General features: G+C 51.5%; 54 protein-coding genes and 2 tRNA genes (2 of these 56 cut by a window edge). 25 read left to right on the forward strand and 31 right to left on the reverse strand.

Annotation, left to right across the window (positions count from 1 at the left end; genetic code table 11):
• Positions 1–322, forward strand: the 3' portion of a protein-coding gene (locus FCS97_RS07645) for an ABC-F family ATP-binding cassette domain-containing protein (protein WP_138517869.1). It extends 1,592 nt beyond the left edge of the window; only the last 322 of its 1,914 coding nucleotides appear in the window; its start codon lies off the left edge, out of view; the stop codon is at positions 320–322.
• 17 nt (positions 323–339) lie between these two features.
• Here FCS97_RS07645 and FCS97_RS07650 read toward each other — a convergent pair whose 3' ends face one another.
• Complete coding sequence (locus FCS97_RS07650; RefSeq protein ID WP_138517870.1) at positions 340–1,938, reverse strand: hypothetical protein; 1,599 nt, start codon at positions 1,936–1,938, stop codon at positions 340–342.
• A gap of 122 nt (positions 1,939–2,060) precedes the next feature.
• Here FCS97_RS07650 and FCS97_RS07655 point away from each other — a divergent pair, with 122 nt between their 5' ends.
• Positions 2,061–2,705 carry a glutathione binding-like protein gene (locus FCS97_RS07655; RefSeq protein WP_138517871.1) on the forward strand — a complete coding sequence of 215 codons (645 nt, stop codon included), beginning with the start codon at positions 2,061–2,063 and terminating at the stop codon, positions 2,703–2,705.
• Between the two features lie 76 nt (positions 2,706–2,781).
• Positions 2,782–4,461 carry an AMP-dependent synthetase/ligase gene (locus FCS97_RS07660; RefSeq protein ID WP_138517872.1) on the forward strand — a complete coding sequence of 560 codons (1,680 nt, stop codon included), beginning with the start codon at positions 2,782–2,784 and terminating at the stop codon, positions 4,459–4,461.
• 47 nt (positions 4,462–4,508) lie between these two features.
• Here FCS97_RS07660 and FCS97_RS07665 read toward each other — a convergent pair whose 3' ends face one another.
• Positions 4,509–5,234 carry an NYN domain-containing protein gene (locus tag FCS97_RS07665; protein ID WP_138517873.1) on the reverse strand — a complete coding sequence of 242 codons (726 nt, stop codon included), beginning with the start codon at positions 5,232–5,234 and terminating at the stop codon, positions 4,509–4,511.
• A gap of 229 nt (positions 5,235–5,463) precedes the next feature.
• Between FCS97_RS07665 and FCS97_RS07670 the strand changes: the two genes are divergently transcribed.
• The 3 genes from FCS97_RS07670 (at position 5,464) to FCS97_RS07680 (ending at position 8,021) form a co-directional block, all read left to right on the forward strand.
• Positions 5,464–5,856 carry a GIY-YIG nuclease family protein gene (locus FCS97_RS07670; RefSeq protein WP_171035221.1) on the forward strand — a complete coding sequence of 131 codons (393 nt, stop codon included), beginning with the start codon at positions 5,464–5,466 and terminating at the stop codon, positions 5,854–5,856.
• Positions 5,857–6,054: 198 nt separating this feature from the next.
• Positions 6,055–6,624 carry a hypothetical protein gene (locus FCS97_RS07675; protein WP_138517875.1) on the forward strand — a complete coding sequence of 190 codons (570 nt, stop codon included), beginning with the start codon at positions 6,055–6,057 and terminating at the stop codon, positions 6,622–6,624.
• Between the two features lie 80 nt (positions 6,625–6,704).
• On the forward strand, positions 6,705–8,021 hold the full coding sequence (locus FCS97_RS07680; protein WP_138517876.1) for an MFS transporter: 1,317 nt from the start codon (positions 6,705–6,707) through the stop codon (positions 8,019–8,021).
• An 8-nt stretch (positions 8,022–8,029) separates the two neighbouring features.
• Here FCS97_RS07680 and serS read toward each other — a convergent pair whose 3' ends face one another.
• From serS to FCS97_RS07700, 4 genes are all read right to left on the reverse strand, one after another.
• Positions 8,030–9,319: a serine--tRNA ligase gene (serS, locus tag FCS97_RS07685; protein WP_138517877.1), complete on the reverse strand. Its 1,290-nt coding sequence runs from the start codon at positions 9,317–9,319 to the stop codon at positions 8,030–8,032.
• 82 nt (positions 9,320–9,401) lie between these two features.
• Positions 9,402–10,661: a replication-associated recombination protein A gene (locus tag FCS97_RS07690; protein ID WP_138518217.1), complete on the reverse strand. Its 1,260-nt coding sequence runs from the start codon at positions 10,659–10,661 to the stop codon at positions 9,402–9,404.
• A gap of 89 nt (positions 10,662–10,750) precedes the next feature.
• A complete protein-coding gene (gene lolA, locus FCS97_RS07695; RefSeq protein WP_138517878.1) occupies positions 10,751–11,386 on the reverse strand; it encodes an outer membrane lipoprotein periplasmic chaperone LolA in 636 nt (211 codons plus the stop codon).
• Between the two features lie 97 nt (positions 11,387–11,483).
• The gene (locus FCS97_RS07700; RefSeq protein ID WP_138517879.1) at positions 11,484–13,796 is read right to left on the reverse strand and encodes a DNA translocase FtsK; all 2,313 of its coding nucleotides are present in this window, start codon (positions 13,794–13,796) and stop codon (positions 11,484–11,486) included.
• Positions 13,797–13,904: 108 nt separating this feature from the next.
• Between FCS97_RS07700 and trxB the strand changes: the two genes are divergently transcribed.
• The 3 genes from trxB to FCS97_RS07715 are packed head-to-tail and all read left to right on the forward strand — an operon-like array spanning position 13,905 to position 16,486.
• Positions 13,905–14,870, forward strand: coding sequence for a thioredoxin-disulfide reductase (gene trxB, locus FCS97_RS07705; RefSeq protein WP_138517880.1), 966 nt, complete (start codon positions 13,905–13,907; stop codon positions 14,868–14,870).
• Positions 14,871–14,897: 27 nt separating this feature from the next.
• Positions 14,898–15,539 carry a Smr/MutS family protein gene (locus FCS97_RS07710; protein WP_138517881.1) on the forward strand — a complete coding sequence of 214 codons (642 nt, stop codon included), beginning with the start codon at positions 14,898–14,900 and terminating at the stop codon, positions 15,537–15,539.
• A gap of 26 nt (positions 15,540–15,565) precedes the next feature.
• Entirely contained in the window at positions 15,566–16,486 is a 921-nt protein-coding gene (locus FCS97_RS07715) for an alpha/beta fold hydrolase (RefSeq protein WP_138517882.1), read from the forward strand.
• Positions 16,487–16,524: 38 nt separating this feature from the next.
• Here FCS97_RS07715 and fumC read toward each other — a convergent pair whose 3' ends face one another.
• The 3 genes from fumC to FCS97_RS07730 form a co-directional block, all read right to left on the reverse strand.
• Positions 16,525–17,970, reverse strand: coding sequence for a class II fumarate hydratase (gene fumC, locus FCS97_RS07720; protein ID WP_138517883.1), 1,446 nt, complete (start codon positions 17,968–17,970; stop codon positions 16,525–16,527).
• A 105-nt stretch (positions 17,971–18,075) separates the two neighbouring features.
• Positions 18,076–18,414, reverse strand: coding sequence for a P-II family nitrogen regulator (locus FCS97_RS07725; protein WP_008252857.1), 339 nt, complete (start codon positions 18,412–18,414; stop codon positions 18,076–18,078).
• Positions 18,411–20,066, reverse strand: a complete 1,656-nt coding sequence (locus FCS97_RS07730; protein ID WP_171035222.1) for an NAD+ synthase — start codon at positions 20,064–20,066, stop codon at positions 18,411–18,413. Before FCS97_RS07730 ends, FCS97_RS07725 begins: the two co-directional genes overlap by 4 nt.
• A 41-nt stretch (positions 20,067–20,107) precedes the next feature.
• Between FCS97_RS07730 and FCS97_RS07735 the strand changes: the two genes are divergently transcribed.
• Positions 20,108–21,313 (forward strand): GNAT family N-acetyltransferase, encoded by a 1,206-nt coding sequence (locus FCS97_RS07735; protein ID WP_246066148.1) that lies wholly within the window; start codon positions 20,108–20,110, stop codon positions 21,311–21,313.
• 50 nt (positions 21,314–21,363) lie between these two features.
• Here the strand turns inward: FCS97_RS07735 and ppa are convergent, their stop codons facing one another.
• Genes ppa through hemC form a run of 4 tightly spaced genes read right to left on the reverse strand, consistent with a single transcriptional unit; the run spans position 21,364 to position 26,020 of the window.
• Complete coding sequence (gene ppa, locus FCS97_RS07740) at positions 21,364–21,891, reverse strand: inorganic diphosphatase (protein ID WP_138517885.1); 528 nt, start codon at positions 21,889–21,891, stop codon at positions 21,364–21,366.
• A gap of 50 nt (positions 21,892–21,941) precedes the next feature.
• Positions 21,942–23,132, reverse strand: coding sequence for a heme biosynthesis HemY N-terminal domain-containing protein (locus tag FCS97_RS07745; protein WP_138517886.1), 1,191 nt, complete (start codon positions 23,130–23,132; stop codon positions 21,942–21,944).
• The gene (locus FCS97_RS07750) at positions 23,129–25,078 is read right to left on the reverse strand and encodes a uroporphyrinogen-III C-methyltransferase (RefSeq protein ID WP_138517887.1); all 1,950 of its coding nucleotides are present in this window, start codon (positions 25,076–25,078) and stop codon (positions 23,129–23,131) included. The genes FCS97_RS07745 and FCS97_RS07750 overlap by 4 nt, the downstream gene beginning before the upstream one ends.
• A 9-nt stretch (positions 25,079–25,087) precedes the next feature.
• Positions 25,088–26,020: a hydroxymethylbilane synthase gene (gene hemC, locus FCS97_RS07755; RefSeq protein ID WP_138517888.1), complete on the reverse strand. Its 933-nt coding sequence runs from the start codon at positions 26,018–26,020 to the stop codon at positions 25,088–25,090.
• 149 nt (positions 26,021–26,169) lie between these two features.
• Between hemC and argH the strand changes: the two genes are divergently transcribed.
• From argH to FCS97_RS07770, 3 genes are read left to right on the forward strand one after another with little or no spacing between them, the layout of a single operon-like run.
• Positions 26,170–27,594, forward strand: a complete 1,425-nt coding sequence (argH, locus tag FCS97_RS07760) for an argininosuccinate lyase (RefSeq protein WP_138517889.1) — start codon at positions 26,170–26,172, stop codon at positions 27,592–27,594.
• 2 nt (positions 27,595–27,596) lie between these two features.
• Positions 27,597–28,115, forward strand: a complete 519-nt coding sequence (locus FCS97_RS07765; RefSeq protein WP_138517890.1) for a TRAP transporter small permease subunit — start codon at positions 27,597–27,599, stop codon at positions 28,113–28,115.
• Positions 28,106–29,554 (forward strand): TRAP transporter large permease, encoded by a 1,449-nt coding sequence (locus tag FCS97_RS07770; protein ID WP_138517891.1) that lies wholly within the window; start codon positions 28,106–28,108, stop codon positions 29,552–29,554. The genes FCS97_RS07765 and FCS97_RS07770 overlap by 10 nt, the downstream gene beginning before the upstream one ends.
• 20 nt (positions 29,555–29,574) lie before the next feature.
• On the opposite strand, the gene FCS97_RS07775 is transcribed toward FCS97_RS07770, so the two are convergent.
• From FCS97_RS07775 to pmbA, 4 genes are all read right to left on the reverse strand, one after another.
• Complete coding sequence (locus FCS97_RS07775; RefSeq protein WP_171035223.1) at positions 29,575–30,723, reverse strand: sensor histidine kinase; 1,149 nt, start codon at positions 30,721–30,723, stop codon at positions 29,575–29,577.
• A 10-nt stretch (positions 30,724–30,733) separates the two neighbouring features.
• Positions 30,734–31,402, reverse strand: coding sequence for a response regulator transcription factor (locus FCS97_RS07780; RefSeq protein WP_171035224.1), 669 nt, complete (start codon positions 31,400–31,402; stop codon positions 30,734–30,736).
• Positions 31,403–31,616: 214 nt separating this feature from the next.
• Positions 31,617–32,705 (reverse strand): TRAP transporter substrate-binding protein, encoded by a 1,089-nt coding sequence (locus tag FCS97_RS07785; RefSeq protein WP_138517894.1) that lies wholly within the window; start codon positions 32,703–32,705, stop codon positions 31,617–31,619.
• A gap of 19 nt (positions 32,706–32,724) precedes the next feature.
• Positions 32,725–34,077, reverse strand: coding sequence for a metalloprotease PmbA (gene pmbA / locus FCS97_RS07790; protein WP_138517895.1), 1,353 nt, complete (start codon positions 34,075–34,077; stop codon positions 32,725–32,727).
• A 27-nt stretch (positions 34,078–34,104) separates the two neighbouring features.
• On the opposite strand from pmbA, the gene yjgA reads away from it, so the two are divergent.
• The 4 genes from yjgA to FCS97_RS07810 all read left to right on the forward strand — a co-directional run bounded on the left by yjgA (position 34,105) and on the right by FCS97_RS07810 (position 36,255).
• Positions 34,105–34,659, forward strand: coding sequence for a ribosome biogenesis factor YjgA (gene yjgA, locus FCS97_RS07795; RefSeq protein WP_171035225.1), 555 nt, complete (start codon positions 34,105–34,107; stop codon positions 34,657–34,659).
• On the forward strand, positions 34,656–35,261 hold the full coding sequence (mog, locus tag FCS97_RS07800; protein WP_138517897.1) for a molybdopterin adenylyltransferase: 606 nt from the start codon (positions 34,656–34,658) through the stop codon (positions 35,259–35,261). The genes yjgA and mog overlap by 4 nt, the downstream gene beginning before the upstream one ends.
• A complete protein-coding gene (locus FCS97_RS07805) occupies positions 35,258–35,929 on the forward strand; it encodes an alpha/beta hydrolase (protein ID WP_138517898.1) in 672 nt (223 codons plus the stop codon). The genes mog and FCS97_RS07805 overlap by 4 nt, the downstream gene beginning before the upstream one ends.
• Positions 35,930–36,000: 71 nt before the next feature.
• Complete coding sequence (locus tag FCS97_RS07810) at positions 36,001–36,255, forward strand: DUF3717 domain-containing protein (RefSeq protein ID WP_138517899.1); 255 nt, start codon at positions 36,001–36,003, stop codon at positions 36,253–36,255.
• Between the two features lie 20 nt (positions 36,256–36,275).
• Here FCS97_RS07810 and FCS97_RS07815 read toward each other — a convergent pair whose 3' ends face one another.
• Entirely contained in the window at positions 36,276–37,607 is a 1,332-nt protein-coding gene (locus FCS97_RS07815; RefSeq protein WP_212746459.1) for a PcfJ domain-containing protein, read from the reverse strand.
• On the opposite strand from FCS97_RS07815, the gene FCS97_RS07820 reads away from it, so the two are divergent.
• A complete protein-coding gene (locus tag FCS97_RS07820) occupies positions 37,606–38,418 on the forward strand; it encodes a crotonase/enoyl-CoA hydratase family protein (RefSeq protein ID WP_138517901.1) in 813 nt (270 codons plus the stop codon). The genes FCS97_RS07815 and FCS97_RS07820 overlap by 2 nt on opposite strands.
• Here the strand turns inward: FCS97_RS07820 and FCS97_RS07825 are convergent.
• The gene (locus FCS97_RS07825; protein ID WP_138517902.1) at positions 38,415–38,957 is read right to left on the reverse strand and encodes a hypothetical protein; all 543 of its coding nucleotides are present in this window, start codon (positions 38,955–38,957) and stop codon (positions 38,415–38,417) included. The genes FCS97_RS07820 and FCS97_RS07825 overlap by 4 nt on opposite strands.
• Before the next feature lie 279 nt (positions 38,958–39,236).
• Between FCS97_RS07825 and FCS97_RS07830 the strand changes: the two genes are divergently transcribed.
• Entirely contained in the window at positions 39,237–40,727 is a 1,491-nt protein-coding gene (locus FCS97_RS07830; RefSeq protein ID WP_246066157.1) for an OmpP1/FadL family transporter, read from the forward strand.
• On the opposite strand, the gene FCS97_RS07835 is transcribed toward FCS97_RS07830, so the two are convergent.
• The 6 genes from FCS97_RS07835 to FCS97_RS07860 form a co-directional block, all read right to left on the reverse strand.
• A complete protein-coding gene (locus FCS97_RS07835) occupies positions 40,728–42,170 on the reverse strand; it encodes an efflux transporter outer membrane subunit (RefSeq protein ID WP_138517903.1) in 1,443 nt (480 codons plus the stop codon).
• Positions 42,167–45,295: an efflux RND transporter permease subunit gene (locus tag FCS97_RS07840; RefSeq protein WP_138517904.1), complete on the reverse strand. Its 3,129-nt coding sequence runs from the start codon at positions 45,293–45,295 to the stop codon at positions 42,167–42,169. Before FCS97_RS07840 ends, FCS97_RS07835 begins: the two co-directional genes overlap by 4 nt.
• Positions 45,292–46,371 carry an efflux RND transporter periplasmic adaptor subunit gene (locus FCS97_RS07845; protein ID WP_171035227.1) on the reverse strand — a complete coding sequence of 360 codons (1,080 nt, stop codon included), beginning with the start codon at positions 46,369–46,371 and terminating at the stop codon, positions 45,292–45,294. The genes FCS97_RS07840 and FCS97_RS07845 overlap by 4 nt, the downstream gene beginning before the upstream one ends.
• 144 nt (positions 46,372–46,515) lie before the next feature.
• The gene (locus tag FCS97_RS07850) at positions 46,516–46,785 is read right to left on the reverse strand and encodes a hypothetical protein (RefSeq protein ID WP_212746460.1); all 270 of its coding nucleotides are present in this window, start codon (positions 46,783–46,785) and stop codon (positions 46,516–46,518) included.
• An 8-nt stretch (positions 46,786–46,793) separates the two neighbouring features.
• A tRNA-Glu gene (locus FCS97_RS07855) sits at positions 46,794–46,869 on the reverse strand.
• Positions 46,870–46,885: 16 nt separating this feature from the next.
• Positions 46,886–46,961 (reverse strand) — tRNA-Ala (locus FCS97_RS07860).
• A 191-nt stretch (positions 46,962–47,152) separates the two neighbouring features.
• Between FCS97_RS07860 and FCS97_RS07865 the strand changes: the two genes are divergently transcribed.
• The 4 genes from FCS97_RS07865 (at position 47,153) to FCS97_RS07880 (ending at position 50,282) form a co-directional block, all read left to right on the forward strand.
• Positions 47,153–47,719 carry an NUDIX hydrolase gene (locus FCS97_RS07865; RefSeq protein WP_138517906.1) on the forward strand — a complete coding sequence of 189 codons (567 nt, stop codon included), beginning with the start codon at positions 47,153–47,155 and terminating at the stop codon, positions 47,717–47,719.
• On the forward strand, positions 47,716–48,444 hold the full coding sequence (aat, locus tag FCS97_RS07870) for a leucyl/phenylalanyl-tRNA--protein transferase (protein ID WP_138517907.1): 729 nt from the start codon (positions 47,716–47,718) through the stop codon (positions 48,442–48,444). Before FCS97_RS07865 ends, aat begins: the two co-directional genes overlap by 4 nt.
• Positions 48,431–49,168 (forward strand): arginyltransferase, encoded by a 738-nt coding sequence (locus FCS97_RS07875; RefSeq protein ID WP_138517908.1) that lies wholly within the window; start codon positions 48,431–48,433, stop codon positions 49,166–49,168. The genes aat and FCS97_RS07875 overlap by 14 nt, the downstream gene beginning before the upstream one ends.
• 64 nt (positions 49,169–49,232) lie before the next feature.
• The gene (locus FCS97_RS07880) at positions 49,233–50,282 is read left to right on the forward strand and encodes a quinone-dependent dihydroorotate dehydrogenase (protein WP_138517909.1); all 1,050 of its coding nucleotides are present in this window, start codon (positions 49,233–49,235) and stop codon (positions 50,280–50,282) included.
• A gap of 3 nt (positions 50,283–50,285) precedes the next feature.
• On the opposite strand, the gene FCS97_RS07885 is transcribed toward FCS97_RS07880, so the two are convergent.
• Positions 50,286–51,695: a LutB/LldF family L-lactate oxidation iron-sulfur protein gene (locus tag FCS97_RS07885; RefSeq protein ID WP_138517910.1), complete on the reverse strand. Its 1,410-nt coding sequence runs from the start codon at positions 51,693–51,695 to the stop codon at positions 50,286–50,288.
• Between the two features lie 17 nt (positions 51,696–51,712).
• Positions 51,713–52,453 carry a (Fe-S)-binding protein gene (locus FCS97_RS07890; protein ID WP_138517911.1) on the reverse strand — a complete coding sequence of 247 codons (741 nt, stop codon included), beginning with the start codon at positions 52,451–52,453 and terminating at the stop codon, positions 51,713–51,715.
• Between the two features lie 139 nt (positions 52,454–52,592).
• Between FCS97_RS07890 and FCS97_RS07895 the strand changes: the two genes are divergently transcribed.
• Positions 52,593–53,393: an IclR family transcriptional regulator gene (locus tag FCS97_RS07895; RefSeq protein WP_138517912.1), complete on the forward strand. Its 801-nt coding sequence runs from the start codon at positions 52,593–52,595 to the stop codon at positions 53,391–53,393.
• A gap of 2 nt (positions 53,394–53,395) precedes the next feature.
• Here the strand turns inward: FCS97_RS07895 and FCS97_RS07900 are convergent, their stop codons facing one another.
• Positions 53,396–54,277 (reverse strand): serine hydrolase, encoded by an 882-nt coding sequence (locus FCS97_RS07900; RefSeq protein ID WP_246066160.1) that lies wholly within the window; start codon positions 54,275–54,277, stop codon positions 53,396–53,398.
• Between the two features lie 136 nt (positions 54,278–54,413).
• Complete coding sequence (locus tag FCS97_RS07905) at positions 54,414–55,382, reverse strand: histone deacetylase family protein (protein ID WP_138517913.1); 969 nt, start codon at positions 55,380–55,382, stop codon at positions 54,414–54,416.
• 148 nt (positions 55,383–55,530) lie between these two features.
• On the opposite strand from FCS97_RS07905, the gene FCS97_RS07910 reads away from it, so the two are divergent.
• Positions 55,531–56,085, forward strand: coding sequence for a phasin family protein (locus tag FCS97_RS07910; RefSeq protein ID WP_138518222.1), 555 nt, complete (start codon positions 55,531–55,533; stop codon positions 56,083–56,085).
• A gap of 83 nt (positions 56,086–56,168) precedes the next feature.
• Here FCS97_RS07910 and FCS97_RS07915 read toward each other — a convergent pair whose 3' ends face one another.
• On the reverse strand, positions 56,169–56,951 hold the full coding sequence (locus tag FCS97_RS07915) for a competence/damage-inducible protein A (protein WP_138517914.1): 783 nt from the start codon (positions 56,949–56,951) through the stop codon (positions 56,169–56,171).
• 18 nt (positions 56,952–56,969) lie between these two features.
• Positions 56,970–57,671, reverse strand: the 3' portion of a protein-coding gene (locus FCS97_RS07920) for an EI24 domain-containing protein (RefSeq protein ID WP_138517915.1). The gene runs 63 nt beyond the window's last position; only the last 702 of its 765 coding nucleotides appear in the window; its start codon lies off the right edge, out of view; its stop codon occupies positions 56,970–56,972.

Here is a 57,671-nt window from a genome sequence, read left to right on the forward strand (position 1 = left end):
GAAACAAGGCAGTTCTGGCAACAAACCAGTTGTTGTTAAGGTTGCCCCGGTAGACAGACAAGCTGTGAATCAGCGAATTAAACAATTGGGAAATCAGCTTAAGAAGCTGGAGAAGCAAATCGAAATTGATCAGCCGAAACTGGTCAAATTGGATGACGATTTGGCTCAATGTGACTACAGCAATCCAGCTGATTCGAAAAAGGCGTCTGACCTACACCATGAACGCAGTGCAATAGCCAGTCGCCTGGAAAGTGCCGAGACTGAATTGCTTGAAGTGTTGCTGGAAATCGAGCAGTTGGAAGAGTCGCTTGGCGTAGCCTGATCTTGATTTGACCACAACTACTCCAAGATACCCTCTTCGCTCAGAAATTCTCGCCATGCATTTGAATTAAAGCAAAGCGCAGAATTAAGTACGAGACTGTCCAGCTGCGTCAAATTTTCACGAAGTAACTGGCGTTTTTCTGCACCGGTTATTTCGCACATTTTTGCTCGCACATGGCTTTTCACAATATCAGGAACGCCTAACGTGGGTTGGTATTCTGCCTGGTGCAACTGATGCCCCAGTATTTGTCGCAACAATTCCTCGGCGTCAGCAGCTGAGGTCAACTGACCTTGTTTGGCATCTTGAAAAGCCAGTTCAATCAAACCAATTTGACTGCGTAGCAACAATGCATCCACAGTCCGGTGTAATTCAAGTGCGCGGTTTCTCGAATCTACCAAGCCGAGGTAGGATGCTGGCAGTGTCCAGCATGAAATGCCTGCTCGATTAATTAACTCAAGACTGATTGCCAGTGAAGACCGGAGTTCAGGTTCGAGACAGTTGGGGTTCAAAGTGCGAGTGAGCGAGCCTATCTCATCGTCGACATATTGTTCATCATTTCCAATCAAGGACTCCAAAACGCGTGGGCTTCCAAGCAACCGGGACGTTGTTTCATTCGAGAAAGCCGTGACATGTTCCCGCCCAGTGGATGTCAGGTCGTGCGGCACTAAAGCTTCAGGGGGCTGGTAGCTGCCGCCTTGGCCATTGAAACCAGATTGCCCCTCTTCCTTTTTGTTGAAGTACTGACGATACAGCAGCCACGCCATCGACAACAAAACCAACAAACCCGCAAACAGGGGCAACAACAATTCCTGGATCATATTCGATGTGCCCTTGGCATCTGGGTGTTCATCAAATCCAATGCCGTTTGGCGCATCGCTATTGCCTTTTCGGCTTTCAATCAAGCCCGCGCCGAACAAATCGGTATTCAAGGACGCCACTTCCACAGCCTTGCTTGAACCAGTACTCTCTGTTTCGGGGGTTGTAGAAGCAAGGTGAACGGTTTTCTCTGGACTCTGAACAACGGGTGTTTCAACGTCCCCTTGTTGTGGGTTGATCCCAGGCGTGTGATTGACCTGCCGCGGTGGTGGCCGGCGGGAATTGGCCAGCAATGAAGAACTTTCGGGATCAAATGTCGATTTAGTACCAACGGGGCGAGAAAATGTCTCGGCGTCTTGCTGCCACTCGCCCTGTTTCATAATGAATGTCCATTTCGTGGTGAACACGATCAATGGGCATTCCGACACCAACTCCATTTCAATTACTGCGTCGTTGACAGGTGCAGTTGACCTGAACTCCAGCATGCCTCCACGACGAATTGTCGGATCAAACTGAACCAATACCTCTCCGGAATCCGACGAATAATCACTGCCGGCGACCCGCTCAAGAGAACGTACTTTTGCCCTGAGGCAGGTAGAACGCAGCTGCGACTCCGTACCTTCAGGCATATTGCTGAGTGTGCTTTTCAAATTCAGGTGTTGACCTATTTGCTGCACACCCACCGGTGTCGAAATTTCCAGTCCAAAGCCCTGAACCGGAAAAAGTACAAAAAATGAACCAAGAATGGAAACCGCCCAATGACGATTCATTTCAGTGGCTTTGGTCCAGAAAATTGACATGTCAACGCTCGGTTCAATGGTTGCAGTAAGCGTCAGCATACGCATGACAACATTGACTGAGGTATCCTAGAAATGACCTAGCACGAACGTGTTAGCCCACTTGCTTTACTGGAGAGCGTTGATTGAATACTCCGAAAAACAAGCCAATCGAGGTTTATACCTGGACAACACCCAATGGCTACAAAATTCAAATTGCCTGTGAAGAAATGGGACTTCACTGGAAACCGATTGGCGTTGACATTGGCAAGGGCGATCAATTCAAGCCCGAGTTTTTAAAATTCAGCCCAAACAACAAGATACCGGCAATCATTGACCCGAACGGCCCAGACGGAAAGCCGCTGGAACTTTTCGAAAGCGGTGCCATTCTCATTTATCTGGCTGAAAAAACCGGTCAGTTTTTCGGAGAGAATCACCGTGAACGTTTGTCGATTATTCAATGGTTGATGTTTCAAATGGGCGGTGTGGGGCCCATGTTGGGGCAGGCGCATCATTTTCGGATTTACGCGCCCGAACCAATTGAATATGCTATTAACCGGTACACCAATGAAGCCAAAAGGCTTTATGAAGTCATCAACAAACAACTCAGTCAATTTCCCTACATTGCAGGAGAGAATTACTCGATCGCTGACATGGCTTTGTACCCTTGGGTTTATCGATGGCAACGCCAAGGCATTGAACTAAGCGACTATCCTGCGGTGCACAAATGGTACGACGAGTTAAGTGCACGGCCTGCTGTCATCAAAGCCTTGAATGTAAATCTAGAATGAGTGTTCTTATCAATCCTTAAACTGTTCAGTACACTACGGTCAATTTTATAAAAACAGAAATTTGGGAGACCTCCTTATGGCGAACATCGCCACATTCTTGTTCCAACATGACGACACCCCCAATCGCGTGTTGTACCGTCAGTTCATTGACAACGAGTGGGTTGATTTCAAAGCACGGGAAATGATTGACCTGGGCAGATCCTGGCAAGCTTTTTTCCGTTCCATGGGTTTGCAACCCGGTGACAGAGTTGCCATTTGCCTGAAAAACAGCGTGCATTGGGTGGCATTTGACCAAGCCGCTGTGGCCATGGGGCTTGTTTCAGTGCCGCTTTATGTGGACGACAACGCAAGCAATATTGCGTATTGCATTCAGGATTCAGGCTCGCGCGTCGTTGTTGTTGAGAACGACCGAATTGCACGCAATCTGCTAAAGGAAAAGCTGAAAGACGTTCGCGTGTTGTCGATCAAGTCAGACATCGACAAAGAAGCCGACGGCGTTGAAAATGCGAACCACGTGCTCAAGAGCCTTGACAAGAAGCTGGAGCCCTTTGAACTGCTCGACCTTGAGCAAAATACACTGGCCACGATTTGCTATACCTCGGGCACATCAGGCCGCCCGAAAGGCGTCATGTTGTCGCACAAAAACGTAATTGCCAATGTGGACAGCTGCTTCCAGTTGGACATTGCAAAACCGGATGACGTATTTTTGTCATTCCTGCCGATGTCACACATGTTCGAACGCACGGGTGGTTATTACCTGCCCTTGCGAGTGGGTGCAAAGGTTATTTATGCCCGTGGCATCAACCAATTGCCAGAAGACCTGGCGACCCAGGCACCAACGGTGTTGTTTGCGGTGCCGCGTATTTTCGAAAAATTTTATGGTCGCATTCAAGCCTCGGTGAAAGACTCGCGCTTCAAGCGCAAAGCATTTGAGAAGTTGGTCGATGTTGGCTGGCGAATGGAACAGGGCAAAGGCGGCATAGTTGATCACTTTCAATTGCCCTTGCTACGCGCGAAGGTGGCACAACCCATTCTGGAAAGACTCGGCGGTCGCCTGCGCTTGGCCGTTGTGGGCGGTGCTGCGCTGGACAGCACCATAGCCAAGGCATTCATCGCCATGGGGCTACCCATTCTTCATGGCTATGGCATGACCGAGGCCTGCCCCGTAATTTCCGTGAACCGCCCCGAGGGCAATGTTCCTGAATCCGTTGGCCCGGCCTTGCCCAATGTCGAAGTGATGCTGGGTGAAAATGACGAGCTTCTGGCGCGTGGCCCCAACATCATGTTGGGCTACTGGCAAAACGAAGAAGCCACGAAAACCGCAATTGACTCGGATGGTTGGCTGCACACCGGTGACGTGGCCGAGATTAAGGACAAGCGAATTTATATCCGAGGTCGCATCAAAGACATCATGGTGCTGTCCAATGGTGAGAAATTTTCGCCGCAGGACGCCGAAATGGCCATTATTGGCGATGATGTGTTCGAGCAAATCGTTCTGATTGGCGAGGGGCGCCCTTTCATTGGCATGATTGCGGTTACCGCCAATTCCAATGAGAAGGAGCTGATCAAGCGTGCCAATGAACGATTGCAACATTTACCCCGCTACATCCGCGTGCGGCGCATTATCACCACCAAAGAACCCTGGACAGTTGACAATGGCCTTCTGACACCAACTTTGAAGGTGAAGCGCCCGAAGGTGGTTGAGGCATTCAAGGATCGAATCAACGACCTGTACGCCGAGGGCATGGGAGATTGATTGTGTTGCCCTGCGCAGAAAAAAGCCCACTTCGAAGTGGGCTTTTTTTATTCAGCTGGCAAATCATCGTGATCGTAGTTGTCTGATCCGATTCGGGCCAAAAAGTCTGCTGCACGGTCTGGGGGCGGGCAAGTCGATCTGAGCCCGTCAATGTAGGAAAACAGATCTTCCGAAATATTTTGCCACATTGGGTCAAGCACCACATCCACGCCCTCATGGCGCAACAATTCGGCGGCGCTGGAAAAAGCACCATCGCCGGTCAGCAAAACCACCTGTTGAACCTGGCGTTTGTAGGCCAAAGTAGCAAGGTCTACACCCATTCTCAATTCAATTCCCTTGGGGTAAGAATCGGGCGTAAAGTCCTCATCCGCCAGGTCGTCGACTGAGATACGCTTGCCGAGCAAATCTGCCATGGCGTCTTCATTCAGTTTCCACGTATCAGCTTCTCTAGCCTCACCCAGCTTCACCGCCAATTTCCGCTTGCGCTGCAATTGACGCTGAAATGCGACCCGGAACTGCCCTTCCTTGGATTTTGACAAATCAATTGACTGTTTTGAAACGGGCAAGGTAACCCGCTGGGTAAACACGGGTGTGTCATAGAAAAAGATGCGAAACAGATGGCGTTTTGGCTGATTGCGTTCAAACAAATGGGCCGCTGACAAACGCCAAACTAGGTCGGCCATGACTTTTGCGTCGTGATGAACCGAACTGGGGAAAATTTGACGAATTCTGCGAATGAAGAACGGGCCATCCACGAGAATAGCTGTAAGCATATAAGCCTTTGATAAATATAAGAATAATAATGCCGCCAAATTTATTTTGGCATTAAGAAATAATTTTCCATAAATATACTACCACTGAAATTCCGTCAAAAATAGCGATGGCGGCACCCATTAAGAGGGAGAAAGATACAGTGCAAAATTAGCAATACACATACAATCGATAAGTAATGTGCTTACATCTTATTTATTACCCCTATAACTGAATTGTGCGGAGGATGAATTGAGCAAAAATCTGGACAGTAGCTTGAACGACACCGCTAGAAAACAAGACAAATACTGGCTGTATATTTTGTCCAATAGCAAGCCAAATGGCCCCCTCTATCTTGGTGACACAAACTGCCTGGTTACCCGGATGGAAGAACATCTTCAGGGGCTGCGCCGGGATTATGCGCATTACCATCGACTTGATCGCCTTGTTTATTTTGAAGTGTGGTCCGACCATGACAAATTTGTAGCGCGCCTACGCCGGGTCAGAAATTGGCCCAGAGACATGCGCCTTTTGTTGATCGAATCATTGAACCCCGACTGGGACAATTTGTTACCCCAGTTTTTGGCTGAATATACAAATAAAACAGTAAAAGAATCGCAGAAAGACCAGGAAAAGGCGGCTTAAGGATTTTTTTGAAAAACAGGTATTCCAATTTGCAGGTTCAGCGTTAACAATAATTGAACCTTTCCTTGCATCTCACCCACCAAGTAGCATTGCTTTTGATGGTTGGGTCAAGGGAATTTGGTTAGAGCCTCGGTGTGAATCTGAAAAACCCCGAGCCCAGTACCAATAGCGTTGCAGCATGTTTTTCAGGAGTTCACCATGAGTTCGATTGCAGAGCGTTTGACTCGGTCTTATTGCCTGTTTCACTGGTTACAGGTAAAGCCTATTCCGGATCAAATTCGCTCAAGTATTGCCTACAGCACGCTCGAACAAGAACTTTTGGCACTTAAAGTAAAACCTGAAGATCTTGCTGCAGTGGGTTCAGATGTCACAGACAATTTTGAAGAATCCCGGTTGGCGTTCATGGTCCGGTACAGTGGTCTGACTTGGTCCACCTGCTCTATTTTCTGCGATGCCATAGAGAACAACAGTTGGCTTCAAAACGGCACGCCGTTGTTGGTTCAATTCACCGGCGTAGACGCAAGTGGCCAAATTGGGCTGCCCAAAGTCGCCCTGGGCGATTTCATGTTTCTCAAGCCCAGCAACGTCTGGATTGACAACAATCGGGTTGTTTCATTCACCGTGCGTTGGAACAAGCATGAAACTCGGCGCATGGAGCGGTTTATCCGCCTTGCTTCTGCCCGCCATGGGCTTGAAGCCACAGTCAGCAATATTGCGCAGAGTGAAAAGTTCATCGCAGCCATCAAGGCTACTGTTGGTGCGCAATAAGCAGTTCGCTCAGCGAATCTCGTCAAGCAGTTATTGAAAAAGGCACCTTCGGGTGCCTTTTTAATTGCTAAAGTATCGCCATGCAAAAAACCAAATCCACCACCACAGCCCTGTACGACCTGATTACGGGCGATGAAGATGCACGAGTTTGCAAAGATATTCCTGACGAATCTTGCAAACACCAACCTGTTAATTTTTTTCTGCACCTGCTCAGCAATTTTTTCACCAAGTTGGCCGATGAAATAGCCAGTGCACGCCTGGTGTTCCCTTGGGTGCTCGGCCTGTTGGGCGCACCCATGCTGCTGGTGTCTTTGGCTGTGCCCATTCGGGAATCGGGTGTGTTGCTGCCGCAGCTGTTTATTGCAGCCAAAATCAGAGCCAAAGCGCTGCGAAAGTATGTGTGGATGTTTGGTGGATTGCTCAGTGGTTTTGCCCTGTGGGTATGCGGCTTTGCGTTAATCATCGATTTGTCGGCAGAAAATGCGAGCTGGCTGGTCTTTTGCGCCCTGTTGGTGTTCAGTTTTGCGCGAGGTGTGTGCTCAGTTGCTGCCAAGGATGTGCTGGGAAAAACTGTCTCAAAGTCGCGGCGAGGCACGCTCATGGGGCTGGCCACCAGCGTTTCAGGCATATTTACCCTGCTTTTGGGACTCAACCTTGGTTTCTACAACCAGATAAAGAGCAACGAACTAATACTGGCAGCCCTTTTTGCAATTGCCGGGCTGTGCTGGATTGTCGCATCCGGCGCAATTTGGGCCATTCGAGAAGAACCAGGCGCCACAGAAGGCGGCGGTAATGCCGGCATTGAAGCATTGAAATCCCTTCGTTTGCTGAAAGATGACAAACCTTTTCGCAATTTCGTGATCGTTCGCACCCTGTTGTTGAGTGTGTCACTGGGCGCACCCATGCTGATCATTCTTGCCCAGAATGCCTTGGGCAATGCCGCGTTGATTGGTCTGTTTTTAATTGTTTCTGGCTTGGCCAATACGGTGTCGGGTTACCTGTGGGGGCGTTTGGCTGATTATTCAAGCCGTAGCCTGATGGCAATTGCAAGTGGCATCAATGCCTCGGCGGGTGTTGCTGTGCTGCTCATTCTACAGATTGAGGCGGATATCAACGCTTTGGTGCTGTTTGTGACTGCCTATTTCACGGCTTCGGTGTGCCTGGCGGGGGTGCGTTTGGGTCGTAAAACCCTGCTGGTAGACATGGCCACCGCAGAAAACCGATCGGCCTATGTTGCAGTTAGCAACACAGCGATCGGATTCCTTATTTTGATTGTAGGCGCCGTGGTCAGTTTGGTGGCGGGGCAAAACACGCACGCCATGTTGTGGGCCTTTAGCGGACTTTCGGCATTGGCATGCGTACTAAGCCCAATGTTATTGCCCGCCCAGCGGGCTTGAACCCTTAATCATGGTTTCAATACTGTTTTACCGCCCATGTAGGGCTGAAGAACTTCAGGCACTTTCACCGAACCGTCGGCTTGTTGATAATTCTCCAGCACTGCCACCAGCGTACGCCCTACCGCCAAGCCAGAACCATTCAAGGTGTGTACAAATTCGGTTTTACCAGCGTCGTTTTTGAAGCGTGCCTTCATGCGGCGTGCCTGAAAACTTTCGCAGTTGGAGCAAGAGGAAATTTCACGGTAGGTGTTCTGCGCAGGCAACCACACCTCAATGTCGTGGGTGCGAGTGGACCCGAAGCCCATGTCGCCAGTGCAAAGCACAATAACCCGATAAGGCAAGCCCAGTTTTTGCAGAATGTTCTCTGCATGTTGGGTCATTTCATCGAGTGCGGAATAGGAGTTTTCAGGGTTTTCAATGCGCACCATTTCTACTTTGTCGAATTGGTGCTGACGAATCAATCCGCGTGTGTCACGGCCATAGCTGCCCGCCTCGGAACGGAAACAGGGTGAATGCGCCGTCATTTTGATGGGCAAGTCAGCGGCTTTCAGAATTTGATCAGCCACCAGGTTGGTCAAGGTGACCTCGGCAGTTGGGATCAAGTACAAAGGTTCCGATGTGCCCTCTTCTCCACCCTTTTTCACCGAAAAAAGATCATCTGCAAATTTGGGCAGCTGGCCTGTACCCTTCAGGGTTTCACCACGCACAATGTAGGGCGTGTAGTGTTCGGTGTAGCCGTGCTGCTCGGTGTGGGTGTCGAGCATGAACTGCGCCAAAGCGCGGTGCAGCTTGGCAATTTGCCCCTTCAGCACGGCGAAACGAGAACCGGACAAATTGGCAGCAGTCTCGAAATCAAGCCCAAGCTTCTCGCCCAAGTCCACATGGTCTTTCACGTCGAAATCAAACTTGGAAGGCGTGCCCCAGCGTCGCAATTCAACGTTGTCGTCCTCGGATTTGCCCTCGGGCACGGATTCATGCGGCAAATTCGGAATATTCAACAAAAAGGAATTGACTTCATCTTGCAAGGCGGCCAAATCGGTCTCATTGCGCTTCAGCTCATCGCCCAGGCCGGCCACTTCGGCCATCACGGCCGACACATCCTCACCCTTGGCCTTTAGCTGGCCAATTTGCTTGGACATGCTGTTTCGCCTGGCCTGCAATTCCTCGGTGCTGGTTTGAAGTTGCTTGCGTTTGCCTTCCAGTGTGTTGAATTGTTCAACGTCGAGACTGTAGCCGCGTTGGGCCAGCCGTTCGGCCACATTGGTCAGGTCTTTACGAAGCAATTGAATGTCTAGCATGAAAATTTCCGAAATGCGTTGGTGCGAATAGCGGTGATGGTACTAAAACTTCAAGCCTGATGAGGCTGAAGATGGGCGCTTCTTACTTTTTTTGACGGGCTTCGGCATTGCGCTCGGCAAGCCAGTTCAGCTTTTCTGCAATTTTACCTTCCAGTCCGCGATCTGTGGGCTGATAAAACTGGGGTGCCTGCATGCCTTCTGGCCAATAACTTTCGCCTGCAGCATGCCCGGCTTCTTCGTCATGCGCATAACGATAACCGCTGCCATGTCCCAGTTCCTTCATTAACTTCGTGGGTGCATTGCGCAGGTGCATGGGCACGGGCATGGAACTGCTCTGCTTCACATGCGCCATGGCTTGTTTGTAGGCGTTGTAACATGCATTGCTTTTTGCGGCAATGGCGAGGTACAGCACACACTGGGCCAAAGCCAGTTCGCCTTCGGGACTACCCAAGCGTTCGTAGGTTTGGGCTGCTTCATTGGCAATGGTGAAGGCACGCGGATCAGCCAGGCCAATGTCTTCCCAGGCCATGCGCACAATGCGGCGGGCCATGTAGCGCGGGTCTGCCCCGCCATCGAGCATGCGGCAAAACCAGTACAGCGCTGCATCGGGATCAGATCCGCGAACCGACTTGTGCAGGGCAGAAATTTGATCGTAAAACGCATCACCCCCTTTGTCGAAGCGGCGAATTTGCGAGGGGGCAATTTGTTTCAACGCGGGCAAACTCAAACTGCTCTGGCCCTGCGCTTTGATTTGAAGCAGTGTTATTTCCACCAAATTCAAGAAGCGGCGTGCGTCTCCATCGGCGTAGGCGCACAGTGCGTCAAAAGCATCGCTTTCCACATCAATGCGGGTGCCCAATTCGGCCTGTGCACGCTGCAACAGCTGTTTGAAATCATCGGCGTTCAAGCTGTTAAGCACATACACTTGTGAACGCGACAGCAAGGCTGAATTAACCTCAAATGAGGGGTTTTCAGTGGTGGCACCGATGAAAGTGACCAATCCAGATTCTACAAATGGCAATAATGCGTCTTGCTGCGATTTGTTAAAGCGGTGAATTTCGTCAATGAACAATATGGTGGATTTGCCAGTGCGCGCATACTCACTGGCCTGGTCAATCGCCGCGCGAATTTCCTTGACGCCGGAAAGCACAGCAGACAGGGCGATAAATTTCGCCTTGGCCGCGCCTGCCAACAGGCGTGCCAATGTGGTTTTGCCCACACCGGGTGGACCCCACAAAATTAGAGAATGCACGTGTTGCTGCTCAAACAGCAGGGTGAGCGGTTTTCCCTGGCCTAGCAGGTGCGTTTGCCCGACCACCTCGCTCAAACTGAGCGGGCGCATCCGTTCGGCCAGTGGCACAGAACCCGCAGCAGCGCTTTGATTCGCTGGCGCGGGCGCATTGTCGGTGCTGTCGCCAAACAGGTCTGAAGTCATTGCGTTTTGATCAGGTCTACACCAGCGGGGGCTTTGAAATCAAAATAACTGGCCGGTCTTTGCTTGGCAAAGTCCCAATTGGTCAACTCCAGTTGGGTAACCTGGCCCAAGGCATCATGAATTTCCAGATTCACTGGCAAACCATCTTTCCAGCCGATGCGGGCATAGTCAAACAGGCTGTCCTTTTCTTTGGGGCGAATAACGAGCCATTCTTTGCCGTCTTTCATGCCCTCGTCTTTCAGATTAAACAGTTTGTCGACGTCTTTGCTGCCAAACAGCAAGGCGACAGGTGTTGAATCCATGGCATTGCCAATCGGTTTTTGCGTGGCGTGTCCCATGTCTTCGTCGTAGGACACCACGGTGTTGCCGTTGGACAGCAACAGCAGCGGATAAGGCTTTTTGATTTCCCAGCGAAACTTACCGGGCCGCGAGAATGTGAACTCTCCGGTGCCGCGTTGCTTCACAGCGCCACTGGGTGAGATGACCACTTGCGAAAACTGGCCCTCGGCGAAAGCACGGTTCTTGACAAAGTTGTTCAATGCTTCCTGGGCTGAGGCCCAAGCCGACCCAATTGCGCCTGCACTCAAAGCGGTTGCCAACAATGATCGAAACAAGAATTGTTGAATTCGCATGAACTTCTACTTCCTATAAAGTGCACTACCCTGAATAACGCATGTTGCCAGCCAGGGTAAACAGACTTTACTGAACTTAATGGATGGCTGGGAAAAACTACTCGTCATCCTGGCCGGCTTCGGCGCGCGCCAGAATTTCCCGGTTGCCGTTGGATTGCATGGCCGAGACCAAACCGGCCTGCTCCATGCTCTCGAGCAAACGCGCTGCACGGTTGTAACCAATGCGCAAATGGCGCTGCACAAATGAAATGGATGCCCTGCGGTGCTTCAGCACAATGCCAACAGCTTGGTCGTACAGGGCATCTTTTTCGCCATCGAAACTGCCCGCAGTGGCGTCCATGCTGGCATTGCCGCCTTCTTCCGCGGTGCCTCCCTCCAGAATGCCTTCAATGTAGTTGGGCTCACCGCCCTTCTCTTTCAGGTATTCAACGACGCGGTGCACTTCTTCATCTGATACAAAGGCACCGTGCACGCGCTGTGGCACGCCAGAACCAGGCGGCAGGTACAACATGTCACCTTGGCCCAAAAGCGCTTCAGCGCCCATTTGGTCCAGAATTGTGCGGGAGTCGATTTTCGATGAAACCTGAAACGCGATTCGGGTTGGAATGTTGGCCTTGATCAAGCCAGTAATAACATCCACCGAAGGCCTTTGAGTGGCCAAAATCAGGTGGATACCCGCCGCTCGGGCTTTTTGAGCCAATCGCGCAATCAGCTCTTCAATTTTTTTGCCCACCACCATCATCAAGTCAGCGAGCTCGTCGATCACGATCACCAACATCGGCAAAGTGTCCAAAGGCTCTGGCGCATCGGGCGTCAGGCTGAAAGGGTTGGGAATGCTGTTGCCGCTTTTCTTGGCTTCTGCAATTTTTGCGTTGTAACCCGCCAGGTTACGCACACCCATTTTGCTCATCAAGCGGTAACGTTTTTCCATTTCGCCCACAGCCCAGTTCAAGGCGTTGGCGGCTTGGCGCATATCTGTGACCACAGGGCACAGCAAGTGTGGAATGCCTTCGTAAACGCTCATTTCAAGCATTTTCGGGTCGATCAGGATTAAACGTACGTCTTCTGCGCCGCTTTTGTACAGCAGCGACAAAATCATGGCGTTAATACCCACCGATTTACCCGAACCAGTGGTACCCGCCACCAGCAGGTGCGGCATTTTAGCCAAGTCAGCCACCACCGGTTTGCCTGCAATGTCTTTGCCCAAAGCCATGGTGACTGGCGATTTGTTGGTGCTGTACACCTGCGAACCCAGAATTTCCGTCAGCTTTACAACCTGTCTGCGCGGGTTGGGTAGTTCCAGCCCCATCAGGTTTTTGCCGTAAATGGTTTCCACCACGCGGATGGACACCAAACTCAGTGCGCGCGCCAGGTCTTTGGCCAAATTCACCACTTGCGAGCCTTTCACACCGGCAGCAGGCTCCACTTCAAAGCGGGTAATGACGGGACCGGGCTGGGCTGCCATCACCTGCACCTGCACTCCAAAGTCGCTGAGTTTTTTCTCGATTAGTCGAGAGGTGTATTCCAGCGTGTCTGCGGACACGGTTTCAATGGCCGCAGGCGCATCATCAAGCAGGCCCAGTGGCGGTAGTTCGGTCTCTGTCAGCTCCGCAAACAAGGGTTGCTGCTTTTCTTTGATGGCCTGTACCGAGGGTTCGGCTGCCACAGCCAGAGGCTCGATCCGAATGGGCTTGTGTTCTTCAAATTTCTCGCGTTTCTGCTCCACTTTCTCAACGCGGGCCAAGGCAACCTTCTTGCCCTCCTTGCGGTCGAAATAGGCGGTAATCAGTTCTTTGGTTTTAAACACCAAGCCTTCCAGAAAGCCGCCAACCCTTTCCGCCATCACGGCCCAACTCAAGCCCAGCAGGCCGCTCAGGCCAGCTGCCGTGCACAGCAGCAGCAACATGACCGCGCCTGACAAGCCAAGCAGTTGTTGAAAAATACCTGCAATGGTTTGCCCAACCACCCCACCAGCCCCGGCGGGCAGGTTTTCACCCTTGAAAATCGACAGGGACTCAAGGCCCATAAAGCCGACCCACAACACGATGAACCCAATCGGCCTTACCCAGGCAATCCATTTTGGCAAAGGCTCACTGAAACCCGGAAGCTCAATGGCGTCGACCATTTTCCGGGCGCGCCACAGCATGAAAAACGACAATCCCAACAGTGCGTAAGCCGAATAACCTGCGATAAAAAACAGCAGGTCGGACAAATGGGCACCCACAGCGCCACCGAAGTTGCTGACGACACTGCTGCCCGACTCATGAGAGAAGCTGTCGTCGCTGCTGCTGTGCGACACCAGAATCAGAAACAGGTAGATGGAAAAGACAAGCAGACACAACCAGCGGATTTCCAGCAACAACTTGCTGATCCGAAGGGTGCCTGTATTTTGTGTGGTCCTGGAATTCACTGTAATAAGAGTAGCCCGCAATGCAGCATATAATTGAAGTCTGTATTCTGACAAAGTTCGAGCCAAATATCTTGAACAGACACCATTTGAAGCACAAAAGAGGTAGCAATGACCAGTTCTAACACGCCACGCCACGCCAAAGTACTGATTTTGGGCTCTGGCCCCGCCGGGTACACTGCTGCAGTGTACGCTGCCCGGGCCAATTTGAACCCTGTTTTGATTACCGGCATGGCCCAGGGCGGCCAATTAATGACCACCACCGACGTGGACAACTGGCCCGCCGATGCCGAAGGCGTGCAAGGCCCCGACCTGATGAGCCGGTTTCTGGCCCACGCAGAGCGATTCAACACTGAAATCATTTTCGATCACATTCACACAGTTGAATTGCAACAACGTCCATTCACGCTAAAAGGTGACTCGGGCGTGTACACCTGCGATGCACTTATTCTTGCAACCGGCGCCAGTGCCATGTACCTGGGCCTGCCTTCTGAGGAAGAATTTGCCGGAAAAGGCGTTTCAGCCTGCGCCACTTGCGATGGTTTTTTCTACCGCAACCAAGAGGTGTGTGTGGTCGGTGGTGGCAACACTGCCGTTGAAGAAGCGCTGTACCTGAGCAACATTGCCAAGAAGGTGACCGTGATTCACCGACGCGACAAGTTCAAAGCCGAAGCCATTCTGATCGACAAGATGATGGACAAGGTGAAGGAAGGCAAAATCGAGCTGAAAACCGATTACACCCTCGACGAAGTGTTGGGCAATGAAATGGGTGTAAATGGTGCACGCATTAAATCAACCAAAACCGGTGAAACACAGGACCTTGCCCTTCAGGGCGTATTCATCGCAATTGGTCACAAGCCCAATACCGATATTTTTGAAGGGCAGATCGAAATGAAAAACGGGTACATCACCACCCGCAGCGGTTTGAACGGCCTGGCCACCATGACCAGCATTGAAGGCGTTTTTGCTGCTGGCGACGTACAAGACCATGTGTACCGCCAAGCCATTACCAGCGCAGGCACAGGATGTATGGCTGCACTGGATGCACAGCGCTGGCTGGAATCCCAGGAAGGCTGATCCCTCCGTTTTTGCGGTAGAAATGGATTGAAAAAGCTGACTTCCATGGCCGACCTTGAAGGTGTCAGGCGCTCGCTCAAAGAGCAGCGCCTGGAAGCCGAGCGGCAGGAAAAAATAAAGGCCGCAGAGGCAAAAAAACTGCAAGATGAAGCCAACTTGTTCAAAAAGCTGGTTCGCGACGTCACCCCACTACCCGAAACCAATCTGAAAATTCACGAACTGGAAAAACCAGCTCCCATCGCCCGGCAACGCGAGCTGGATGATGAGGCCGTGCTTTGGGAGAGCATTTCCGATGAAATGGATGTTGAGCGGTTTTTGGAAACTGACGACAAGCTGTCCTATCGCCGTAATGGTGTTGGCGTAGAGGCCTTGAAAAAACTTCGGAAGGGGCAATGGGTTATTCAGGCCCAAATCGATTTGCACGGTTTGCGATCCGATGAAGCACGCACTGCGGTGGGTGAATTTTTGCGCTCCAGCGTAAAACATGACATTCGTTGTGTCAGAATCATCCACGGCAAGGGCTTGGGTTCAATTGGCAAAGAACCTGTGCTGAAAGAGAAAGTAAAACGCTGGTTGGTACAAAAAGATGAAGTACTGGCTTTTTGTCAGGCCCCGCCCCGTGATGGTGGCGCAGGCGCCCTGCTGGTCATACTCAAAGCCCGACAATAACAAGACACACTACGGAGACTGCACACATGAAAGCCGCCAGCAACCCGATTGAATGGCAACAAGGTTTTGCCAAATCCAGTACTACAGGGCTGAATATGGCCTGGGAAAGTGCAGGCCCTGCGGATGGCGAAACCATTTTCATGGTCGCGGGCCTTGGTTGCCAGCTGACCATGTGGAATGATGAATTTTGTGCACCCTTGCTACAGCGAGGCTATCGGCTAGTTCGCTTCGACAACCGTGATATCGGCTTAACAGACCAACACCCCACCAGCATGAAAGTGAATGTGCCAGCCACATTCATTCGCAACAAACTGGGCCTGAAAACCCCCACCAATTACAAGCTAGACACAATGGCCAATGATGCCATTGGATTGATTGAATCACTGGGCCTGAAGCGCCCGCACCTTCTGGGCATCTCGATGGGCGGGATGATTTCCCAAATTGTGGCTGCCAAGGCACCCGAGAAAATTGGCAGATTGGTTACCTTGATGTCGAGTACGAACAACCCAAAACTGCCCATGCCCACGCCGAACGTGTTGCACAACATGTTCCTGAAAAAACCCAAAAGCCAGAAAATTGATGATGTGGTAGCGCATGTGGAACGGGTGTTTACCGCCATTGGAAGCCCCGGCTATCCGCCAGACCCACTGAAGTTACGTGAACGTGCCAGAAAATCGTATAACCGTGCCTACAAGCCTGCGGGCGTGTTGAGACAAACCCATTGCGTGGTGGCCACAGGTTCAATCGAGGACTACACACGGGAAATCAAGGTGCCCACTTGCGTGATTCACGGGCTGGATGACCCACTATTGAAAAAGGCCTGTTCGGAACGAATCGCCAAGCTGGTGCCCAATTCAAGGCTTCATTTGATCAAGGGGTTGGGTCATGACTTGCCAGAACCCCTGGCACCCACTTTCGCAGAAATTATTCACGGCCACCTGAGCTGAGAAATATGGTGAGAAGGCCGTGTTGGTGGCTGATCTCTTCACTTGTTTTGAATTGAAGCGCTCAACATCTTCACGGGGTCGACCCATCTATCAAACTGTTCAGCAGTCACAGCCTTGGATGCCAGGGCTGCCTGTTTTAGTGTGCAGTTATCAGCTTGTGCCTGTTTGGCAATCTCGGCAGCGCGGTCGTATCCAATGTGCGGCACAAGTGCGGTAACCAACATCAAAGAACTTTGCATAGACTCGTTCACCCGCGCGTGATTCACCTTCAGTCCAGCGACACAATGCTGGGTAAAGCTGCGCATGGCGTCCGACAGAAGGCGGATGCTGTCGAGCGTGTTCAAGGCGATCAAGGGCTTGTACACGTTAAGCTCAAACTGGCCTTGACTCGCTGCAAAACCGATGGCTGCATCGTGCCCCATAACCTGGGCGCAAACCATGGTCATCGCCTCCACCTGTGTCGGGTTGACCTTGCCGGGCATGATGGAACTGCCGGGTTCGTTTTGAGGCAGAATCAGTTCACCTAAGCCAGCGCGTGGGCCACTTCCCATCAATCGAATGTCATTGGCTATTTTGGTCAACGCAATGGCCAGCATTCTCAATGCACTGTGAAACGCCACCAATGCTTCGTGACCCGCCATTGCTGCAAACAGGTTGTCGGCTTGAGTAAACGATATTCCCAATCTTGACGCCAATCTATTGGCCACCTGCTTGCCGAAGTCAGGGTGGGTATTAAGACCGGTGCCCACTGCCGTACCGCCTATGGCCAGCTTGTGCACGGCACGCATGGTGGAAAGCAGGTTTTGCTGGCAATGCCTCAACTGTGCCCCATAGCCACCAAATTCCTGACCCAAGGTGATTGGTGTTGCATCTTGAAGGTGTGTGCGACCAATCTTGACGATCGACTCAAATTCAAGGGCTTTGGCAGACAGCGCACTGATCAAATCGTCGAGCGCAGGCATTAGCGCTGACTTCGCCTTCAGGGCGACAGCAATGTGCATGGCAGTGGGGAACACGTCGTTTGACGATTGGCCCAAATTGACGTCGTCGTTGGGATGAACTTTTTGATTCGATTCGGCCCCCAGCGCGGAATCCTGAGTGGCCAGGTTTGCAATCACTTCATTGACATTCATGTTGCTTTGCGTGCCCGAACCAGTCTGCCAAACGGACAACGGGAAATGATCATCGAACTCCCCGGCCGCCACCCTGTCAGCGGCTTTGGCAATGGCGCGTGCCATGTCAGGTGTCTGCATTGTCAAATCACTGTTGACACAAGCAGCTGCCCACTTGATCAAGGCAAGCGCATGCACGACATCCATGGGCATACGCTGTTCACCAATGGCAAAAAATTGCAAACTGCGAGCGGTTTGTGCCCCCCACAATACGCCGGCAGGCAGGCTAATCGAGCCAAAGCTGTCTGATACAGTGCGTGGCTGGTCCGCGCTGATGGCGGGATTGGATAATTTTTGATGGGGAGGGTGCATGGCGCTTGGTCTCCAATTGCAGGAAGAATGAATCTGTCACTGAATTTTAAGGCCCACGAGCCAACCTGTATGAGCGTTGGCTCACCCACTTTTCCAGTCACATTCTTAAATGGCTGCTTCGCCTTGCTCGCCGGTACGAATGCGAATAACGCGCTCTACATCGGTGACGAAAATTTTACCGTCGCCAATTTTGTTGGTGCGCGCCGCATTTTGAATCGCATCAATGGCTTGATCAACCAACTTGTCTTCGATCACCAGTTCAATTTTTACCTTGGGCAGAAAATCAACCACATATTCTGCGCCACGGTACAACTCGGTGTGACCACGCTGACGCCCAAAGCCTTTCACTTCGGTCACTGTCAGGCCGGTTACACCTACCTCTGACAATGCTTCACGTACTTCGTCCAGTTTGAAAGGCTTGATGATTGCGCTGACCAGTTTCATTCTTGGAATCCTTCTAGATCGTTGAACTTGGATGTAATTGGATAGCGCCAGTCGCGACCAAATGCTCGGTGCGTGACCCGAATACCCACGGGCGCCTGTCTTCTTTTGTATTCGTTGATACGGAGCAGTTTAACAGCCTTGAACACGTCTTCCTTCTGAAAGCCGCTTGCAATGATGTTTTCAACCGATTCATCCTTTTCCATGTATCGGGCCAAAATAGCATCAAGCACCTCGTAGGGTGGCAAGCTGTCCTGATCCACTTGATCTGGCCGCAATTCTGCAGATGGCGGGCGTGTAATGATTCGGGTCGGGATTACTTCAGACACACTATTTCGGTACTCGCACAGCTGATACACCAGTGTTTTGAAAATGTCTTTGATCACCGCAAAACCGCCCGCCATGTCGCCGTACAAGGTGCAATAACCGGTGGCCATTTCACTTTTGTTGCCCGTGGTTAGAACAATGCGCCCGGTTTTATTGGATATGGCCATGAGCATGGTGCCGCGAATTCGCGCCTGCAGGTTTTCCTCGGTGGTGTCTACAGCCAGGCGCTTGAACAAGGGTGCAAGGCTTGAGTCGAAGGCATTCATGCAGTCTTGAATGGATATTTCATCGTACTGAATACCAAGCCGCTTGACCATGTCGCGAGAGTCATCGAGCGAAATATCGGCAGTGTATGGCGAGGGCATCATCACCGCTCGTACCTTGTCTGCGCCCAATGCATCCACCGCAATTGCAAGCGTCAATGCAGAATCTACCCCGCCAGACAATCCAATGATGGCGCCCGGAAAACGGTTTTTGGTCACGTAATCATGTACGCCCATTTTCAGAGCTTCGTACACCTGCGCGGTCAGTTCAAGTTCGGGTACACAGGGTTGGTGCGCCTCAAGAACGATGGGCTCGCCGGGGCGGGCCACTGCATCCAGCATGGCCAAAGCCTCTTGAAACTGAGGCAGGCGCATGGCCACATGCTGCTTGCCGTCCATTGCGAATGATGCGCCGTCGAACACCAGTTCGTCTTGCCCACCCAGCATATTGGCGTACACAATCGCCATGCCTGTTTCTTGAACACGCTTGGCCACCATCGATTGGCGAATGGTTTGTTTTCCCATGTGGTAGGGCGATGCATTCGGCACCAGCAGTACCTCAGCCCCTGCTGCCGCAGCGGCTTCAGGTGCGTAGCGATTCCAGGTGTCTTCGCAAATATTCACGCCAAACCGAATGCCATCCACCTCGAATACCAGGGGGCGATTGTCGGGTGTGAAGTAGCGCTGCTCATCAAACACCTCCCGATTCGGCAAATCGTGTTTGTGGTACATGCCCACAACTTGGCCCCGATACAACACAGACGCAGCATTGAACAGCTCACCTTCCCTGCTTGCCGGGTGACCAACCACCACGTACAAATCAAGCTCGGCCAGGTTTTGTAACAATTGGTTAAATGCGTTGTCGGTTTGACGCTGAAATGAAGGGCGCAACAACAAATCTTCAGGCGGATAGCCCGTGATGGAAAGCTCGGGCGTGAGAAGAATTCGCACGCCCTGGGCAGCCGCCTGCTGCGCATATTCAAGAATTTTTGCGCAATTGCCTTTTAAATCGCCCACTGTCAGGTTCAACTGTGCAATGGCCAATCGGACTCGGGATAAACTCACTGGGTACCTGCGTAGTAGTTGTCGCCTTTATGAATTATCGCATGCAGATTTGCCAATCCATTGGCGAGATCGCACAAGCTGAATGGAATTCACTTGTGTGCAAATGCAATGGTGGCTTGCTTCATCCTGCCCTTCGTCATGAGTACCTGCTGGCCTTAGAGGCCAGCGGCAGCGCCACGGCTGAAACCGGCTGGGCACCCTTGCACCTGGCCATTCATGGCGATGCTGGCGAACTCTTGGCAGCCATGCCCCTGTATTTGAAATCCCATTCTTACGGCGAGTACGTGTTCGACTGGGCCTGGGCCCAGGCTTATGAGCGCAGTGGGCAGCGTTATTACCCCAAGCTGCTGTGTGCAATTCCGTTCACGCCAGTGCTGGCGCCCAAGGTACTGCATGCAAGCCCTGAAGCGGGCAAGGCACTTGCGCAAGGCCTGGCACAACTGACATGGCAGGCAGCAGAAAACACAGAACTGCTCGGCACTCAAATTTCTACTCTTCACGCTTTGTTTTTAACCCAGCAAGATCAGCAATTGTTGTTGGGCGAGGCCACAAGCCTGAACAACAGTAGCCGGCATGTGGTGCAGTTTCACTGGCACAACGAAAGCCCGGTTAGCGGCAAACCATTTCATGGTTTCGATGAGTTTCTGGAAAGCCTCAACCAGAAAAAGCGGAAAAACATTCGCGCAGAACGCCGCAAAGCCACTATTGAAGGTTTGGAGATTCAACGTATTCAGGGCGCAGAAGCCAGCGAAGCTGAGCTGGCGTTTTTTTATCAATGTTATTCACGTACGTACATGGAGCACTTCTCCAGTCCGTACTTGAATTTTGACTTTTTCAAGCAAATTTGCACCACCATGGGTGAGCAGGTATTGCTTGTTCAAGCCAGCCTGCATGGCCAGCCCGTGGCCAGCTCGTTTTTTCTGTACAGCGAAGAACGGTTGTATGGGCGCTACTGGGGCTGCATTGAAAACCTGCCCTGCCTTCATTTTGAATTGTGCTATTACCAAGCCATTGAATTTGCCATAGAACAAGGCATTGAGTGGTTTGAAGGCGGTGCACAGGGCGAGCACAAAATGGCGCGTGGCCTGAACCCACAAACCATGGTGAGCGCCCACTATGTGCACGACAATGGGTTCAAACTGCCCATTGAAAACTTTCTGCGCCGGGAAAAAGCCCATCTTGAGGCCTATGCAGTTGAGCTAAGTGAACACACCGCTTTTCGGGCCAACACATCACTGGAATCATAAAAAAAGCCAACCGACAGGTTGGCTTTCTTGTGTGCGGAAAAACAGCGAGCTTAGCCTTTGTAATTGGCCACGCCATCGCGCAGTTCTTTTTCGACATCCGCCATGTCGCCCCATCCTTCAATTTTTACCCACTTGCCTTTCTCAAGGTCTTTGTAGTGTTCAAAGAAGTGCTGGATGCGGGCCAGGAATTCCTGAGGCACATCAGAAATGCTTTGATAGTGTTTGTACTGTGGCAACAGTTTTTCGACTGGAACACCCAACAACTTCGCATCACCGCCCGATTCATCGGTCATCTTCAACATGCCGATTGGGCGTACACGCACCACGCAACCTGGTTGCAGCGGGTAAGGCGTCATGACCAGTACATCAACGGGGTCACCATCCGCTGCCAGTGTTTGCGGAACATAACCGTAGTTGCAGGGGTACTGCATGGAAGTGCCCACAAAGCGATCAACGAACAGCGCACCGCTTTCCTTGTCAATCTCGTACTTGACCGGGTCGGAGTTGGCCGCGATTTCAATGATCACGTTCACATCGTTTGGAATGTCCTTACCGGGGGAAATGCTTTCGTAGCCCATGCTGATTAATCCTTAAAATAAAATTTGGTCGTATTGTATCGAATATTGCTTTAAGCAAGCTGACGATCGTTCTGAAGGTGATTGTTCAGTTTTTCTCGCCAAACCTTGGCGCGTTCGCCTTGATTGGCCGACTCATACAAACGCTCAAGCTTACCGGCCACATGGGCCGAGGGTTGTTTTGCGTACACCGCTTCAAAACGGGAAATGGCCTTGCCCCACAACTGCTCTCTCTCGCAAACATCAGCGGCCAGCTCCAGCAAACGAAGGTCGCCAGGTTGCTGGGCCAGCAGGCGTTCTACATTTGGCAGGGCCTCCCTGGGCTCAAGAACGGCAACCTGGTGATAAATCGGCAACAAATCCCTGTTGTAGTTTTGGTGCAGCGCTGTTTCCAGCAAGGTGCGCGCAGCAGTGACCAAGCCACTTCTCAGCAAACCGGCGGCAAGCATGCGCAACACACCCATGTTTTCCAGCTCGACAGGCTTCGCATTGGACAACACTTCCTGCATTTTTGCAGCGTCCTGCCCAGCGTTTTCTCCCAAACCTGCATAAATACGCAGTAGGGCCTCATTTTTTTCACCATTGGTCAGTGCGGAAACAGCAACACACGCGCGGTATTGCACCAAGGCGTCTTGCCAACGGCTCAAACCCATCAGCGCCAACATGCGCAATCGTTGAACCTGGGGCAATTTTGCAGCCAAAGGATCCATGGCTTCCAGCATGCTCAAGGCACCCGAGAAATCCTGCTTGGACAAAGCCACCTTTCCGCGCAACACTGTGAGTGCGTGGGAATGTTCACCCACTTTGGCTTTTTCCTGATTCAGGATTTCTTCAGCAATGTCGTAGCGGTCGGCCTGAATGGCAGACATTGCACGGATCAAATAACTCAAATCTGTTTCAATGCCAGTTTTACTGGCTTGGTTCAGGGCTTTGTGGGCGCCTTGTTCATCGCCAGTAATCAACGCAATCAAGCCCTGGGTGTTGGCCTTGAGCAAGGCGTTTTGCTTGCGGTTCATCCAGTATTCTTTGAATTTGCCAGGAAGCTGGCTGGATGCGCGCCACGCGCGCATGGTGACGTACAACACCAAGAACAGCAGCAAAATTGCAATTACTGCAAAGTTCAGCGACATGTCGATACGATACTGACCAAAAAAAATCAGTACCTTGGACGCATTGCCCTGCGCCATCAATGTGACTGCTACAGCCACAACAACAACCAGCAACAAACCAAGCAGTTGCTTCATTGGCGTTCCCCCTGCTGCCCCGCCACGGCCAACCTGAGCGCCGCAGAGGTGGCCTGCAATTCTGGCAACACCAAGTCAAGTTGAACTTCGCCAATTTCGGCGAGCACGTTTTGAGCGCGCTGAACCTGAATGGATTTGCCATCAAAATAGGTGTTCAGCAAGTTGCCAGATCGTTCAAGATCCGACTTTAACAACGAGGCCTGACGCGACAAAAGCGAAATGCGCGCATTCAACAACGACAATCGCAGCGTGTTGCGCAAATCAGTTTCTTGCCGACTGGACAACATCAACACCTCGGGGCTGTCTACCTTGGTCACTTCGATCAGCGATTTAATGTCGTACCAAACAGTTTGAGCGACCTGTTTTATGGACGCCCAAGCCTTTCCAAACCCTTGCTGTTGAGGCTCAGTTGTGCCGGCAGGCGGTTGTGTTTCAGACGTGGCCTGGGGTGCTGTTTCCTCAGTCAACTCGGCCAGTGTTTGGTCCGTCGTGGCTTGCACACTTGAAAGCATGGGCAAACTTTCAACAGAATTGACGACCGAATCCAGAGAAATGGCCAAACGCAACAAATCGTCACTGGGCAAAGCCTTGATCTCGGACAAGTCTTTTTCCAATGCTGTTCGCAAATTCAACAACGATGGCTTCTCGGTGCCTTCCAGCAAATCGATGGCCTGGGACAAAGCGATGGACGCGCCCTTCACGTTGCCCAACAAGTACAGCTGCCGTTTGGCAATGGATATCAACTGCTCCACTTCGCTGAGAGACACTTCCGTTCGACTGGCCAACAGGCTGTTGTAGACCTCTTCCAGGCTTGCGCGTTGGCTGGCCTCTTCTTTCTGCGCCAGTTCCAGCAAGTCAAAACGGGTTTTCAGGTCTTTTGCAAGGTCGCTGGATTTGCTGATTTCTTCTTTCACCAAATCCAGTGTGGTGGATTCTTTCTGAATCCGTTCACCGAAAGCCATGCGTGTTTTTTCAATCTGGTTTTTTCCGGCGAACGCAATTAGCAAAATCAGCACGAAGCTGACCACCGAGATAAAAAAAGCGGCTTTGCCTAACCATTGCCCGGAGGGCTGGGAATTGGCAACCGGTTTTGGGTTGGCAACGGGCGTGGCAGTGTTGGTTTGATTGTTGTTTTCCATGCTTTTCTTGTTGGATTTCAGCCATGAATTCACCGATTGTATCCCTGTTGCTATCTGGACAACATGGGCATATCCCAATTCCCTGCATTTGGCCGTGATGCGGGGGTGTGTGGTCAACACGGTGGCCTTTGCTTTCAATGCATTGAGCTGTGATTCAGATTTGCGTGCCAATTGCGAATCAAGTACCTCAATGGTTTCACTGCTGGTAATCCAAAGCACCGCGTCGGCTGTTCGCTCAAATAGGGCTTCGCACTGCGCGTCGCTTTGTTGTATCACTTTGCGGTCATAGCACTCAAGTACCGTCACGTCGTGCTTCATTTCCTCCAGTTTTCTGGGAAACTCGACACGCCCCCTTGGACCCTTGCACACCATAACGCTGCAGCTACCCGTTTCAAAATGAGTGGCAACAAGCCTGGCCAGCCCATCGGAGTCTTCACTTTCCTGATCGTTTTCACCCGAGGGGGCAATAATTTTGTCTTTGGGGATACCCAGGTCCAGGGCCAACTTCGCGCTTTGCCGGCCCATGACACCGCAATAAACACCCTCCGGCCACTGCCCCAGATTACTTACTGCAATCTCGAGCACCGAGGGGCTGACAAACACAATCAAGCGCTTGGGTTTTGCGGCACTGGCATCAAGCCAAGGTCGAATCGTTGAAATTGCCACCAAATCGGGCACCAATTCAAACACCGGGAAATACATCACATGCCCTGAATCCATTTGATCGAGCTGACGCTTCAAATCTAGGCGCTGAGTCAGATACTGATCGGGCAACTTGGGTTTGCAAACGACCAAAGTGTGAGTCATGTCCGGGAGTTATCCTTTAAATTGTTGTATGGCAGATTCAATCAAGGTCTGTGCGCCTTCTTGCAACAGGCCTTCTATGACCTGATTTGCAGCAGTTTCCCATTCCTGCAAACTTGCCTGTGCACTTTTTTCGATGACTTCCTTGCCATCCGGGCTAGCCACAAGGCCGCGCAAGGTAAAGGTTTGGGCATCATTCAGTGTGGCATATCCGGCAATTGGCACCTGGCAACTGCCGCCCAAGGCCTTGGACACTGAACGCTCAGCACTTACCAAAGCGGTACACACTGGGTCAATCAAAGGCTTTACCAACTCAGCCAGTTGCGAATCACCGGCTCGAATCTCCAGGCCCAAAGCGCCCTGCCCCACAGCCGGCAACATATCGGTGGAATCAATGACATTGCGAATTCGGGCGTGCAAACCCAAGCGTTTCAAGCCCGCGGCAGCCAACACAATGGCTTGATACTGCCCAGAATCCAGCTTGCCAAGGCGAGTATCGAGATTGCCGCGCAGTGGCTCTACTTTCAAATGTGGGTAGCGAGCCAAGACCTGAGCTTGCCTGCGCAAGCTCGAGCTGCCAACCACCGCTCCTGCCGGCAAATCAGCCAGGCTGGCATAGTCATTGGATACAAATGCATCGTGAGGGTCTTCCCGGGTCATGAAGCCCAACAGCTGAAACTCCGGGTCCACGTCCATCGGAATGTCCTTGCCGGAGTGAACGGCCAAATCAGCGCGGCCCTCAAGCAAGGCGTGCTCCAACTCTTTGATAAAAAGTCCTTTTCCGCCAATTTTTGCCAGTGAGCGATCCAGAATTTGATCGCCTTTCGTGGTCATGCCTACAATTTCAACGCCTGAAACCCCGGGCATGGCCAACAAAAGGTCTCGAACATGTTCAGCCTGCCACATGGCCAAGCGACTTTCCCTTGATGCAATTCTTATTTTCATTCAGTGTGGCGACACGGCTGGTCGTGTTTCAGTTAATAAATTTCAGTCAATTCCCCACGGCAAGGCCGTGAGAAGGCGTTTATGCCGAAAGTCTAGCACGGCAACCCCTTATAATTAGGCCCTGTTCCAAAGTGCATAAAGGATTCCCCATGTCGAACCAATGGTCCAAAAAACAGGAAGCATGGTCAGCCCGATTCAATGAACCAATGTCTGAGCTGGTCAAACGCTACACCGCGTCCGTGTTTTTTGACAAACGGCTGGCTGACTTCGACATTCAAGGTTCGCTGGCCCATGCCACCATGTTGGCTGAGTCAGGTGTCATTGCCGAGTCCGATCTTCAGGCGATTCAAAGTGGGATGTCGCAAATTCTTGATGAAATCAAGGCAGACCAATTTACCTGGCAACTTGATCTTGAAGACGTGCACCTGAATATTGAGCGCCGGCTGACCGAACTGGTTGGCGATGCAGGCAAACGCCTGCACACAGGCCGCTCTCGCAATGATCAGGTGGCCACGGACATTCGTCTGTTTTTACGCCACGAGGTGGATCGCATCCAGGGATTGTTAAAGGCACTGATCAATGCGCTGGTCACTGTGGCCGAACGCAACCACGACACTGTCATGCCCGGCTTTACCCACTTGCAGGTGGCACAACCTGTAACCTTTGGCCACCACTTGCTGGCCTATGCTGAAATGTTTGAACGCGACCTTGAGCGCATGCAAGACTGCCGCAAGCGAATTAACCGGCTACCCTTGGGCGCGGCTGCACTGGCTGGCACCACATTCCCAATCAATCGCAACCGCACCGCAGAGTTGCTTGAATTTGACGCGCCCACGCGCAACAGCCTCGACTCGGTTTCCGATCGGGACTTTGCCATTGAGTTTTGCTCGGCCAGCAGCATTCTGATGATGCACATGTCGCGCCTGTCTGAAGAACTGATTATCTGGATGAGCCAGCGTTACGCGTTTATCGATCTTCCCGATCGCTTCTGCACCGGTTCGTCCATCATGCCGCAAAAGAAAAACCCGGATGTGCCTGAACTTGCGCGTGGTAAAACCGGCCGTGTTTACGGCCATCTAATGGGACTGCTCACTTTGATGAAAGGGCAACCCTTGGCCTACAACAAGGACAACCAGGAAGACAAAGAACCTTTGTTCGACACAGTCGATACGGTGGTCGACACGCTCACGATTTTTGCTGAAATGGTCGAGGGCATTCAAGTAAAAGCCAGCAATATGCGTGCAGCCACACTGGAAGGCTATGCCACTGCAACCGATCTGGCGGATGCCTTGGTAAAACGCGGCATGCCCTTCCGCGATGCACATGAGGCGGTAGCCCGCGCCGTGCGCTATTGCGACACCCAGCAATGCGGGCTGGAGGCCCTGACAGTGGCACAACTGCAAGAGGCGCTGAAATTGACCGAGTTGGGCTACAGTGACGATTTGGTGAATCAGGCGTTGTGCGCCGTGCTTACGCTGGAAGGCTCGCTTCAAGCGCGTAACCACATTGGCGGAACCAATCCAGAGCAAGTCAAAGCCGCCGCAGCGGAAACCCGCAAACGGTTGGGTTTATAAAGTTGAAAGGCTTACTGGCCATTTCACGCGGCATCGACCGCTTGAACACCCGGCTGGGATTGGCCGTGGGTTGGTTGATCTTGATCACAACCCTGGTGTCTGCCTACAACGCAGTCGTTCGTAAGGTGTTCGATACCAGCAGCAATGGCCTGCTTGAAATTCAGTGGTATTTGTTTGGTGCCGTGTTTCTGCTGGGCGCCGCCTATACCCTGCAACAGAACGCCCATGTGCGTATCGACGTAGTAGCGAGCCGCCTCACCGAGGCTACCCGCGCCTGGATTGACATTGTGGGGCATTTATTTTTCACGCTGCCATTGATCGGTTTTGTCGTTGTCTCTGGTTGGGACTTTGCCTATGAATCATTTCGAATCAATGAATACTCTGCCGACCCCGGTGGTTTGATTCGCTGGCCAGCCAAGGCATTAATCGTCGTGGGTTTCGCACTCCTTGGCTTGCAAGTGTGCTCGGAAATCATCAAGAAGATTGCCGTCATCAGGGGACATACCACGCCATGCCAATAATCCCGGTCGAGTGGTTGGCCCCCCTTATGTTCGCAGTCTTAATACTGTTCATGATCAGCGGCTTTCCCGTGGCATTTGCCTTGGCTGCAAACGGGCTTTTGTTTGGTTATATTGCCATCGAGCAAGGGCTGATGAATGTAGCCCTGCTGCAAGCACTGCCTGATCGAATTTTCGGAATCATGAGCAACGACACACTGCTTGCCATTCCGTTTTTCACCTTCATGGGATTGGTGCTTGAGCGCAGCGGCATGGCTGAAGACTTGCTGGAAACAATTGGTCAGCTTTTTGGTCGTGTACGCGGCGGTTTGGCCTATGCCGTGGTGTTGGTGGGCGCCCTGCTTGCAGCGACAACAGGCGTTGTTGCTGCCTCGGTAATTTCGATGGGGCTAATCTCCTTGCCCATCATGTTGAAGTACGGCTACAGCCAATCAGTATCCACTGGGGTAATCGCAGCCTCGGGCACCCTGGCGCAAATTCTGCCTCCATCGCTGGTGCTGATTGTCATGGCCGATCAACTCGGGGTATCAGTGGGGGCCATGTACCAAGGCGCGCTTGTTCCTGCGCTGTTGCTGGTCCTGCTCTACATCGGATATGTGTTTTTAGTTACCCGAATTCAAAAAAACGCTCTACCCGCTTTGCCTCCAGAAGCTTGTTATCTGGGTCAAGGCAATTCAGCGCTGCGAATACTGAAGGCAGTTATTTTCGTGTTAATGCCTCCATTGGCCTTGGTATTTTTGGTTTTGGGTACCATTTTTCTTGGTATCGCCACGCCCACTGAGGGCGGTGCAATGGGCGCCGTTGGCGCTTTGTTGATTGCGGCTTCCAAGAAACGGCTTAGTCTGGATTTGCTGAAACAATCAATCGATTCCACAACCAAGCTTTCTTGTTTTGTGTTGTTTATTTTGATTGGCTCTACGGTGTTCGGCCTGACTTTCAGGGCTGTTGAAGGCGACCTGTGGGTAGAGCATTTGATGGGCGACTTGCCCGGCGGTGAACTTGGATTCTTGATCGCTGTTCAAATATTGATTTTCGTATTGGGCTTTTTTCTGGATTTCTTTGAAATTGCCTTCATCGTCATTCCATTGCTTGTGCCTGTGGCTGACAAACTGGGTGTTGACCTGGTGTGGTTCGGGGTCATGATTGCCATGAACATGCAAACCTCTTTCCTTACCCCACCTTTCGGTTTTTCATTGTTTTACCTCAAATCCGTGACACCCAAGGTGGTCAAAACGCTCGAAATTTACAAGGGTTCATTACCTTTTATCGCCTTGCAGTTGCTCATGGTGGTGCTTATTTTCGCGTTTCCCCAACTGGTAAGCCAGGAAGAAAAGGTGAAGTACGAGGACAGCCCATTGCAGCTGAACCTGCCCGTGCAAAATTACGGCGCTGGGAATGACCCTGCAGAACAACAACCTTTTGTACCCAGCTTTAGCGAGTAATCGCAGGGCAACTTGCTAATTCATCGAGCCAGTTTTTTCGAATTCAACGCGACAACTTCAGCCTTGTTTGAAATTCGATCGGCAAGTTCGAGCACGAATACTGTGCCGCCTTCTTTCACATTGCACATGGACAAATTCCATTCCATTTCCTGGCAAAGGCGCTTGACCACATACAAGCCAATGCCAGTTTTGGGAAGGTCACTGCCAAAAGTCGAAAACTTCGAGGCTCGATCATGAAGAATATCTTCCTGAATTCCTGGGCCTGAATCTTTGACCGTGAACCGGTGAATGCCACCATGACGTCGATAGGAAAAGGCCACCCCGCCCTCCTGCGTGTGTTCGACTGCATTGAATACCAAATTGCCCATCACCCGCTTCAGTCGCCTTGTATCGGTGTGAATCAGGAACTCTTCAACATCTACGGTAAAAGTCAGTCCTTTGGTTTCAGCCAACTGCCCCATCCACCCTTCAAGCGATTTGCAAAGTTCGGTACTGGAAATACTCTCGATCCGTTTTTCACGTTGCTCTCCCAACTCCAGCCTGGTGGCCTCCAGCATGTTTTCGGCCAAATCATGAAGCCAGCGCTGACAGCTGGTCATTTGGCGAATGACCTGATTGGACGCAGTGTGTTGCTGGAAGGTGTCCAGCGACGGGTGACCAACCAGCAAGCCTAGCGCATGCAAGGGTTGGCGCATGTCATGTTGAACACCCGCCAACCAGCGCAAACGCTCTTTCCACTCGCTTAAAACGCCATGCTTGGCATTTCGCCATCGCGCCTGCTGACTTCGGCGATTTTGAATTCGTTGTTTGGCAATGCTGTACCGGTGTTGCCTTTCAAGCAAAACCGCCAACAAAGTAAATGGAGTCACCCAACACAGTACGGCAAAGCTGAGGTGCTGCCAGTTCAGCGACAACACCCACCCACCAAAGGCAGAAACAAAAACCAGAAACCAAAGTTTTTCAGTGGGAGGCACCCGAAATGCTCGCCTGCAAGACACCTTGGCATTGAGCAGGCAACCGCTGATAAATGCGATATAGGCCAATTGAGCCTGAGCACCTGTGTCCAGCCCCAGCAACTGAAAAGACAAGGGCAACAAACACAGCGAAGCGAGTAGACACGCATCATAATGCTGCTGCACCCATGCACTGAGGCGATTGATTTGTCTCATTGTGCGAGGCTTAATCGGAATAAACCTCATCGGTTTTTTGTTCCTGCCATGCACGGTACAACATGGCTGCCTCCAGGCGGTTACGGGCATTCAGGCGAGCCAGAATACTTCGAACGTGGGTTTTCACGGTTTCGGGAGACAAGCCCAAATTCTGGGCAATTTCATGATTGGACTCGCCTTTTGCAATTCGATACAACACAGACACTTGACGCTCTGTGATTCGAGCCATTCGCTGCCCAATCGTAAATCCACTTGCATGCTGCGTTTTTTGACTGATTTGGTCAGTCCAGTTGTTGCGCCGCAAGCGCAGCACCATGCTGTCAAGCACGCTCAACACCCGGTCTTGGGTAATGCCTTTGGAGACAAACTCTGTTTCTGGATATTCATCAGCCATGTCACCCAAAATTTCTTCATTGCCTGAAATGACCAGCGTACGGCTATAGTCAAAAGTTTCGAGTGCAGTTTCAAGCACTTTTTCGGGCGCCATGTCGGGCAAACCCAAGTCGAGAAGCACAAGGTCTGGTTGCTCAAAACGGCTGTGCTCCAGCGCAGGCCCAATTCGGCTGAACAGCTTGACCTCGAGATCGGTGTAGCGCGAATTCATGATGTCGCGCAAAGCCATGGCAATAATTGGGTGATCATCAATAATAAATACGCGTAGCTGATTAGGAGTCGACATAATTTGTCCCATACAAGTCAAGTGTCAGAAACTGTCATTCAGAACTGAATAGTGCCCATGCCATTCATTACGACAGTCAAAGGAAGTGCGAACAACCCCGATCGGGGCGACACTGCGTTGGGTGACTTGCGCTGGGCTTTTGGTTCCATTAAACGAAAAAGAGCGGCCAGTCAGCCGCTCTTTATATCTGACCACCGTTGAGTAGGTCAAAAACTTACTTCGATCTGGGTATGTATGAGGCCATGGAATTTTCAGCGACCCTGAACCAGTTGTTCTGGTCATTGCGGAAACGGTTCCACGAGGTGAATATTTTTTTGAATTGCGGATTGTTTTTCGATTCGTCGGCGTAAAGCTTCTCAGATTCCTTGTAGGCAGCGTCAAGAATGTCGCGTGGATAAATTCGAAGCTGTGCACCGGCCTGAATCAATCGACTCAACGCAGCAGGGTTTTTGGCATCGTATTCAGCTGTCATGGTGACATTCACTTCGGCTGCGGCTACCTCTAGCGCGGCCTGATAACTTTTGGGCAGTTTGTTCCAGGCATCCAGATTGATGTAAAAACTCAAAGACGGGCCTGGCTCCCAAAACCCCGGGTAGTAATAAAACTTGGCCACTTTCTGAAAGCCCAGTTTTTCATCGTCATACGGACCAACCCACTCGGCGGCATCAATGGTGCCTTTTTCCAAAGCGGGGTAAATATCGCCACCAGCAATGGTCTGCGGTACCGCACCCAAAGCGGCCATGATTTTGCCGCCAAACCCGGGTATCCGAACTTTCAGACCTTTCAGGTCGTTCAGGTTTTTCACTTCCTTGCGCCACCAGCCGCCCATTTGGGTTCCAGTGTTTCCGCCAGGAAAATTAATGATGTTGTAACCCTTCAAAAATTCGCGGGTCATTTGCAAACCACCCCCGTGATAAAGCCAGGCGTTCTGTTGGCGTGCGGTCAGGCCAAAAGGCAAGCCAGCCTCAAATGCGAATGCAGCATCTTTTCCCACGTAGTAGTAGCCGGCGGTATGGCCGCACTCCACAGTGCCACGCTGCACAGCATCCAGCACCTGCAAGCCAGGCACAATTTCGCCTGCAGCGAAGGGGCGAATATCGAACTTGCCTCCGGTTAATTCAGACACCCGTTTGGCCAACTGGGGGGCGGCGCCCCACAAGGCATCAAGGCTTTTGGGGAAGCTGGAGGTAAGCCGCCAGCGAATGCTTGGCCCATCGGCAGCCAAGGCGTTTGCACCTGTGGCAGCGGCAGTGCCTGCAGCGGCGCCCAAACCCGCTTTTTTAAGAAAGGAACGACGTTCCATTGCTTGGTCTCCTTTTGTTTTAATTCCCTGCAACGGTCATGGACTCAATCAAAATACTGCCGACATGCTTGCTGCCTCGCCAATAGGCATCGTCGCCCACGGCCACAATATTGGCCAGCATGTCTTTCAAATTGCCGGCAATGGTAATTTCTTCAACGGGGTGAACAATAATGCCATTCTCAACCCAGTAGCCAAATGCACCGCGTGAATAATCGCCGGTAACACCATTCACCCCCTGCCCCATCATTTCGGTAACCAGCAGGCCGGTACCCATGGTTTTCAGCAGCGCATCAAGCCCACCTGAAACTGTTTTGCTAGAGCTGAGAATGAGGTTGTGAGTGCCTCCTGCATTGCCCGTGGTTTCCATGCCCAATTTACGGGCTGAATAACTGGACAGGAAATAACCGTTGCACACACCTTTTTTCACCACGGTGCGAGCCTTCACTTTCACGCCTTCCTCGTCGAATGGCGAGCTGCCATGTGCACCTTCAATGAACGGATCTTCCTTGATGGTGATGTGCGGTGCCCATACCTGCTTGCCCAGCGAATTCAATAAAAAGCTGGTTTTGCGATACAGCGAAGAGCCCGACACTGCACCCACATAATGACTTAACAAACTTGCTGCAATGGGTGCTTCAAAAATGACCGGGCAGTTGCGTGTGGTAATTGGTTTAGAACCCAAGCGAGCCAAGGCACGTTGTGCGGCGTAAGCGCCAATTTTTGCAGGCTTGGCCAGGTCTTTGGCTTTGCGCTCGGAGGAATACCAAAAATCGCGCTGCATGGGGCTGTCTTTCGATTTCTTGGCCTGCGCAATGGGAGAAACCGACAAGGAGTGACGTGAATAGGGATAACCACCTTTGAAACCCTTGCTGTTGGCTGCGAAAAAGTGCCCGGACTCTGTGGACACATTGGCACCGTCTGAATTTCGAATGTGCTTGCTGACATCAAAAGCTGCCTGCTCCATGGCCAAGGCTTTCTCAACGGCCTTCGCAGTGCTCAAATTCCACGGGTGGTACAAATCCAGATCACGATGGCGCCTTGAGATATTTTCTTCATCGGGCAAACCGGCGAATTTGTCCGCAGCTGTATATTTTGCAATGTCCAGGGCTGCGCGAATGGCTGAATCAATTGCTTCCAGCGAGAAATCAGAAGACGATGCGTTTCCCCGCTTTTTACCCTTGAACACGCTCACGCCAAAGCTTTTGTCACGTGTGTGTTCGATGGTTTCAATTTCACCCATGCGCACGCTGACCGACTGGCCCACCGCCTCGCTGATGTCGACCGCGCAATCGGTGGCCCCCAGCGACTTGGCTTTTTTCAATGCGTATTCGGTTAATTCCTGAAATGTCTCGGATTTAAAGCTAAAGCCCATATTGCCCTGCGAAAAATGCTGCCAAAAATGGCTAATATACAGCCCATGGAACCAGAAAACGACAAACAGGGCGAGTTTGAAGAATATGATCGCCCCAGCAAGTCCGCAGTCAAGCGAGACATGCTGGCCCTGCAAGATTTGGGCAAAACCTTGTGCGAAATGCCTTATGACAAAGTCAAACGGGCACCGATCGGCGAACGCCTGCTTCTCGAAATCGCAGAATTTCACAAATGCAAATCATTTGGTGCTAAAAAGCGGCAAATGCAATTCATTGGCAAACTGATGCGTGACGAAGAGCACGAGGAAATTCAGGCTTGGGTCAACGGTGAAACCGTTGAGCAAAAACTGAAAGTGCTGCACTTGCACGCGGCTGAACAGTGGCGCGATCGCCTGATTGAAGAACCGGGTTTGCTGGCCACTTTCATTGAGAGTTACCCCGCTGCCGCGCGGGAAAACCTGAATCCGATTATTCGCCAAGCCGTTCAGGAACGCGCCGCCAAAAAGGCACCGCGCAATTTCCGCCAGTTGTTCCAGATCATTTACCGTTTGATCGAAGAGAAAGCCGAGGAAGATGAAGCATGAGTTTTGATGCCGTAAAAATTGGTTTGGTGTCGGTAAGCGACCGTGCATCCGCTGGTGTCTATCAAGACCAAGGTATTCCAAGCCTGAAAACCTGGTTGCAAAACGCCTTGCTGAACCCGATTGAATTTGTTGAAGTGTTGATTCCAGACGAACAGGCGGAAATTGAGAACGCCTTGAAAAAGCTGGCGGATGAACACCACTGCAACCTGATTTGTACAACCGGTGGCACAGGCCCCGCCAAACGCGATGTCACTCCGGAAGCAACACTTGCCGTGGCCCACAAGGAAATGCCGGGTTTTGGCGAGCAAATGCGGCAAATCAGCTTGCATTTTGTACCCACGGCGATATTGTCACGCCAAGTTGCGGTAATTCGCGGTGAAAGTCTTATTTTGAACTTGCCAGGCCAACCCAAAGCCATTGCGGAAACCCTGGAAGGTTTGAAAGACAAAGAAGGCAACAGCCTTGTGAAAGGTATTTTCGCAGCTGTGCCCTATTGCATTGACCTGATCGGCGGCCCCTACATTGAAACCAATGAAGCCGTGATCAAGGCGTTTCGGCCGAAGTCGGCCCTACGAAAGCCCGTAGAAGGAAATACACCATGAGCCAGGGTTCAAAAATTGAGTGCGTTGTTGTTGAAACCGGCCCCAAACCCGCCGCCTGTGTAGTTTGGTTGCATGGCCTGGGTGCGGACGGCTACGACTTCGTTCCCATTGTCAAAGAACTTGAACAAATGGGTTTGCCCGACACTCGTTTTGTATTTCCCCATGCACCGAAAATTCCCGTCAGCATCAACGGCGGCTATGTGATGCGTGCCTGGTACGACATTAAAAATGTTGATTTGCAGCGTCAGGAAGACGAAGGCGGCATACGACAAAGCGAGGCCATGATTGGTCAGTTGATCGAAGATCAAATTGCGCTTGGCTTTTCGCCTGGAAAAATTGTGTTGGCTGGTTTTTCCCAAGGTGGGGCAATTGCTTACCAGCTTGGTTTGCGAACAAGCCACAAACTGGCAGGCTTAATTGCCTTGTCCACCTACCTGCCTTGTGAAAACACCCTGGATTCTGAATTGAACCCGGCCAATCTGGCTATTCCTGTACTGGCAGCACATGGTGAGCAAGACAACATTGTTTTGATGGAACGCGGGGAAAAAGCAGTGAAACTACTGCAAAGCAAAGGCATGAATGTTCAATGGCACACCTACCCCATGGCGCATTCGGTTTGCGGTGAAGAAGTGGTTGAAATTGCCAATTTCTTAAAGCGCATACTTTGAATTAATACTGTATAAATAAACAGCCGTTTTAATGTATACTTGAGTTTAGTAATAACCAAGCAGGTGTACTTATGCCAGCGCAAGCGCAACAGCTGATTTCGATTATTGAACTGGAACGCGCAATCAATTATTGGCGCTCGAAATATCCTTCATCCAGGGACACCATGACGCTCTGTCCCCAAGCATCCTGCCTCGCAGAGCTATACGCCCGCATGATCATTTTTCAGACACACGAAATTTCGATTGCCGAGTTTTCAGCCAAGGCCAAAAAAGCACTCCGAGAGGCCGAACAGGCCTACGCAGGTCGACAAAATCAGGCTGCCTGAATCTCAAACATTCATGAAGCTTAGTTTGCGCGGCTTAGCAACAAGTGGGCAGCGCTCCACAACTGGCTTGAAACCGGCGCATTGCATGGCCCTTTTAGCTGACTGATTTGCCAGCCATTGGCACCCGCGCGTCGCAATTCCAATGTGCCGCGCTGTGGGCTGTGTCCTTTGATCTGTAAATGAAAAATACAGATATCACCTGCCATACATCGGTCTATGTAGGATGGCACGCAATGGTGCATCTTTTTGGCTTCATTCAACAGCGCATTCAAGGAGTTCAATTCAATAAACTCGATGTTGTCACCCAAACTGCCCATGCCCAGAATTTCAGGCCAAAACACATTCTGGCGACCAAGGTCCAAATCCAGTTCAACCAAATGCCAATGCGCCTGGCGGGCCATTAAAGTGTCGTATGTCCAGTTTCTGGAAATAAGTACCGGGCGTTTGGTCACACTGGCGGCGCTACCCAGCAACCAGTCTGTAATCAGGGGAAACTCTTCCAGCTCCAGCTCTCTGCGATGCTCAAGCTTCAAGTTGCTCTCGCGGCGCTCCAATGCAAGCCGGGTTCCCCGCAAAATATTCAAGGCTGCCACCGTATTCAAATTCTCGTGGTTGCGCCTGAGCCATGTACTTAAACCCCCAAAACCGAGCAAGGCGGAGGTTTGCTTGTCCACCCAGGAAATCGGAATTGCTCTGTCCACTGCAGCGTGAAAATTCACCCAACTCAGGTGGCTCAATTGCCCCCAATTAATGCGGGCAATGTAAGCGGTCTTTTGATGGGTCAACCATCGCCAGGTTTGCTGGTTCATGCCTTGCGCCAACATTCGGTTTTTGACCACTTGCCAATTGGGTAAATTGCTCCACATGCCGCGGTCTTGGGCCAGCAATGGTGCCAATGCCAGGTTTTCATTCAACCGGTCCTGAAGAACAGTTTTAAAAGCAGCCACTTGGCTTAAATCTAGCAAGGTGGTGTGTTTGGGTACAACTCGCAAAGCCAACTTGAACACATGTGCACCGTAGCGTCGGCGAATTGCACTGGTCCATGCTCTTTGAATGTCGTTCAGGCTGGCCGCTTCAAGTGGAAAATTCAAATCGACGTTTTGCAAACTATTCGGGATCTGAATACTGGGCGGTGCTTGCCACACCGAACGCATCAATTCCGATTTCAAGTTCCATGCCGCCTCATCTGACAAAACCACGCTGCAAGATTCTGCAAGTTTTGCACGGGCTTTCATGCCCCATTCAAAATAAAGCCCGGTTCTGGTGCTCACCAAACGCGCAGGCAGTTGCAGCGACTTAAGTCGCGGTATGCTGGTGGCTGTGTTCAATTCAAAATCTAACAAAGGGCGCATGATGGACAACAAGGCAGAAGAACCCGTCAACATTGAGATCTTACAGCAAGGCGAGATCTGGAAAATTTCCATCAATCGACCCGAGGCTCGCAATTGCGTTGATCGATACACCGCCGACCAGCTTGAAAAAGCGTTTCAGTCATTCGAAACGGATGCCTCGGCACGCGTTGCCATTTTGACTGGCGAGGGTGGCAATTTTTGTGCAGGTGCAGACTTGAAAGCAGTTGCATCGGGCGACCCAAGCCGCGTCAATCGCATGGAACGGCACGGCGCTGGCCCCATGGGGATAAGTCGCATGGAGTTGAGTAAACCAGTGATTGCTGCAGTGTCTGGCTACTGCGTGGCAGGCGGCTTGGAGTTGGCAGCGTGGTGTGACATGCGCGTTGCTGATAGCACAGCCGTATTTGGTGTTTTTTGCCGACGCTTTGGCGTGCCTTTGATTGATGGCGGCACTGTGCGTTTGCCACGTTTAATTGGTCAAAGCCGGGCCATTGACATGATTTTGACTGGTCGACCTGTTGAAGCCGCAGAGGCATTTTCATGGGGATTGGCCAACCGGTTTGAAAAAGAACGTACAGCCCTGCAAGGCGCTATTGAATTGGCCAGCTTGTTAAGCAAACACCCGCAAACCTGCATGCGCAACGACAGACAAAGCGTATTAACCCAGTGGGGATTTGGTGAACGTGAAGCACTGGAAGAGGAGTTTGAGTTTGGGCTGAATACCCTGAGTTCTGGCGAAACGGTTGAAGGCGCAACGGCATTCAAGGAAGGTTCGGGCCGCCATGGCGAAACCATTCAGCAGGCTAATTAGTTCAGGCTGACAATTACGCCAAACTGTGCAGAGTTGGACACCCGGCGAGAATCGGCTGCGGTTGAATACGTATTGGACTCCATGCCGAAAAACCAGTTGGCCATACCGCCGCGATGGGTCAGCAAATACAACCCCTGGGTTTCACTGTTCAGCGTTGCGCTGGACAAGCGACCCGGGGTGTAGACAAGACTCAGGTTTTCTTGCAGGGAAACCTGCACGCCACCGTAAATCGCTTTTATAGATGACTCTGATTCTGCTTCGGAAACCACCAAACCAGTTTTTGAGGGGTTGCCGCCTGATCGAACAACTGCCCCCTCGTGAACCAACACACCTCTGAACAAATTCACTTTGCCCAACAGGCTTGATGCTGGCATTGTTTGTTTCGGAGTTGCAGCGGGCGCTGCGACTGAACGCGTCCCAAGTTTTCCGCTTACTTTCAAGGAAAGTGGTTCAGCGGCGCTGACCCCGCCCAAGTAAAAATACCCTGTCGTCAAAGCAAGTGTAATCAAAGCCAGCTGTTTTGAGCCAATTAGCGCCATGACACACCCCCCTTTCCATACAGAACTTTACTTACTTCAATTAACGGTCACCTTGAGTTTTACTGAATTGCAAGATTGGACTAACCCCATTGCGGGTGGGCACCACATTTGATCCCAAGAATCAAGATCAAAGCGGTTTTTAGAGTGCTCAATCTACTTCAATACCTGAAAGTAACATTTTTGAGCTTTGGTGATACACTGAAATGACTACATAAAAGTCACTACTTCGAGCGAATACCCCTCGCAAGTTCACTGACCACAATACCGGAGACAACAACAATGCATTCTTCTGCCCGAAGAACAGGTTCCCTTTTTCCATTGACACGTGTGACCACTGCCATCCTTTTGGGCTTGGCATACTGTGCATCTGCTCAGGCAGGCGGTACTGCATTTGACGCCACCAGTATTAGTGCCATGGGAAATGCATCTGCAGGGCAAGCGGCAGAGGCAGGTGATGCGTCCGTTCTGTTCGCCAACCCGGCCGCACTAACCCGGTTTAAACGAGCAGAACTGACTCAAGGTGCAGCGGTTATTACCATTGGCACCGATTACACATCGACCCAAAACAACGACGGCGCGGATTCAGGTGCACCGCAGGGTCAAAATGGCCAGGTGTTCAGTCGCAAAGACGGCTATGACGCCGGCGCACTTGCGCCTAATTTGTTTATTGCAATTCCAATCAATGAAAAACTGGTGATGGGCTTTGGCGCGTCAGCCTCACATGGTCTGGTAATTCACTACGACGAAAATTTCCCGGGGCGCAATCAAGGCCGCGACATTGATTTCAAGGTAACCCGCTTGAACCTGGGTTTTGGCTACAAATTAAGCCCCACATTGTCTTGGGGTTTGAACGGATCGTATGAACGTTACTTTCAGTCGATCAAATTGAAGCTGAATTACCGCGAGGCGGTTGAAGCCTTGGCACCTGGCTCCGCTGCACTGATTGAAGGACCTGCAGGCGCATTGATTGGCGCACCACCCATTCCCGGTGAGAGCAATGCGGGCCTGCGCATGTTTGGCTGGGCATTCAATGCGCAATTGGGTGGTTTGTGGGAGCCCACTGAAAACACGCGTGTGGGCATTTCTTATCGACCAAAAACTGAATTCACGGGCAACCGTGGCAAGTTCAAGCTTGATGACTCGCCAGAGCAAGCCGCATTTCGCGCATTCTTGAACAGCGATGGTCTGATCAACAATCTTGCATTTGGCGCACTGGGTGTGAACGGTCCCCAGGCGGCAGGTGACTTGGCCCCCGAACAAATCATCAAACAGGAAATTACCTTGCCCGATGAATTGCGGCTATCCGTGTTTCACCATGCCACACCCAAACTCGATTTGATGGCCACCTACACACGTCAGGATTTCTCGGTGACCACATTGAATTTTGTGCGTGAAAGCAATGGCAGAACGCTTGAAAATATTCCGCAAAACTTTGTTGCAGCGGAATCGTACCGAGTTGGTTTGAATTACAAACTGTACAAAAGGCTGACCCTGCGAGCGGGCTATGCGATTGAAAACAGCGTGATTGATGATGAGACGCGAATTACGATTTTGCCAGACAGTGATCGACAATATTTTGCGTTTGGTGGTCAGTTTGATTTAAGCCGTGACACCAGCATTCACTTCGCCTACCAAAAGCTGGACACAGACCCTGCCCCAGTTGGCAACAACACAGGGATTACGCCAGCTGAAGTGCGCGGTGGTGACTTTCAGGGCAATGTACAGCTGGACACCCACTTTTTTGGCATTGGCATTACCGAGCGGTTTTAATCAGGACTGCACACCAAGCGCGCGGAATAAACCAGCAATCAAGGTTGCATAATTGGTTTGTTCCGTGGCCAATGCCTGTTCGGCGTTTGCATAAACGCGCTGCGCATCCACCACATCCAGAAAGCTCACCAAGCCCAGCTGATACAACGCATCCGCTTGCTCAAAGCTCCGTTTACTCGAGACCACTGCTTTGCCAAGCGCTGTTTGCCGCAAAGTTGAGGAATCAATTGCAGTCAGTGAATTCTCCACTTCCTGCGTAACCACCCTCAGCACCTGTTCATATTCAGCCAATGCACCCTCTGCACGGGCCATTGCAGCATTCAAGCGTGCATCCCGGGCGCCACCATCGTAAACAACCTGGTTTAGCAAGGCAGCAAGGGAACCAATCAAAAGGCTGGTAGCCGGGTTTGAATTGATTGCAGTGCTGCCAATTTGTATATTGGCCATCAATTCAATACTGGGGTAAAAATCAGCTTGCGCCACGCCCACCTCGGCGGCTGCCTGGGCAAACCGGGCCTGTGCCAACTGGATATCCGGACGAGCTTGAATGACCTGAAAGGGTACGCTGACCGGAATGCCCAAACCGTATTCTGGCAAATCGCCATCGGGCCTGAGCAATTGCTCGTAGGCCCCCGGAAACTGACCACTCAGGGTCGCCAAACGGTGGCGAGAATCCTGCAAGGCTTGCTGCAAAGGCGCAATACTCGCCCGTAGATTTTCGACCGATGTTTCTGCCCTTCGAACATCGAGCTCGGGCGACAAGCCGCTTTCAAAACGCGCTTGAACAATTGCCAGTGTTTTTTCCTGCAACTCAACCGACTCCCGAAGCATGGCCAGCTGTTTTTGATTGCCACGCAATCTCAAATACTCTTGGGCAACTGCTGTGCTGGTTTCGATAATTTGTGCGCGCAAACCAGCCTGCTCCGCCATCAAATTGGCTGCAGCAGCACGCACTTCCTGCTCAACCCGACCCGCCAAATCAATTGGCAAGGTAAAGCCCAAACCCAACAACGCACTGCGCTCATCGCGGGCGTTGTTGCCGCTTGAACCGCCGGCGGTGTTGTTCGAGCTGTTGTTGTTTCGATCTGATTTTTGGCCGCTGACTTCGGCATCCAGCTCAAGTAGCAAGGAATCGCCAGCCTCACTCAATTCAAGCAGCGCGCGGGCCTCCTTTACACGGGCAGCAGCCGCGGCAATCTGAAAGTTGTTTTGTATGCTTTTGCCCACCAGTTCATTCAATATCGGATCGTTAAATCCTTCCCACCAACGGACACCGGCTACCCCGGCCGCCTTTACACTGCTCAGGTTTTGCAAAATGTCCTGCGCCACGAACTTCTCAGGCGGTTTCGTTTCTGACTGGGGCAAATCGGGCGCGGTTACAGCGCATGCCGACAACAAGGTCAGCGGCAACAACAGGCGAAATATCCAGGCGTGGCGTTTCATACATCCACCTCGCCTTTTTTCAAGCTGATTTCGTACGCTTCAATTTCCTTGTCCAGCAATTCTGCAGCGTGTGCCCTTGGTTTCATGAAAGGGGCGATAAAACTGTAGCCCATGGGTGCAAGGTACAAGGTGAACAAGGTGGACAGTCCCAAGCCGCCCAACACCACCCAGGCGATTGCCTCTCGCGCCTCGGCACCTGGACCTGAGGTCAACACCAAAGGCAGCACACCCAATAAAGTCGACAGCACGGTCATTGCAATCGGGCGAAGCCGCATGCGTGCGCCCTCTCGAATGGCCGATTCAATGCTGTGTCCCTCATCGCGAAGCTGGTCCATCAATTCAACCAGCAAAATCGCATTTTTGGTCATCAAACCAATCAGCAACACCAAACCGATTTGACTGAACAAATTCAAAGACTGATTGGTAATCAACAAAGCAAACACAGCAGCCGCAAGCCCAAATGGCACTGTAAACATCACCACCAAAGCACTGCCCACACTTTCAAACTGCGCAGACAAAACGAGAAAAACCACAATCAATGCCACTGCAAAAGTAATCAGCATTTCATTGGAGGTTTCTTCAAGGGTGGCTGCCTCGCCGAGAAAAATAAGGGTTGAGCTTGAAGGCAATGTGGAATCTGCGACCGCGCGTATTTGTTGCATGGTGGTGCCCAGGTCGGTGCCCGGTGGAATGCCAATATTCAACTCCACTGCCCTGCGTTGCGCATGGCGATCAAGTTCGGCGGCAACACCGCGTTCTTGCACCGTGATCATCGAGGCCAGTGGCACCAGTTGACCGGTTTCGCTGCTGGTATAGATGTTTAGCAAATCAAAGGGTGAATTCAGGCTGCCATTGCTGGAGCCCAGCATAACCGGCACAGCTTGGTCGCCCACACTCAAATCAAGCAACTGGTATTCATCGGCCATGATTTGCAAAGTTTGAGTAACCCTGCTGACCGGTACCTGCAAATCACTGGCTTTCTCACGATCAATTTCAAAACCAAGTTCAGGTTGAGAAGTGTCGTATTGAACGCGCACATCCTGCACAGCGTCAATCTGTTTGATCAGGGCATCAGCCAACAAATCAGCATTGTTGGCCAGCACATCATAATCATCGCCCAACAAGGCAATTTGCAAACCCCCGCCCCCACCTCGAATATTCAAGCTGCTTTCGTTCTGAAAACGAACTTGCGAACCAGGAATACTCGAGAGCTCATTACTTAGTTTCGCGGCCAATTCTTGTTGGGTGGTGTCGCGTTCGCTCCAGTCGGCCAAATTGGCTTGAATTGCTACACGGTTTTTATCATATCGGCCAACGATCGTGAACATGTCTGTGATGAGTCCCTGTTCCTGATAAGGCCTCATGATGTTCTCGGCAATTTGTCCTTGCCTTCCGCTGTATTCAAGCGATGCGCCGTCTGGCCCGGTGAAATCAACCACCAATCTACCCCTGTCCTCTGGAGGTACAAGCTCTTGATTCAACAAAGTGAACGTGAGTCCACCCGCAAGCGCCACGCCGAGAAACACCAGCAAAAAAATCAGTCTGTGATGTAGAAAACCATCCAGGGTTCGGAAATATGCATTTGCAATCCGCTCTCCAAACACCTGTAGAACACCGAGAAACCTGGTTTTTTTGCCTGTGGTGGATGGGTCGTCTTTCAATAGTTTTGCAGCCAGCATTGGGCACAAACTTAGAGCGACGAAGGTACTGATGATGACAGCCATCGACAACACCATGCCGAACTCTCGGAACAGGCGACCTGTTTCACCAGGCAAGAAAGCGATTGGCAAAAATACCGCCACCAAAGACGCAGTGGTTGCAATAATTGCGAAGAAAACCTGTCGCGTGCCCAGCACCGAGGCCACCGTAATGCTTTCCCCCAGTTTTTTTCGACGCTGAATGTTTTCAAGCACCACAATGGCATCGTCAACGATCAAGCCTGTGGCCAACACCAAAGCAAGCAAGGTCAGCATATTGACCGAAAAGCCGACAATCCAAATGGCTGCCAAAGTACCTACCAGTGACACAGGCATAGTCACTGCGGGAATCAGCACCGCTTTCCATTGGCCAAGAAACAAGGCGATAACGATCAAAACCACCATCACGGCAAACATCAAAGACATCAACACCTCTTGCAAGGCACCTTTGATAAATACCGAGTCGTCGGAAATCATGATGACCTGCAAGTCTTTGGACTGTACGTTAATTTCCGCCATGCGCTTTTTCACATTGTCCGCAATGGCAATGGTGTTGCCGCCAGCTTGCCGCAACACACCCATGCCAACAACCGCACGGCCATTGAGAAGAGAATATGATTCAGCCGACATGGGGCCGTAGTACACCTCGGCCACATCACGAACCCGTATGCCGTTTTTGATCAGTATGGAATTGATTGCTTCTGTGTCAATTGTGGAGGCATTTGCACGCACCAACAATTCCTGCTTGCCTGATAAATAACTGCCTGCCGGCACATCCAGGTTCATGGTTTCAAGGCTGGCCAGCACATCGGTTGCCACCATGCTATAACGGGCCAGCTTTGCAGGGTCAAGAAGCACGCGCAGCACGCGGGGTTGGCTGCCATTCAGCGGAACATCGGCCACGCCGTCGATTGACACAAAGGCAGGCACCAGATCGCGTTCCACGCGCTCGGCAAGATCCTGCATGGCCAGCGTGTTGCTATACACCGCAAGCTGAACCACAGGCCGCGCATCGTCATCGGCTTTAATCACGAGAAGCTGATCAAGGTTCTCAGGCAACTGATTGGTAATTCGACTCACCGCTTCCCGCACATCGTTGGCAGCCACGTTCACATCGATGTCAGGTGAAAACTCCATGCGCACGCGCATATTGTTTTCTTCGCTTGAACTTTGGATGCGCAACACACCAGAAACCCTGGCCACCGCGCCCTCCACTTTGGAGGTTACTTCGGCATCCATCGTAGTGGGCGAAGCCCCTTGGTAAACCGCACGAACAAGGACAACAGGCCTGTCGATGTCGGGTAGCTCACGCACCTCAACACCAAAAATACTCACCAAACCGGCAAGCATGATCAACAAATTAAGTACAACAATCAACACGGGTCTTTTCAAACCCAGCGCTGTTAATCCGTCTGTTGCGCGACTCATTGAAGCGGGTCCTCAACCTGTTCAACGGTTACGCCTTCGGAAAGCCGCAAGCCGCCTTCGACCACCACAATTTCGCCTTCCTTGATATTGCCTTCGAGAAACACCCGCCCTTGGCGGCGATCGGCCACACGCACATTTTCGCGGTCGGCCTTGCCATCGCGGACCATCCAGACATAGGAGCCTTCCCGATCCCACTGAAGCGCGATTTCAGGCACCGAGGCCAGCATTTGTCCCTTGACGGCCATTTGTATGGCAAACGACATGCCGGGGCGCAGCACATCATCCGGATTGCTGATGTTGGCCCGCACCCTCAGAGATCGTTTTTCTACATTTAAACGACTGTCCAAAGCCACAACGCGTGCCTTGAATTGTTGCCCGGGCACGGAGGGGGTCGTCGCCACGACCTCGATCTGTGTCATGTCACTGGCACTTAATTGGGCCACCAGTGCTTCCGGCACTTCAAAGTCGACGTAAATCACTTCGCGAGAATCGACGCCGGTAATTAAAACACCAGGCCCAATTCGCTGACCGGGATCAATGTCTGTAATGCCGACAACGCCAGCAAATGGCGCCCGAATTTGATGGTTGGAAATGGCCAGTTTGGCCTGATCAACAGCCACTTGCGCAGCCTCGTAATCGGCTTGAGCTGAATCGACTTGAGTTTGAGGTACTGCCCCCTTGCCAACTGCTTGCTTGTATCGATCCAGCAGGCTTTTGGTATTCCTTAGCTGTACTTCAGCAAGTCGAAGTGCCAATTGCTCTTCTCGATCATCTTGTTGGACCAGCAAATCGCCCTTTCTGACTTTCTGCTGCGGCTTGAAAAGCACTTGGGTCACCTTCTCATCCACCACGGCAAACACCTCGGCAGACTTGTCGGCCCAGCCGGTTGCGATCGCACCAAACGAACTGCCTGTTGATTCAAGTTTTACAGTTTCAACCAGCACCTTGGGCGCAGCCCCCTTGCTGCCCTGTTTTGGAGTGGTTTGGGATTGATCGCCAAGCAAAGTTTGGGACACCGAATAGGCCGCTCCCAATACAAGTACGACAACAAGAAAGTAAACCAGACGTTTGATCAAGCCGAAGGCTCCACTGCAGATGCGACGAGAAAGGTTATCACGTATGAAAGTACCTACAACCTGACCAAGATGCAGCAAATAAGTTCGGATATCCCCTAGTGGTTGGGGTAAACGATAGGAACCATGAGGGCTTTGATAGAGACTTTAATCGTCAATATCTTCGTCGTCGTCACTGACGGCATCAATACCTGCTTCAACGACAGCACCGGTGACCTTAATGCCAGTAGAAACCACAGCACCTGTGATTGAGATGGCTGCGCCTGCCGTGGCACTCGCCACCGCGCAACCTTGAATAACTGGCAGGGTAATCACGGCCAGCGAGAAGAAAACCGCTTTGTTCGGGAATGGGTTCATTGTCACCTCGCAGCCGTAAATAAAAAACGCTTCTGACCCGGTGGGTGAGAAGCGTTTCATGCCAAATTTGGCATCCCCAAGGGGATTCGAACCCCTGTTACCGCCGTGAAAGGGCGGTGTCCTAGGCCTCTAGACGATGGGGACCTAAAACCGTGTGCTTTGGTGGAGGTAAGCGGGATCGAACCGCTGACCTCTTGCATGCCATGCAAGCGCTCTCCCAGCTGAGCTATACCCCCGAAGCGAAGACCGAGATTATTAATTATTTCATTTAACTTGTCAACAAGCTGCTGACACTTTTTAAACAAAACTTTTAAATCTTTTTGCCTTCTGCCTGCATTGCCTCAGCAATTCGAGCAGCCCGAATTATACACATATTTGTCGGGTACACTGCAAGTGATTTTTTTAAAAAAACAGAAGCAAACAACAAATGAAATACTGCAGCGCATGTGGCACCCTGCTTGAACTCCGAATTCCTGCTGGCGACAACCGGGAACGGGCTTGTTGCCCAGGGTGTGGGGCCATTCACTACGTGAACCCAAAAATTGTAGTCGGCACCATTCCTACCTACGAAGGCAAGGTTTTGCTTTGCAAACGGGCCATTGAACCCCGCCATGGTTTTTGGACACTGCCTGCTGGATTCATGGAACTGAACGAGACTACCCACCAGGGCGCTGCCCGCGAAACCTGGGAAGAAGCTGGCGCCCAAATTAAACTGGGGCCTTTGTTCACCATGTTCGATGTGATTCGCGCCGATCAGGTTCACATCTTTTTTCGCGCCGAGATGCCCACCCCCACCTTCAGTGCGGGCGAGGAAAGCCTCGATGTGAAACTGTTTTCCGAAGAAGAAATTCCATGGGACGAGCTGGCATTTAAAACCGTCTCGAAAACGCTGACCCTGTTTTTTGCAGACCGGAAAGCCGGGCGCTACACCTTGCACACTGGCGATGTATTCGACCACACTGACTGGGCTGACTCGCAATTCAAGGCCGGATGACAAAGACCACCATACCCTGGCTGGACTCCCCGGGCGAATTTCCAAACACGGCGCACGCGCTTGAATACCCGCCCGGCTTGCTTGCCGCCAGCCTGGAAATCAATGCGGACTGGCTTGAAGCAAGTTACGCGCGCGGAATTTTCCCTTGGTATTCTCAAGGGGAACCTGTGCTTTGGTGGAGTACCTCCCCCCGAGCTGTGTTGTACACCGCAGAATTCAAGCTACACCGCTCTTTGGCCAAAGCAATCCGCAAGATGAATGGCACCCCGGGAAGCGCCATTCGCCTGAACACAGCCTTTGAAGACGTCATGCGGGCCTGTGCCGCACCTCGGCCCGGGCAAGATGGAACCTGGATTACCGAGGAGGTAATAGGCGCTTACACAGCCCTTCACAAACGGGGTTTGGCTCACTCCGTCGAGCACTGGCAGAGCGGCCAATTAATTGGCGGCTTGTACTGTGTTGCTTTGGGTAAAATGGTGTACGGTGAAAGCATGTTTGCCACGCAAACCGATGCATCCAAAGTGGCCTTCGCTCATTTTGTGTATTGGCTAAAGTCACAGAATGTGCACATAATTGATTGCCAGCAGGCCACCGGACACTTGATGTCCATGGGTGCCCGCACGGTAAGCAGAAAGGTGTTTGAGACTGAGATGGCGAATTCCATCGTTCAGCCAGCCTTGAATTGGGAACCTCGCGAACTTAAATGGACGTATGACCAGACCTAAGGAACTGCCCTTCTCTACATTGCAGTTTTATTCGACTGCGCCTTATCCCTGTAGTTACCTGGACAATCGCCTGGCCAGGTCACAGGTGGCCACGCCAAGCCATTTGATCAATGCGGATGTATACAGCGAGTTGGTACGCATGGGCTTTCGCCGTAGCGGCCTGTTCACCTACAAACCCCATTGCGACGGCTGCAATTCATGCAAACCCCTGCGCCTGAAAGTGTCTCAATTCAAGACCAATCGCAGCCAACGGCGCACCGTGAAGGCTTTTTCAAACCTGAAACCCAGCGTCCAGCGCCTGCATTTCAATTCTGAACACTATGCGCTGTACCTGAAATACCAATCTGCAAGGCACCATGGTGGCGGCATGGATGAAGACAGCCGTGAGCAGTATTCTCAATTTTTGCTGCAAACAAGGGTGAATTCGCGTTTGGTGGAGTTTCGAAACCCCGAAGGCAAACTGGTGATGGTGTCTATCATCGACATTCTCACTGATGGCCTGTCGTCTGTTTACACTTTCTTCGATCCAGAAGAGCAAAGTGGGCTGGGGGTTTACGGGGTGCTTTGGCAAATTGAACAATGCCGGGACTTGGAGCTTCCCTACCTGTATTTGGGCTACTGGATCAAGGAAAGCGAGAAAATGGCGTACAAAGCCCGCTTTTCCTCAGCCGAAGTTCTTCAGGACAATGCATGGCAGCCCTTGGCTGAGCCGAAGCACAAATAGAAGCTCGGTTTCCCCGTTACAATGCGGGCTGTTACGTTCATATCACTGGTGTTTAAGAACTGCCATGTTGCTGCCCTATTCGCTTGTTCGCCCTGCCCTGTTTTCTCTCGATCCTGAGAAAGCACACCACGTCACTTTCAGCAATTTGCAAATGCTGCGCAAATTGGGTTTGCTCAAACTTTTTTCGCCCAAAGCGGTGGCTGACCCGGTGAAAGTGATGGGTATCGACTTCCCAAACCGCGTGGGTTTGGCAGCCGGACTGGACAAGGACGCAGCCTACATCAGCGAACTGGGATTGATGGGCTTTGGCTTTTTGGAAGTGGGCACAGTAACGCCGAAGCCACAACCGGGCAACCCGCAGCCCCGCCTTTTTCGACTGCCCAAAGCCAATGCATTGATTAACCGAATGGGCTTTAACAATGAAGGCGTGGATACACTGATACGCAATGTGAAAGCCAGCAATTATCCAGGCGTGCTGGGCATCAATATAGGAAAAAATGCGGTCACACCAGTTGAAAATGCAGCAGACGATTACTTGGCTGCACTGGAAGCGGTGTACCCCTATGCCACATACATCACGGTGAATATTTCCTCACCAAACACGAAAAACCTGCGCGACCTGCAAGGCGGCGACAGCCTAGATATTTTGCTGAGCTCGTTGAAGGAAAAACAAAAAGCACTGGCTGATGAGCATGGCCTTTACAAACCCATGGCCTTGAAAATTGCCCCCGATCTGGATGACGAGCAAATTGACGCCATAGCCAAGCGGCTTACCCATTTCGGCTTTGACGGCGTTATTGCAACCAACACGACAATCGACAAAACCAGCGTGGCGAGCCTGCCGCACGGCGAGGAACAAGGTGGCTTGAGTGGCGAGCCGGTGCTGGAAAAATCCACACACGTGATCAAACGCTTGTACGCCGAACTGGGCGATGACATTCCAATTATCGGAGTTGGTGGAATTTCAAGTGGCGAGCATGCCGTGGAAAAAATTCGTGCTGGTGCAAAGCTGGTGCAAATTTACACCGGTCTTATTTACAAAGGCCCCGAATTGGTGACTGAATGCGCAGCCACCATACGCTTGAACTGTAAACCGCATCTGCTGAAAAAATAATATTTATTTCTTCTTGCGCTGCTGATACAGATTCGAGAAGGTTTCTCCAGTGGGCACTGGAAAATCACGTTGATCGGTCCAGCCACTGGCGCCGGGCAAGCTGTGAATTCCACCTTTGCGTTTGCCCCACCAGGCCATGGCTTTGATGCCAATGCGTGACAGTATTCTGTACAAGGCTGGGCGTTGCGCCACAAAAGCCCACACCTTGAATGCTGCTTTTTCTTGCCAGGGACGAAGTCCTCGAGAGAATTGCTGTTCACGCAATTTGCGCAGCAAATCGGGGAGTGGAATTTTTACCGGACAAACCACATGACACTCACCACACAAGGTGGCCGCCTGTGGCAAATCAAGGGCTTTTTCAATGCCTGTATAACTGGGCGTAAGAACCGATCCCATAGGGCCCGGATAAACCCAACCGTAGGCATGACCACCAATTTTTTGGTACACAGGGCAATGGTTCATGCATGCACCGCATTTGATACAGCGCAGCATCTCTTCGAACTCCCCGCCCAGCAAACCAGTGCGGCCACCATCCAGAATCACGAAATACATGTGCTCGGGACCATCCAGATCGCCTTCCCGCTTCGGGCCAGTCAACAGCGACACGTAATTGGAAATACTTTGTCCCGTTGCCGAGCGCGGCAGAAGGCGAATCAAAGTGGCAAAGTCTTCAAGGGTTGGCACCACCTTCTCAACGCCTGTAATGGCCACATGGACGCGCGGGTTGATGGTACACATGCCCTCATTGCCTTCATTGGTGACCAAGGCCACAGAGCCTGTTTCCGCAATAATGAAGTTGCCACCTGTGACACCCATGTCGGCGGCCAAAAACTGGGGACGCAAAATTTCACGTGCCTCACGGGTCATCTCTGCAATGTCGGTTTTGCGGGGCAAGTGGTGATGTTTTTCAAACAGGTCAGCCACCTGTTCTTTGTCTTTGTGCACCACAGGCGCGATGATGTGGCTAGGTCGCTCGTTGTCATTGATCTGAAGAATGTATTCACCCAGGTCGGTCTCTCGCACCTTCACATCGACTGCCTCAAGCGCCTTGTTCAGCGCCATTTCCTCAGTCACCATCGACTTTGATTTGATCACTGATTTCACGCCGTGCTTCTGGGCAATTTTCACCACCAGTTGCGCTGCCTCTTGCGGCGTGCGTGCAAACAAAACCTTTGCGCCGGTCTCGGCTGCTTTTTGCTCAAACAACTCAAGCCACACATCCAGACTCTTGATGCTTCGGTTGCGAATTTCTACGGCCGCAGAACGCGTTCCTTCAAAGTCTTCCAACTCCAGAATACTGGTGGCCCTTGCATTCACAAACTTTGAAGACAAACGTTTCAGGTTTTCCTGCAAACGCGGGTCGTTCAGCTTCTCGCTGGCCTTGCGCTCGAAAAACATGCTTTGTACTTGCATGGTGTTACTGCCCCACTTTAAATTTGACCGGGCTTGCGGCCCGTGAGCAATTCGGCCACATGCAACACCTGTGTGTTATCTCCCATGCGGCGCAAACGACCCTCAATATTCAACATACAACCCAAGTCGCCAAGCACCACGGCCTGTGCGCCAGTGGCTTGCACCTGCTCACATTTGTCGGTGCAAATTGCGCTGGACACCTCTCCATACTTCAAGGCAAAAGTGCCGCCAAAACCGCAGCACTGCCGGCTGTCTTTCATTTCAACAATTTCAACACCCCCCATTTTTCCAATCAGGGTACGGGGTTGCTTTTGCACACCCAACTCGCGAAGCCCACTGCAAGAGTCGTGGTAGGTGATCTGTTTTAGTTCGCTGACGTCAAGTTTGACCTTGTCTACGCCCAACACGTTCACCAGAAAATCGGTGAGTTCATAGGTGCGCGCAGCCAATCTTGCGGCACGCATTTTCAAGTCGGGGTCGTTCTTGAACACTTCCGTGTAGTGGGTTTTTGTCATGCCTGCGCAAGAACCCGATGGGGCCACTACGTAATCAAACTGCTCGAATTCGGTCAACCATTTTTGAGCCAGCTTGTGGGTACTGTCCAGGTCGCCCGAATTCCAGGCCGGCTGACCACAACAGGTCTGGGCTTGAGGCACAACCACCTCGCAACCCGCTGACTCCAGCAACTCAATGGTTGAAAAACCGATGGAGGGCCGCATGGAATCCACAAGGCAGGTAACAAACAAACCGACGCGCAAGACATTTCCCCAAAAGTGTCAGAAAACCCGTCAAGTGTATGCAGCACGCCGCTTTCCGGCCAGTAGTGATAACCATAACGAGTGACGTATTTCACAATATGGTTTAAACTTCTCACTGCATGAAAAGGAACTACCCCGTATGAGCGAAGAGTCAATTGGACGCACCAGTATTCAGGTGATTGAGCGAATGATGCAGTTGTTGGATGCCCTGGCTGAACACCAAGATCCCGTAGCATTGAAAGACTTGGCCCGCGACACCAAGCTGCACCCTTCCACGGCGCACCGAATTTTGAATGACCTGGTGGCTTGCAGGCTGGTTGACCGTACCGACCCCGGCTTATACCGCCTGGGTATGCGACTGCTCGAGCTTGGTAACCTGGTAAAAGCGCGATTGAACGTGCGTGATGCAGCGCTTGAACTAATGCGCAAACTGCACCGCCTGACTGGCCAAACAGTCAACCTTTCCGTTCGCCAGGGTGATGAAATTGTGTATGTGGACCGCGCTTACAGTGAGCGCTCCGGCATGCAGGTGGTGCGTGCCATCGGTGGCCGTGCCCCCTTGCACCTTACTTCGACCGGCAAGCTTTTTCTTGCCAATGAATCACCAGAAAACCTGAAGTTGTACGCGGACAGAACCACTTTGCGCGGCACCACTTTGAACAGCTTGACTACACTTGAAAAGCTGGAGAAAGAACTGCTGCTGGTAAGAACAGAAGGGTTCGCGCGCGACAACGAAGAACTTGAGATGGGTGTTCGTTGCATGGCCGCGGGCATTTACGACGATTCGTCGAAACTGATTGCAGGTTTGTCTATTTCTGCACCAGCAGACCGAATTCAGGAAGACTGGCTTCAAGAGCTGATGCACACCGCACAGCGAATCAGTGCATCACTGGGATGGCAAGGGCGGGTAACCCCACCCAGCGGTCGATTCAGGCTGTAATCTTATTTGGTAGCGTAAGCAGCAGTACTGGGTGCCACGGCCATGACGTATTCACGAATACGTTCAGCATCGGCAAACCGGGCCTGGGAGCCCAGGGCATCGAGTAATACGATCACGAGGTTGCGATCGCCTACCCTCGCCTTCATCACCAGGCAACGCCCTGCTTCATTGATAAAACCAGTTTTCTGAACCTGAATATCCCACTCTTTGTTTTTGATCAGGCGGTTGGTATTCCTGAAATTCAACTGACCTTTGCTGGACTGAACTGAAAATTGAGGATCGGTTGAAAACTGGCGAATCAGGGGAAAGCGTTGGGCATGAAGTACCATGCGGGCCAAATCATTCGCGCTCGACTTGTTTTCGACTGACAAACCTGTGGTTTCAGCAAAGTTGGTATTGAACATTCTCAGCGAAGCCGCACGGCGGTTCATCTGTGCCACGCACGCAGCAAGGCCCCCGGGGTAGCTGCGACCAAGTGCAGAGGCCGCACGGTTTTCAGAGGCCATCAGTGCCAGATGAATGAGCTCGCGGCGAGTAAACTCGCTGCCGGGCTTCAGGCGCGAGCGGGTATTTTTGTAGTAATCGATGTCGTCGGTGGTGATGGTAATTACTTCATCAAGATCAAGCCCTGCCTCAAGCGTGACCACTACCGTCATGATCTTGGTAATCGATGCAATGGGAAGCACAGCCGAGGGATTCTTGGCGTAAAGCACCTCGAGTGAATCGGCATCGGCGACCAAAGCCACTGAACTGTTCAAGGAAAGCGGATCGTGTGCCTGTTTCAGGTGTGCCCGCTCAGTTTGACCAGGCGCTGCTTGAACCACGGGGCTGAACACCATGGAAAAAGCAAGAAGTGTTGAACCAAGTAATGCTTTGTAGATCATGGTGTTTTGTCTTTTATTATTCAAACGAATGTTTTGTTGAATTCTACGCACAATTGTATTGGGCGCCAAGGTACCAGATCGAGTGATAACAGGGTTTTAAGTCCTTTAATTCGAGCGATTTCTTAAATCTACCCGTTCAGCATAGTTTTGATCGGCTTTGATGGTGTTTGCCATAGCTGACCAAACGCTTGATCACCCCAAGTTGCAGATCGGTCAAATGTTCAAGGTCTGGAAAATACCCACCCGCCATGACCGCAGCCACCGGTAAATCGTATTGTTGAGCCCAAGACAAGACCATTTGGTCTCGCAGTACAATGCCTTCGTCGCTGAGGGCCAGCTTTCCCAATCGATCGGCTTGATGCACATCAAGCCCAGCGACGTACAACACCAGGTCGGGCTTGAAACATTGCTCAATCTGGATCAAGGACTTTTCAAGCTGCGTAAGATATTCCACATCCCCTGTTCCATCAGGCAATTCAATGTCCAGATCACTTTTCTCTTTTTGGAAGGGATAATTTTTCTCACCGTGCATTGAAAAAGTGAATACGCTGGAATCATTTTCCAGGATGGCCGCGGTACCGTCGCCCTGGTGCACATCCAGATCAATTACCAATGCTCTGTTTCCCTTATTGGCAGAAATCGACCTGAACGGGCTTGAATTCAACCGCGCGATCCCGTCCGTCTGATAAACGCGCGCAGCCACTGCCAAATCATTGAATACACAAAAGCCCCCGCCTTTGTCACGCTTGGCGTGATGGGTTCCTCCTGCCAGGTTGACTGAGGCACCGTGCTGCAGCGCACTTCGAACTGCCGCCACCGTGGCACCCACCGATCGTCTAGAGCGCTCAACCATCCGCTCGGACCAGGGAAAACCGATGTCTCGCTGTTCATCTCTGGAAAGACTGCCAGTTTCAACACGTTTGATGTAATGCGGGCAATGGACCAGAGCCAACTGCCCAGGGCTTGCAGACTCCGGCACCGAAAGCTTTATAAAACAGTCGCTTGTATTTACTTTGTTACGGAGAATTCGATACTTTTCCATGGGAAAGCGGTGCCCGGGAGGCAAAGGAAGTACAAATTCATCGGTGTAAAACGCTTCAATCATGATTAATACAACAGAACGAAGTCAATTTATTGCGTTGCAACATTTTTGTTGACATGCAGATTTTTTTTGGTAGAATTCATTTTGTGCACCGCATCAAACGGTGTCGAAAACAACCCAAGTGGTACGAAACCTGACGGAGCAAACTATGATGATGACCCCCGAACAATTCCTTGATGTGCAAAAAGCCAACCTTGAAAAGATCCTGGGCCTTAGCCAGCAATCGTTCAGCAACGTTGAAAAGGTAGTTGAGCTGAATCTTAACGCCGTTAAAGCTTACATGGAAGATAGCGTTGAAGCCGTGAAAGCCTTGTCTTCAGCTAAAGACATTCAAGAATTTGTAGCGGTATCAACATCAGTGACTCAACCTTTGTCTGAAAAGGCTGTGTCTTACAGCAAAGACCTGTACTCCCTGTCTTCTGGCATCGCTTCTGAAGCGGCCAAGCTGGTTGAAGAGCAAGTGTCTGAGAACAACAAGAAATTCGTTGAGCTGTTTGAATCAGCCAGCAAGAATGCGCCTGCCGGTTCAGAAAGTGCAGTTGCACTGATGAAATCAGCAATTACCGCAGCAAACACCGCTTACGACAGCGTAAGCAAGGCCACAAAACAAGCTGTTGAAATGGCAGAAGCCAACGTAGAAGCCGCAACCAAGGCAACTATCAAGGCCACCAACACAGCCACGACCAAGGCCCGCAAAGCAGCTTAATTCTGTTTTGTTTGTAAAGATGTCTCCTCGTTCCTCCTGGAACGAATTCTCAAAGCCTGCCCTCTTTTGTGGCAGGCTTTTTTTTATTTGATTAACTCAAACTCACAACACATATTTTCCAGAATCTTCACCAGCTCGGTGAACGCAGTCGATACCACTTCCTTTTTTCCAAAATCGCCCCTGGCTTTTACACCCAGTTCAATGTGTCGCGCCAATTTGTTGTCGCCCACACTGGGCAGGCTGTATAGCTTGCACGCTGGGTAAGTGGCTTCAAGCTGCTCCATCACTGGTGTTATTCGTGCCTCTGGTGTGTTGAATAGCAACAGGGCTTTTTTGTATTCAAGCTCTTGGTGATGAAATTGTGGATAAAGCGTGTCCAGTACCCATTCGATCATGGGCCAAGCCATCACAGGAAAACCTGGAACGAAATGGTGTTGAGCCACTGTAAAACCGGCAATGCGATTGTAGGGGTTTGGAATCAGGCTTGCACCAGCCGGGAAATCAGCCATTCGCAGGCGAAACTCATCCAAGGGTTGCCCGCTTTCTTCGCAACGCTGGCGAATTAAATCCACCGCACCTGCGTGGCGAACTACGGGCACACCCAAAGCCTGGGCTGCCGCTTGTCTGGTGTGGTCATCGGGTGTTCCACCAATACCGCCGCAGCTAAGTACGATATGGTTGCTTGCGAAAGACCGTTTCAATGTGTCGGTTAAAAATTCACGGTCGTCGCCCACCATTTGAACCCAGGACAAGTGCAATCCTCGAGCGGTCAAACGTTCAATTACAGCTGGAATGTGTTTGTCTTGCCTTAAGCCCGACAAAATTTCGTCGCCCACCACAATGAGGCCAATTTTGGGTACTGCCATGTTTGTGCTCTTGCGTGTTTAGTTGGATTCAATCACCGGCATGTCGATCACTTTGTCGTCTCGAATTTGCGCCAGGGATGCCATGTAGTGTCGGGTGAAAGCCAATGCGGACATTACCGGCATGATCAACAAAATGGGAGGAATAAAACTCAAGAATGCGCACACCAAACCAATGAGCCAAGCCGATGTGCTGTCCCGCTTTTTGATTTCCTTGATTTCAAGCTTTGTCGCATGCCCAGCCAGGGAGTCAAAACGCATCACCGCCATCAACAAATAGGCGGTGAGCAAAATGGGCAATACAAAGGCCATGCCGGGGATCAACCACAAAGGCAGCGTGGCAATCCAGGCAACAAGAAAAATCACGACCGCCTTCAAAGTAACCCACAAGCTCATCACCATGCCGGAGTCGCCCTTCTTTTCAATTCCTTGAAATTCCTTTTCTGTGAGGTAGTTGACCACCGGCGGCGTGACGTACAAACCAGCCAGCAAGACCGCAGAAGTTGCAACAATGGGCCACAACAGGCCAAAGACGGCCAGTGGCACCAATATGAACTTCAGCCATCCCATGAAAGCTGCATCAGTGGCCAAGGCGTCAGCCGAGAAATCAAAACCCAGATAACCCAAGGCCCAAGTGGCCGCACCGACCAAAGGGTCGATCGACAGCCAAATAACCACCAACCAGAATACGGATGCGATGGCCACCGACACCAAAGTCAACAT

This window comes from Limnobacter alexandrii (genome assembly GCF_005871185.1).
Taxonomy (GTDB): domain Bacteria; phylum Pseudomonadota; class Gammaproteobacteria; order Burkholderiales; family Burkholderiaceae_B; genus Limnobacter; species Limnobacter alexandrii.

Bases quoted from the DNA above. Each gene is read 5' to 3' on its own strand.
- FCS97_RS07895 (WP_138517912.1), top strand. From the start codon at position 52,593: ATGAGCGAAGAGTCAATTGGACGCACCAGTATTCAGGTGATTGAGCGA.
- pmbA (WP_138517895.1), bottom strand. From the start codon at position 34,077: ATGGGCTTTAGCTTTAAATCCGAGACATTTCAGGAATTAACCGAATAC.
- FCS97_RS07780 (WP_171035224.1), bottom strand. From the start codon at position 31,402: ATGTCGACTCCTAATCAGCTACGCGTATTTATTATTGATGATCACCCA.
- trxB (WP_138517880.1), top strand. From the start codon at position 13,905: ATGACCAGTTCTAACACGCCACGCCACGCCAAAGTACTGATTTTGGGC.
- FCS97_RS07885 (WP_138517910.1), bottom strand. From the start codon at position 51,695: ATGCAAGTACAAAGCATGTTTTTCGAGCGCAAGGCCAGCGAGAAGCTG.
- aat (WP_138517907.1), top strand. From the start codon at position 47,716: ATGACAAAGACCACCATACCCTGGCTGGACTCCCCGGGCGAATTTCCA.
- hemC (WP_138517888.1), bottom strand. From the start codon at position 26,020: ATGAAAATAAGAATTGCATCAAGGGAAAGTCGCTTGGCCATGTGGCAG.
- FCS97_RS07675 (WP_138517875.1), top strand. From the start codon at position 6,055: ATGAGTTCGATTGCAGAGCGTTTGACTCGGTCTTATTGCCTGTTTCAC.
- mog (WP_138517897.1), top strand. From the start codon at position 34,656: ATGAGTTTTGATGCCGTAAAAATTGGTTTGGTGTCGGTAAGCGACCGT.
- FCS97_RS07690 (WP_138518217.1), bottom strand. From the start codon at position 10,661: ATGCGCCCGCTCAGTTTGAGCGAGGTGGTCGGGCAAACGCACCTGCTA.
- FCS97_RS07660 (WP_138517872.1), top strand. From the start codon at position 2,782: ATGGCGAACATCGCCACATTCTTGTTCCAACATGACGACACCCCCAAT.
- FCS97_RS07810 (WP_138517899.1), top strand. From the start codon at position 36,001: ATGCCAGCGCAAGCGCAACAGCTGATTTCGATTATTGAACTGGAACGC.
- lolA (WP_138517878.1), bottom strand. From the start codon at position 11,386: ATGCGAATTCAACAATTCTTGTTTCGATCATTGTTGGCAACCGCTTTG.
- FCS97_RS07815 (WP_212746459.1), bottom strand. From the start codon at position 37,607: ATGCGCCCTTTGTTAGATTTTGAATTGAACACAGCCACCAGCATACCG.
- yjgA (WP_171035225.1), top strand. From the start codon at position 34,105: ATGGCTAATATACAGCCCATGGAACCAGAAAACGACAAACAGGGCGAG.
- fumC (WP_138517883.1), bottom strand. From the start codon at position 17,970: ATGCACCCTCCCCATCAAAAATTATCCAATCCCGCCATCAGCGCGGAC.
- FCS97_RS07715 (WP_138517882.1), top strand. From the start codon at position 15,566: ATGAAAGCCGCCAGCAACCCGATTGAATGGCAACAAGGTTTTGCCAAA.
- FCS97_RS07915 (WP_138517914.1), bottom strand. From the start codon at position 56,951: ATGGCAGTACCCAAAATTGGCCTCATTGTGGTGGGCGACGAAATTTTG.
- serS (WP_138517877.1), bottom strand. From the start codon at position 9,319: ATGCTAGACATTCAATTGCTTCGTAAAGACCTGACCAATGTGGCCGAA.
- FCS97_RS07820 (WP_138517901.1), top strand. From the start codon at position 37,606: ATGATGGACAACAAGGCAGAAGAACCCGTCAACATTGAGATCTTACAG.
- FCS97_RS07865 (WP_138517906.1), top strand. From the start codon at position 47,153: ATGAAATACTGCAGCGCATGTGGCACCCTGCTTGAACTCCGAATTCCT.
- FCS97_RS07830 (WP_246066157.1), top strand. From the start codon at position 39,237: ATGCATTCTTCTGCCCGAAGAACAGGTTCCCTTTTTCCATTGACACGT.
- FCS97_RS07840 (WP_138517904.1), bottom strand. From the start codon at position 45,295: ATGAGTCGCGCAACAGACGGATTAACAGCGCTGGGTTTGAAAAGACCC.
- FCS97_RS07680 (WP_138517876.1), top strand. From the start codon at position 6,705: ATGCAAAAAACCAAATCCACCACCACAGCCCTGTACGACCTGATTACG.
- FCS97_RS07775 (WP_171035223.1), bottom strand. From the start codon at position 30,723: ATGAGACAAATCAATCGCCTCAGTGCATGGGTGCAGCAGCATTATGAT.
- FCS97_RS07880 (WP_138517909.1), top strand. From the start codon at position 49,233: ATGTTGCTGCCCTATTCGCTTGTTCGCCCTGCCCTGTTTTCTCTCGAT.
- FCS97_RS07650 (WP_138517870.1), bottom strand. From the start codon at position 1,938: ATGTCAATTTTCTGGACCAAAGCCACTGAAATGAATCGTCATTGGGCG.
- FCS97_RS07665 (WP_138517873.1), bottom strand. From the start codon at position 5,234: ATGCTTACAGCTATTCTCGTGGATGGCCCGTTCTTCATTCGCAGAATT.
- FCS97_RS07825 (WP_138517902.1), bottom strand. From the start codon at position 38,957: ATGGCGCTAATTGGCTCAAAACAGCTGGCTTTGATTACACTTGCTTTG.
- FCS97_RS07785 (WP_138517894.1), bottom strand. From the start codon at position 32,705: ATGGAACGTCGTTCCTTTCTTAAAAAAGCGGGTTTGGGCGCCGCTGCA.
- FCS97_RS07875 (WP_138517908.1), top strand. From the start codon at position 48,431: ATGACCAGACCTAAGGAACTGCCCTTCTCTACATTGCAGTTTTATTCG.
- FCS97_RS07835 (WP_138517903.1), bottom strand. From the start codon at position 42,170: ATGAAACGCCACGCCTGGATATTTCGCCTGTTGTTGCCGCTGACCTTG.
- FCS97_RS07805 (WP_138517898.1), top strand. From the start codon at position 35,258: ATGAGCCAGGGTTCAAAAATTGAGTGCGTTGTTGTTGAAACCGGCCCC.
- FCS97_RS07910 (WP_138518222.1), top strand. From the start codon at position 55,531: ATGATGACCCCCGAACAATTCCTTGATGTGCAAAAAGCCAACCTTGAA.
- FCS97_RS07850 (WP_212746460.1), bottom strand. From the start codon at position 46,785: ATGAAACGCTTCTCACCCACCGGGTCAGAAGCGTTTTTTATTTACGGC.
- FCS97_RS07735 (WP_246066148.1), top strand. From the start codon at position 20,108: ATGCAGATTTGCCAATCCATTGGCGAGATCGCACAAGCTGAATGGAAT.
- FCS97_RS07770 (WP_138517891.1), top strand. From the start codon at position 28,106: ATGCCAATAATCCCGGTCGAGTGGTTGGCCCCCCTTATGTTCGCAGTC.
- ppa (WP_138517885.1), bottom strand. From the start codon at position 21,891: ATGGGCTACGAAAGCATTTCCCCCGGTAAGGACATTCCAAACGATGTG.
- FCS97_RS07745 (WP_138517886.1), bottom strand. From the start codon at position 23,132: ATGAAGCAACTGCTTGGTTTGTTGCTGGTTGTTGTTGTGGCTGTAGCA.
- FCS97_RS07725 (WP_008252857.1), bottom strand. From the start codon at position 18,414: ATGAAACTGGTCAGCGCAATCATCAAGCCTTTCAAACTGGACGAAGTA.
- argH (WP_138517889.1), top strand. From the start codon at position 26,170: ATGTCGAACCAATGGTCCAAAAAACAGGAAGCATGGTCAGCCCGATTC.
- FCS97_RS07750 (WP_138517887.1), bottom strand. From the start codon at position 25,078: ATGACTCACACTTTGGTCGTTTGCAAACCCAAGTTGCCCGATCAGTAT.
- FCS97_RS07905 (WP_138517913.1), bottom strand. From the start codon at position 55,382: ATGATTGAAGCGTTTTACACCGATGAATTTGTACTTCCTTTGCCTCCC.
- FCS97_RS07900 (WP_246066160.1), bottom strand. From the start codon at position 54,277: ATGATCTACAAAGCATTACTTGGTTCAACACTTCTTGCTTTTTCCATG.